Below are 57,671 nucleotides of genomic sequence, written 5' to 3' on the forward strand. Positions count from 1 at the left end.
TGCTGTAATAGCAACTATTCGGTCATCTTCTTTTGCTAATTCTAGTAACTTGTTACCAAATACTTCTGAGAATGAAACCTCACCTGATGGGCCTTCTGACGATAATAAATTACCGTCATCAATACTAAATGGACCGACACCATGGAATTTTCTAGGAAATTTTTCGGACCATGAATAGCCTTTACCTTTTGTCGTAATAACGTGAACGATAGTCGGTCCTTCGACCGCATTTGCTGCATTAAATGCCTCTATGAGCTTAGGAATATCATATCCATCAATTGGACCGATATACTTAATGCCAAGTTCTTCAAAAAGGATTCCCTGTTGATCTAGCACTGAAAGCTTAATTCGTGATTTTGTTCGACTTATTCCATTTGAAATAGACTTCCCTATCAGCGGAACTCTATTCAGTGATGTGCGTACGGATTTTTTTGCATTTATATAATTAGATGAAGTACGAAGACGCTGCAAATGCTTTGACATAGCCCCTACGTTATGAGCGATGGACATGCCATTATCATTCAGTATTATGCGTATCTTTAGCCTATTAGAACCGATGTTATTTAAAGCTTCATAAACCAACCCACCGGTCATGGCACCATCCCCTATTAGCGCAACTACTTCGCTATCTTCTCCTTTTAAATTGCGAGCCACTGCGTAGCCAGCGGCTGCACCAAGTGATGTGCTACTGTGACCAGTATCATATGCGTCATGGACACTTTCATATGCTTTAGGAAAACCGCTTAGCCCCTTAAATTTACGGAGTGTATCGAATTGATCAGCTCTGCCCGTGAGTATCTTATGTACATAAGTCTGATGTCCGACATCATAGATTAACTTGTCAACAGGACTGTTGTAAACCTTATGCATAGCAACAGTTAGCTCAACTACACCGAGATTTGATGCAAGATGACCACCAGTTTTAGAAACTTTCTGAATCAAAAATTCCCTGATGTCACTGCATAGTTCCTCGATTTCATTTTCGTCAGCTGATTTTATAATAGATATCAGATCTTCATGTTCAAGATCATATTTCATTATGCTCTCCTCTGTTCTAGCTTAAGTGCTAGATCTCTAAAGAATTTTTTATCTGATGTTTCAAATTGTTCAATCGATTCAATCGCATTTATTGTAAGGGCGTGTAGCTCTTCTTTTGCTTGTTCTATACCGTTTACTATTGCAAAATTAGCTTTTTCCTGCTGGGAATCTTTGCCAGGTGTCTTGCCGAGTTCTTCTATTGAACCTGTCATATCCAGTATATCGTCGGATATCTGAAATGCTTTTCCAATACATCTAGCGTATACGTTAAATGCATCGATTATAGATTCATCCGCTCCAGCTATACTTAAACCAGCAATAATTGGTGCGCAGATAAGAGCTCCTGTCTTGTTTTCTTCAATAAAATCCACATATTCTTGTAAATTAACTTTTGTGCTATTCTCGACATCTACCACCTGACCGGCTATCATCCCATTAACTCCGGCAGCTTTTGCGATTATAAGACCTGCTCGGCAGTGTCTCCTAAGCTTCTCGAGATTATCAAATTGATATGTAAAATCCCTGAACATCAGTTCCATAGCAGTATTCAGTAGTGCATCTCCTCCGAGGATTGCAATATCTTCTCCAAATACTTTATGGTTAGTTGGATTTCCGCGACGTAAATCATCGTTGTCCATCGCTGGTAAATCGTCATGAATTAGCGAATAAGTATGGATATATTCAATTGCACATGCAAATGGGAGCGCTTCATATATGTTGCCGCCAGCAAAATCACATGCAGCTAATAGTAGTACAGGGCGAAGCCTCTTACCTCCGCTCGTCACGCTGTATTTCATGGATTCAAAGAGCGTTTGCGCTTTAGCATCAATCCTAGGAATGTAATCGAGCAAATGCTCTTCGATAAGAGCTTTATATTCGTTATAATCGTACATATCCGCACCTATTTTTCATCAGAATTGAAAACTTCAATTTTCTGTTCTGCTTCGTCGAGCATTTTATTACAAAGCTCTGCATCCGTCATGCCTTGATCAAATAGTTTCATAGACTCGTCAATTGATGTTGTCTGCTTTGTAATGTTATTTGCGGCATCCACTAGATCCTGATAAGCCTCCATAAATGTTTTATCTATATTCTTTGTCATATCACACCTCTTAATTTTGCGTTTTCGACGTAGTTTTAGCTTCAAATGACCCATCAGCCATAGTTATGGTATAAATCTCGTCTAAAGCGATATTTGACATGCCTGAGACCACTTTGTCATTCTTTGTGACAAGAGCATAACCCTTATTGAGCACATTAGTTGGATTATTCTCCTTAAGTGTTATAACTGCTTTATCTATGTTAAGTTTCATTTCGCGAATCTTGCCACTCATTGCATGGATGAGATGTTCTCTTTGAATTTTAATATTGTTACGCTCCATCTTAATTTTATAAGCGATGGATTTTTTTAACTCTTGTTCATTTCTCGCGATTTGCTCTTTAAGTTCAAATGTATTAATAGCAGCCATATCAGCAGCAGCGGTTGGGGTCTCGGCTCTTGCGTCAGCCACCCAATCCGATATTGATACATCTGATTCGTGACCAACTGCACTGATAGTCGGAATCTCTGATGCAAAGATAGCCCGTGCAACACCTTCATCATTAAAGGCCGCTAAATCTTCAGCTGAACCACCACCACGTCCAATAATAAGAACGTCTATACGTTTGACGGATTTACTATAATTATTAGCAGTTTCAATACTTTTTATGATGCTCGCCGGAGAACCTATGCCTTGTACTAGCGTTGGAAAAATAATTATATCAGCATAATCGTTCTTGCTTGTGATTATCTTCTTAATGTCCTCTATAGCTGCTCCAGTGTCAGAAGTTATGACACCGATTCGCCTAGCAAACTTAGGGATTGGTTTTTTATGTTCTCGAGAAAACAACCCTTCAGACTCGAGGAGCGTCTTTACTCGATTATATTCCTTTGCAAGGTCGCCTTCACCAAAGCTTTCAACCATACGGATGGAAAATGAATAGTTACCACCACGAGCATAAGCGCTTATGTCTCCAAGCACTACTATTTTACTACCATTCTTAATAAGAGATGTGTCGATTCTCGAAATATTACTCCTCCATATGACGGTACGAAGTACACTATTTTCATCTTTTAGGGAGAAATATATATGACCGCCACTCGTAGAAACACCTGATACTTCACCTATTAATGGCAAATTCTTGAGGTTAGGATCACCGTTTAATTTTTTTGAAACGTACTCGTTAAATTGTGTTATTGAAAATGGATTCATTAAATGCGTTTCCTCCAAGAATAGATATGCCTACTGCGTTATCGCCAGATAGATCTGAGCTACCAAAATTTATTTTCAAATAACTACTTTCGCCCATAAGTTCTTTTATCTTTGTTCTAAAATACTTACTAGATGCCACTCCCCCAGCCATATAAATATTAGGTATATCAAACTTATTAGCAAGATATTTTGAAACATCGAAGAGCAATATCGATAGTCTTTCCATAAGCTCCGCGGCAACTTCCGCTCTTGATTCTTCGATTGCATTTAAAACTTGATACTCAATACCTGACAAATTAAACCATCCATCATCAACCTTAATCTTTGTAAGGTTGCTAGATCCGTTATATCCATATTTTAAAGCGAGTTGATCGATATACTTCCCCGCTGGAAAATTGTAACCAAGAGCAACGCCAGCTCTATCTAGTAGCTTTCCAACACTTATATCCTTAGTTCCCCCAATTATATCAAGGTCATAGTGAATATCGTCTCTAGTCGCAAGAAGAGCTTCTGTTGTGCCGCCACTGAGATGAAAAAATATTATTTTATCATCTGACAAGTCCGTATCAAAAGATTTTAAAACTGCAGCTACATGTCCCTCCTGATGAGAAAATGTATATAGCGGTACAGCAAGACTGCTGCTTAGAAGTTTAGCTGCATTAAATCCTGCCATAAAAACGGGCATGTATGAACTTTCAACTCGTCTAGGAGCATCGGAAACAGATATACAACAAATCTTACTTCTATCTACTACAGAAAGAGCCTCATCAATAAATGAAGGCAGAACATTTACGTGCTTAAAGAAAGCGATAGACTGCCTTAGTCCAAGCGCACCGTGTTCAACCTCCAAAAAATCTGACTTTTCAAATATTGTATTGTTATCTTGATCAGTAATTGCAACCGACGTTTTGTAATTAGATGTATCTATGCCAAGACAATATCTATTGCTCATTTAACTCCCTATTTATCTTACCAAGTACCGAGTTTATGAATGCGTAAGACCTTTCATCTCCGTAAATCTTGCCTAGTTCAACGGCTTCATTAATAGAAACATTTGCCGGAATTGAATCAACATATAGAATTTCAGCAAGTGCAGTTCTGAGTATCGCGAGATCAGCCTTAGGGAGTCTGTTTATATCCCAATTATCAATATTCTTAGAAATAAGTTTATCTATTTCACTGATATGATCTCGAATAGCGTTAAGTGTCTCTGTTGCTTGATTTTGTTTTAACGCCTTCTCTGCCTCTTCGACACAGGTGAGTTGCTCATAATCAAAATTATCAGTTACATCCATTTGGTAAACGAACTGCATTATGTTTTCTCTAATTATTCTTCTATCCATTAATCATTCTCCTGGTCGATTCCTTCTACACTTATGTTTACAGCGTCTACTTTCAGTCCAGTAAATTCTTCGATTACATTTTTGATTGTACTCTGAATTTCATAAGATAACTGAGGAATGTTGTAACCATAATACACTATAATATGTAAGTTGATAGATATATTATCGCCGTCTCGATTAATTCGCACGCCATTCATACCGCTATCACGACCAAAAATATTTTTTGAAAAATTATCAGAAATACTTGAAATCATTTTACTTACGCCTTTGATTTTGTGTACTTCCTCAGTAATATATCCAACAATAACCTGATCATCTATCGAGATACAGCCATTACCAGTATTGAAACTACTCATCTAAATTGTCTTCCTTTTCGCTATACTTATCATGATCTTCGATTGTTATACGAACTTTTTCAATACGTCTATCTTTTACCTCTAAGATTTGGAAAGTTATATTACCATATTCGATGGGGTTATAGGTGGAGTTCTCTTTAGGAATTTCACCTATATAATCAATTATAAATCCTCCAACAGTCTCACTATTCTCAGATTCAAGTTCGATACCAGTTTCTCTGTCTAGATCATCAAGATATACATTTCCATCAACAGTGTATTCTGAGTCAGAAATCTTCTCTATGATCCTATCTTCGTCATCAAATTCGTCATCGATATCTCCAACTATTTGTTCGATAATATCCTCAATTGATACTATGCCACTAAACCCGCCGTACTCGTCAATTAATATTGCAATATGTTGTTTTGTCTTTTGCAGTTCTACAAAAAGGGAGTCGATATTCTTGGTTTCAGGTACCAAATAAGGTTCTCGCATTATCTCTTTGATATTTATGTTATCAAAACCAGAAGAAGCACCTTTCAGCAAGTAGTCTTTAACCAGAAGAAGCCCTATAATGTTGTCGGTATCACCATCACATATTGGAATACGTGAGTGACGAAGCTCCATTAACTCTTCGAAATACTCGTCTTTATCATCCTGTAGATCAATCATAAAAACATCAGTTCGTGGTGTCATGATCTCATATGCGAGTAAATCATCAAATTCAAATATGCTGTCGATCATTCGACGCCCTTCTTCTTTGAGATCACCACTTTCCTGACCTTTATCTAGCATTGATCTTACATGATCTTCAGAGAACTGCGTATCATCTACATCAATATCTTTTCTCATCACGAGAAGAAATAAGTTGGCAACGCCTAAACATAGCTTTGTGATAGGAAATAGTGCAACATATACAAACCGCTGCATTTTAATCAATCTGATAGAATATGAATCGGCAGATTGTGCGGCAAGCTTCTTTGGGAAAATATCAGCTATAGCAAAGTAAATAGTAGCAAAAACAATATTCGCTATAATTGGAAGAAATCTGTATGTACTCAGCCTATTGTAAAAACCAAAATTAAAAACAACTATGGCAATTATTGCCATCGAATACATGAAAATCCTATCCGGATACTGGTATTTAGATGGTTTTTTTATGAAATTATGGATGAGCTCCACTCTTTTATTGTTAGGCTCGTCCTCTAAAATTTCGTTAAGCTTGTTTCTATCTACACAATCAAGTGCATTCAGTGACGCAGAAACCAATCCATTGACAATTAGAATTACGAACACTATAAGTACATATATGGTCCAACTCACGGGGTCAGATGACATGATTTTCTCCTTTTAATAATTTATTTAATATAAATATGCGATATTGTTGCTTTTATGATTCCTTTTTCTTCCTGAGTATGAAGTCAGATGGATACGTTTTGCTAAGTTTAACTTTGATTATCTGCTGAGGATGAGGCGCTGATTCTATTGGATTATTATTCTCATCATACATTTCTCTAACTATCTCATCAATATAATCTGTACGAGGTCCAAAAACTTCGATATCCTCGCCAACACAGAATTTGTTACGCTGTTCGACAATGGTTAGACCACTATCAGGTTCATAGCCTCTTACAACACCTATAAACGAATACTCACGAGTGTAATCGCTGCTAGAATAATTCTGCCCATTACTATCGGGCTTAGAATAATAGAAACCGTGATAAAACTCTCTGTGACTGGCTTTGCACAGCTCTTTATACCATTTTTCCTGAAATGTGTAATTATCTGGATCCTCAAGATATGCATCAAGCGCCGCTCTATATGCAGAAACAACAGTCGCTACATAAAATGGGCTCTTCATACGTCCTTCTATTTTCAGAGAGGAGATTCCAGCATCTATTAAATCAGGAAGTTTATCAAGCATGCATAAATCACGGGAATTCATGATATAACTTCCTCGATCATCTTCTTCAACAGGATAATACTCACCTGGTCTTTTTTCTTCAACTAGTGAATATTTCCATCTGCATGGATGTGTACATGAACCTCTGTTTGCATCTCTACCAACCATGAAATTACTAAGTAGACATCTGCCTGAGTAAGACATACACATAGCTCCATGAACGAATGCCTCAATTTCGGTATCAGGCGGAAGAACTTTTTTCATCTCTCTAAGCTCTTCAAGGCTCATCTCTCTGGCTGCAACGATTCTTTTTGCACCCATTTGTTCAACCCAAAATGCAGCAGTCATATAGTTAGTCGTATTCGCCTGTGTGCTAATATGAATTTCAGCATCAGGGATGATGCCTTTTACTATTGTCATTACACCTGGATCTGAAACAAGGAATGCATCAATTGGTATATCCTTTATCTTTTCAAGATATGCCTTAAGCGGTGGAATATCATCGTTATGCGGATATATGTTGATGGTCATGTACCCTTTAGCATCGTGTTCATGGATAAATTCCATCGCTTCTTTGATTTCGTCTATAGATAAATTTCCTGCCCCGGCACGAAGGCTAAACAGTTCACCTCCAAAGTAAACTGCATCAGCCCCATATATAATAGCCGTCTTAAGCTTCTCAATATCTCCAGCTGGAGCAAGTAGTTCGATTTTCTTATTAATCATTTAGTTTAATTACAGCAAGACCATCACCACAGCTTAACAATGAAATGGTCAAATCCTTTCTACCCTTTAAATACTCTAAAAACTCTTTCATCCTCTTGACGCTTGTACGGTGTCTGCGTCCAGGATCAATTGTTGAACCAGTTAAATACCCATGAATTAGCATATTGTCACAGATTATGGTTGCCCCTGGTTTTGATAATTTCTCAGCTCTATCAAAGAACTCACGGTAATGACTCTTTGCGGCATCTATAAAAATAAGATCAAATCGTGCATCTGGTGAATTATCCTTGATTAAAGAATCTAATATGCCATTTGCATCACCAAATTTTAAATTGATTCTGCTTTCTAAACCAAGTGATTTTATGTTAGAAACCGCATAATCGTACATATGAGGGGCTCTCTCAATCGTTGTGATATGAGCCCCCTCGCAAGTAGTAGCAAAATAACATGCTGAATACCCGTAAGCTGTTCCGATCTCAAGTATATTATTTGGTTTCGCAATCTTTAAAAAAGTATTTAAATAGCTCTCGGTTTCACGCAGTATCAACGGTACATTATCATTCTCACAAAAGGATCTAAGTTTTTCTAAATTATCTGATATGGGTGAGTAAAATGAGTCTAAAAGATTAACGATTTTTTCGTCAGTTATACTCATTATTTGTTCTTCTCCGCTAAAGCTTTTGAATAAGCTTCTTTGTCTTTTAGGAATTTATTATAGTCCTTACTAAAGTTGTGTGTACCATCAAGCTTCTCACTTACAACATAATATAAGTAATCGGTGCTCTCAGGATAAAGAGCAGCTTTAATCGACGCCTTTCCAGGTGAACATATAGGTCCTGGTGGTAATCCTTTATTAGTATACGTATTGTATGGTGAATCAATCTTTGTATCAGCAATTGATAGATTCTCTTTAGGTTTTCCTAGTGCATATTGAATGGTTGCGTCAATCTGAAGAGGCATACCAGCTTTGATTCTATTGTATATAACACTTGCAATCTTAGCTCTGTCTCCATCATATTGAGACTCACGTTCTATTAGAGAGGCAATTATTATTATTTCATTTTCACTTAGATTTAGCTCTTTTGCACGCTTCCTATATTTCTTATTAAACACCTTATCATACTGATTGAGCATCGTAGTGATAACCTGGGTTTCATCAGCATCTAAGTCTACCGCATAAGTATCTGGATAGAGATACCCTTCGAGATGATTATCCCCTGACTGAGCACCTTTAAGAAAAGAAAATTTGCTAAAATCTCCGTGCTTAGCAATTTCAAGGAATTTATCTTTGTTAACAATTCCCTCTTTGTCTAATTTAGTAGCAGTCTGCTCAATAGTATATCCCTCAGGAATTGTAAAGGTCTTTGTACTTGAAACTCCCTTAACGATAGTCTGTGCTATATCACTAGATCTCATGCTAGGAGATACTGAAAAGCTACCAGCCTTGTATTTACCATCATATCTCCAAATCTTAGACACGAGCTTATACTTAGATACGCTGCTGATTACACCCTTTTTGTAAAGCTCCTTCGCAATATCATTAGTTGATGAACCTTCTTTTATCTTAACTACTACAAATGTATTATCTGTTCGATCTTTTGGTTTGTTAATTATAAGAAGCGATGCACTTAATGCGATAAGGATGAGCAATAAAGTGATAAGAATGCCTAATGCTTTCTTTACTGACTTCTTCATATTACCTCCAACAACTAGGAATATTGTTAGCCAATATCAAACTAAATTGAAATTAGCTAACAATTTACATTACACAGTATTTAAATTGATAATTTAAATGAACTTTATACTACTTAGATCTTCCTAAGTACTCTCCACCATTTCTAGTGTCTATCTGAATAACCTCTCCCTCCTCGATGAAGATTGGAACCTGAATTACAGCGCCTGTCTCAACTGTAGCAGCTTTAGTAACATTAGTCGCTGTATCTCCCTTAACTCCGGGCTCAGTTTCGATAACCTTGAGGTCAACGAAGTTTGGAGCTTCAACAGCAAAGGCATTTCCCTGATAGAATTTAATAGTAGCGGTATCATTTTCTCTGATGAACTTTACAGCGTCTTCAACGAGATCTGCGCTTAGAGGAACCTGGTCGAAAGTCTCCTGATCCATGAAGTAGTATAGCTCGCCATCGTTATAGAGATACTGCATAGTCTTTGTCTCGATATGAGCCTTTGGGAACTTATCGTTAGGGTTAAATGCCTCTTCTCTGGTAGCACCAGTAAGAATATTTCTGTACTTAGTCCTAACGAAAGCAGCACCCTTTCCAGGCTTTACATGCTGGAAGTCAAGTACTACATGTGGCTCTCCGTTCATCTCGAAAGTTACGCCTTTTCTGAAATCTCCTGCACTAATCATACTTAATCTCTCTTTCTGTGATATTAAAAATTAAAATTATTATCTTTATGCAACGTATATGTATGTATTATATCAAATATTCACGTTAAATATTAATCTTTACAACATCTGATAGGATTTCATACACGTCCTTCATCATTATAGCAAATCTCGCCTCTGCTTGCATGTATTCTGCAGCTTTAGGATTAGATGACATCATAGCATACATTGACTGCATCTGAGCCATTGCCTCTTGTCCAATCTCTTCACCGCTTAATTGCTTAGCTTGAATCTCGATTTGACGCTTTTGTATATCGCTGATCATCTGATTGAGAGTCGGATCCTGCTCTATCTCCTTGCGAAGCTTATCATAGTCCATGAACTCATTACTTGCCTTAATTGCAGATGCAAGTTCATGGGCACTTGAATATACATTCATATTAAACACCTCCTGAAACCAAAGCGTTCATTAAATATCCATTATCACTGGTAAAATTACTGGACTTCTACGTGTTTTCTTGTATATGAAGCCCCTCATATCATCTTTGATAATATTTTTTAAAGCGTTAATATCTTCTGAACCCAGATTATTCCATTTATCGATTGACTCGTATACAACTTCAGTAGCTTCGTTTATAAGAGGCATATTCTCCTTAACATAGATAAAGCCACGTGTTATAAGCTCAGGTCTAGCAGCTAGTAATCCTGAATTACTATCAATCGAAACAGCGATAACAATTAGTCCTGACTCAGAGAGCTGCTTTCTATCACGTAGTACAACGTTTCCAACGTCTCCAACACCATAACCATCTACGAGCACATCTTCTGCAGGTGCTGCAGCTGGTTCAACCTTTGCCTGCTTACCAGTTATACGAAGTGCATCTCCGTTGTTCATAACGAAGATATTACCTCTATCCATCCCCATTGATTCAGCAAGCCGTGCATGTTCTCGTAGATGGCGATATTCGCCATGCGCAGGTATAAAGAATCTTGGTTTTACAAGCGAATGTATCAGCTTTAATTCTTCTTTACATGCATGCCCTGAAACATGTATATCGACAAAATCTGATAAAAATACGTTAACTTTTTTCTCGTAAAGCTTATTAACTATATTAGTTACTGCTTTTGCATTGCCTGGAATTGGCGATGATGAGAAGACGACAGTATCACCAGACTTTAATTTAACGGCTCTATGAGAATCATTTGCCATTCTTGTCAGTGCAGACATAGGTTCGCCCTGACTTCCGGTGGTAATAATGGTGATATTCGCATCTGGAATATTTCCAATTTTTCTTATATCAACAAAAGCGGATTCTGGAAGATTAACATATCCAAGTTCTCTAGCTAGTGTTAGAACATTTTCCATAGAACGACCAGAGATCGCAATCTTTCGTCCGTACTTAATCGAAGCCTCCATGAAGTACTTGATTCTATATATGTTAGATGAGAATGTTGCTATGATTAAACGTTTCTCCGTCTTTGCAAAAATCTCATTCATAGAATCTACAACGACTCTTTCTGATGGAGTATATCCCGGTCTTAGCACATTTGTACTATCACAGAGAAGAACGTCGACACCTTCTTGTCCCAATTGCGCAAATTTAGCAAGATCAATTCTCTTGCCATCTAATGGTGAGTAGTCAATCTTAAAATCACCTGTATGAACGAGATGGCCTCCAGGACACTTTATCGAGTATGCCATTGCATCCGCAATACTATGATTAGTATGAATAGCTTCAACTCTGAAAGCACCAACATTAAAGATGTCACCGGCTTCGATAACATGTTCTTCCATGGCTAAACCATGTTCTTTTAGTTTATTTCGTATGAGACCCATAGCGAGTGGAGGCGCATACACTGGAACGTTTATTTCCTTGAGAAGGAACGGTACCCCACCTATATGATCTTCGTGACCGTGAGTTATGATAAGACCCTTGATTCTTTCCATATTTTCTTTAAGATATGTGAAATCAGGAATCACAACGTCGATTCCAAACATCTCATCTTCAGGAAATGAAAAACCACAGTCAATTATAAGAATATCGTCTCTATATTCAACGAGAGTAATATTTTTTCCAATTTCCTTGAGGCCGCCTAATGGCATAACACGCATAGTTTCGATTGGCGCTTTAGGTCGTTTCCTTTGATTGTTTTTCTGATTATTTACAGAGTGACTGTTACTTGGTGTATTCTTGCTACCATTTCCAAGTTTTTTATTTTGGTTATTGTTTACTCTTTTGCCGTTTTTATTTGTGTTATTGTAGGTAATGTTATCGTTATTAAACCTATTGTTTCTTTTCTGAGTTCCACTTTTAGACTGTTTATTATTTCCTTTATTAGCAGTGACTTTTACCCCTTTGGCTCTGGAACGAGAATTATCACTAACTTTAAAATTGCTATTACGTGGCGATGAGTCACCGCCACGATTATTAGCTATATTTTTTCTTGTTACTGAAGGATTTGAGCTACCTGTATTCTGGAACTTTTTACTATTTCTATTTTCTATTCCCATATTCATACCCGAAGATTACTTAGCCACGAAGTTTACTAGCTTACCTGGAATTACTATAGCTTTTACGATATTTAAATCACAGATAGCCTCCTGAACCTTATCACTATTTCTCGCAGCTTCTTCAAGCATTTCCTTTGATGAATCTTTTGACATTGTGAGCTTGTCCTTCAGCTTTCCATTTACTTGGACAATAATCTCAACCTCATCAAGAACCAATGCTGATTCATCATATTCTGGCCAAAGCACATTATATATGCGTGATTTTTCACCTAAATCAGACCAAAGTTCTTCACATATATGTGGTGTGAATGGGCTTAGAACCAATATTGTGCTCTTAATAGCCTTATCGAGAAGAGGCATATTAACATTTTTAAGCTGCTTATACTTGTATAGCTCATTAACCAGCTCCATTATCGAGCTGATTGCAGTGTTGAAGCTGAATCTACCTCCAACATCATCTGATACTTTCTTAATAGTTTTATTTAATTGATAGTTAAGAGCTTTATCTTCAGGAGTAACTGCAACTACATCACCAGAAACTGCATCAATATCTCTGATATCTGTTACATAATCATATACAAGTCTGTAAACTCTGTTAAGGAATCTATAGCTTCCCTCTACACCAGCGTCTGACCAATCGAGCTCCTTTTCTGGTGGTGCAGCAAATAGTATGAACAATCTAGCAGTATCTGCCCCATATTTCTTCTGAATTTCCTCAGGACTAACAACGTTACCAAGTGATTTGCTCATTTTAGCGCCATCCTTAATAACCATACCTTGTGTGAGAAGATTTTGGAACGGCTCTCTAGCCGAAACAAAGCCAAGATCTGCTAGTACCTTCTGGAAAAATCTTGAGTACAGAAGGTGAAGAATTGCGTGTTCAACACCACCGATATACTGATCCACACTCATCCAGTAATCAACTTTATCTCTATCAAAAGGTTTTTTGTCATTGTGAGGATCACAATATCTTAAAAAATACCATGATGAATCAACAAACGTGTCCATAGTGTCGATTTCTCTTCTAGCTGGTTTTCCGCAGCAAGGGCAAGTTGTATCAATAAAAGTTGAGCTAGTAGCTATTGGTGATTCACCCTTACCTGTAAATTCGATATCGGTAGGAAGCTTTACTGGAAGATTCTCTTCTTTTTCAGGTACCCAGCCGCATTCATCACAATAAACCATCGGTATAGGGCATCCCCAGTACCTCTGCCTTGAAATTAGCCAGTCCCTTAGCTTAAAGTTAATTGACTTCTTTCCGATTCCTTTATCTTCAATATAATCGATAACCTTAGGAATTGATTTAAGATTATCTAGACCATTGAACTCACCTGAATTGATTAATTTACCTTCTGCAGGAGCAGCCTCCTTTAGGTCGTATAAATCAACTTCAGGGTCATTGACGTCTACTACTGGAATAATGTCTAGGCCAAATTTCTTTGCAAACTCAAAGTCCCTCTGATCATGAGCAGGAACAGCCATTACAGCTCCAGTTCCGTAGTCCATAAGAACGTAATCTGAAATGTAAATAGGAATCTTCTTGCCAGTAAACGGATTTATACAGTAACGCCCTATGAATACACCGGTTTTCTCCTTTGTCAGTGAAACTCTCTCAATTTCGCTCTTATGTGCACATTCTGCAATGTATTCATTTGTTGCTTCTTCGTATTCGGTTCCTACAGTTAACTCCTTTACATAAGGATGCTCTGGAGCCATAACCATAAATGTTACTCCGTAAACGGTATCACATCTCGTCGTATATACATTTAGAGCATTATCTGTTCCATCTATCTGAAATCTGATTTCAGCTCCTGTCGATTTACCAATCCAATTCTTCTGCATAAGCTTAACTTTATTTGGCCAACCATCAAGCTTATCAAGATCTTCAAGTAAAGCGTCAGCATAATCAGTAATCTTTAAATACCATTGAGATAGATGCTTTTTTGTTACAGGTGTATGACAACGCTCACAAGCCCCTTCAACTACCTGTTCATTAGCGAGAACTGTCTTGCATGAAGGACACCAATTCACAGGATTCTCTTTCTTATAAGCGAGTCCTTTCTTCTGAAATTGGATAAATAACCACTGCATCCAGCGATAGTAATCTTCCTTGCATGTAGCTATCTCTCTATCCCAGTCATAGCTAAATCCAAGTGCAGATAGCTGCTTACGCATCTCGGCAATGTTGCTATCAGTCCAAATTGCAGGATGAATACCGTTCTTTATAGCTGCATTTTCTGCAGGAAGTCCAAACGAATCCCAGCCCATTGGATGAAGTACATTAAAGCCCTTCATTTTCTTAAATCTTGCAATAGCATCTCCAATAGAATAGTTACGCACATGTCCCATGTGGAGTTTTCCCGATGGATATGGGAACATCTCGAGTGTATAGTATTTTTCTTTTGAGTTATCATCACTCGTTTTAAAGGCCTGTTCATCAGACCAAATTTTTTGCCACTTTGATTCTATCTCGCCGAAATTGTATTTTTCGTTCATAATCGTACCCTTTCTTTTATTCTTCAATGAATACTATTTCGCAATCACTCCAAATCTTATCGAGAGTGTATTTGTCTCTAGTCTCTGCCGTAAATAGATTTATAATTATATCCCCATAGTCTGCGAGAATCCATCCGGAACCTTGAATCCCTTCGACGTTTTTCTGTTCAAGTCCCAGCTCCGCTGCCTTCCCTTCTGCGAAGTCAAGAAGCGCACTAAGCTGTCTGTCAGAACCTGCAGTTGCGTTGATGAAAAAATCTGCAAATGAGGATTTTTCAGCAATGTTAATAACTGTAATATCACGAGCCTTTTTCTCGGATAAAACCTTAGCTATCTCAATTGCGTTATTCTGCATTGTCATAATTAACCCTTCCTTTCGGTAATTTTATCAAGAATGAAACGTTTTGCTTCATATGTGTCATCATCGACTGAAATGCCTCGTCTACCTAATAATTCAATACTGAAATCTATTATCTCAAGACAAGCTGTATCAAGGTCTTTTCTAGCAAGATCTCGAAGTTCTGCTGCTTCGGGATAATTTCTGTTAATTTCGATAGCGTCAGCAACATAGACAATTTCCTCAAGCATACTCATTCCATAGCGACCTGCAGTATGGGATGAAACTGCCATCAAAATCTCTGGATCATCGATACCGAAATCTATTCTAAGCATTGCCGCACCCACTTTAGAATGGGCAAGCTCAGGTCTATTGTAATATTTTAAATCGATACCATATGTCCTTATCAAACGATTCATGGTCTCACAAGAGAAACATTTTGCTATGTCATGGACCAATCCTGCAAATTGAGCTTTTTTAACATCGGCACCATATATCGATGCTAAGTCACCAGCCATCTCTACCACCCCTAACGAGTGAGTATATCTTTGAGGTTTAAGTACATGCTTAAGATAATCGTCAATCTCTCTAGTCATTGTATAATCCATTTTTTATTATATATTCCTCAACATTTGCACTTACTAAACCTGTAATTGATCTCCCATTCCTACATAGTGCACGTATCTGAGATGATGAACAGTCAATCGGAGGCATATGCAAAATATGTATTTCGGCGTTGTATGTCTTACGATATTCGGCTATTTTTTTAGTGCCCGAATAATTATCAACTCCAGGTCTTAAAGCGGTAATAAGAGGAAATTCCTTTAAAATATTCTCTCCTCTATACCATGAGTCTACAGCAACTACGGAATCAAATCCCAATACGAAGTAAAGACGAGCATCATATATAGCTGTAAGTTCATTCAGCGTATCATATGTATATGAAATACCTTTTTTTTCTATCTCATATCTAGTCATCTCTAAACGCTTATCAGATGCTATGGCTAGTTCAATCATGTTGCATCGATGCTCAGCTGAAGTAATATTCGCATCTAGCTTGAATGGTGAGACTGAATTGGGCATGAATACCAATTTATCTAAGCCTAATTCATTTAAAGCTGTCGTTGCCAGTGCAATATGTGCAATATGAATAGGATCGAATGTACCGCCGAATATCGCTATTTTTTTCATCAAGATTATTTCCTATAAACTAAAAGTTATTAGCATATAATTAGTTGTGTTCATGCTTGGCCACAACGGCTAGTCCTAACTCTTCAAGCTGAACAGAATCTGCCTTTCCAGGAGCTTCTGAGACAGGGCATTCAGCATTCGCATTCTTAGGAAATGCAATTACTTCTCTGATGCTACTCTCGCCAAGTAAAAGCATTACCATTCTATCTAGTCCATATGCGAGCCCTGCATGAGGGGGTGCACCATACTTGAACGCCTCGATAAAGAATCCGAACTTCTCCATCCTTTCCTCTTCTCCGAGACCAAGTACCTTAAACATTTTATCTTGAAGTTCTCTATCGTGAATTCTGATTGATCCACCACCTAGTTCAACTCCGTTTAAAACTATGTCATATGCGTCTGCATTTAAAGATAGTATATCTCCATCGAGCTTATCTAATTCATCAAGTTTTGGCTGAGTAAATGGATGATGCATCGCTTTAAGATTGCCCTCATCATCCTTTTCAAACATTGGAAAATCCACTACCCAAAGGAAGTTAAACTTGTTATCGTCAAGAAGACCAAGAATTCCGGCAATTTTCCTTCTAAGCCATCCTAAAGTATCAAACACTACCTTTGGCTGTGCGGATACAATAAATATTATATCACCCGGTTTTGAGCCACAACGTTCAGCTACTTTAGTTAATTCTCCATCATTAAGAAACTTGCTCGCCGAAGAAGAGAACCCATCTTCTTCGACTTTTATCCATAGAAGTCCCTTTGCGCCATAGTGCTTCGCTTCATCTGTAAGCTTGTCAATTTTCTTTCTAGAGAACTCAGCTGCTCCACCAGGAATTGAAATACCTCGTATGTCCCCACCAGTTTCAAGTGCGTCTTTAAACACCATAAAGTCGCTTTCTTTAAATATATCGTTTAATTTATTTAATTCAATATCAAAACGAGTATCAGGCTTATCAGAGCCGTATCTCTCCATAGCTTCTTTATATGTTAATCTTGGGAACGGAGTATCTATGTCGATTCCTTTTAATTCCTTCATTATGCGTTTCAGCAAACCTTCCTGCATACTTATAACATCATCAGAATCTGCAAAAGACATCTCGAGATCTATTTGAGTAAACTCTGGCTGCCTGTCTGCGCGAAGATCTTCATCTCTAAAGCACTTAACAATCTGAAAATACCTATCAGTACCTGCCACCATAAGGAGTTGCTTGAACATCTGTGGTGACTGAGGGAGTGCATAGAAAGACCCGTGATTAACTCTGCTTGGAACAAGATAGTCCCTCGCTCCTTCTGGCGTTGGTTTAATCAGCATCGGGGTTTCAACTTCGGTAAATCCATTTTCGTCGAAATAATCACGTACAAGCTTCGTAAGCCTGTGACGGAATGTAAGGTTTCTTTGCATCTTACTCTTCCTCAGGTCCAGGTAGCGATACTTTAACCTGAGGTTTTCATCTACATTATCGTCATCCTTAATATAAATCGGTGGAGTATCAGCTTCGGAATAAATCACAAGGTCATTTGCAAAAACTTCTATTGCTCCAGTTGGCAAATTATCATTCTTTGAAGATCTTTCCTTTACCGTGCCAGTAACCCCTATAACGTATTCTGATCTGAGGGATTTCGCTTTCTCTAGAAGCTCTTCCGGGATATCCTCGTTAAATGTAATCTGCGTAATTCCGGATTTATCTCTGATGTCGACAAACACAAGACCACCAAGGCTTCTAGCCTTAGCAACCCAACCGTTTAGGACAACTTCTTTACCTGCGTCTTCTAATCTTAACTCACCGCACATATGTGTTCTTTTAAGTAATGTAGACATCTTATTTTTCAATCTCCTTAGTTATATCTATGGCGTTAATTTCTTTTTGCTCACCGCTATGCATATTTTTTAGCGTAACTATACCCTTTTCAATCTCGTTATCACCGATAACAACTGAGTATCGTGCATTTAGCTTATTAGCATACTTCATCTGACCTTTGAGATTTCTGTTTAGAGTATCTATGATTGCCGAAACGCCACCCGCTCTTAATTTGTGAACTAAATCGAGCGCATAGAGTCTAGCTTTATCACCGATAAATGAAACAGATATATCTGGAACATTTGGATCATCTACGATAATATCGTTTTGCTCCATAAGAATAAGCAATCTCTCTTTACCTAACCCGAATCCAACACCAGGAATTGAAGGTCCACCAATTTCTTCTACTAAGTGGTCATATCTACCACCTCCGCAAATTGTTCCTTGTGCACCAATCTTTGTTGTTACAAACTCGAAAGCAGTCTTCGTGTAATAGTCTAGTCCACGTACGATTCTTGGATCGACAACATAAGAAATATCCATTGCGTCAAGATTAGCTTTCAATGCCTCGAAAGCAGCTTTACAATCATCGCAAAGGTAATCGAGCATATATGGTGCATCTTTAGCAATCCTCTGATCAGTAGCGTCTTTGCTATCGATGATACGCATTGGATTTGCCTCAAATCGATCTTTACTAATGTCTGATAGTTCCTCGTAATATGGTCGTAAATAATCTTGAAGAGCCTTTCTATACACCGGTCTGCATTCTCTGCAACCAACGCTGTTGATTCTTAATTCAACATCTTCAATTCCAATTTTTTTAATAAAATCAGATGCAAGTGCTATGACTTCAGCATCAGCCATCATATCTGGAGTACCAAAATTCTCGACACCGAACTGGTGGAACTCACGAAGTCTACCAGCCTGTGGTCTCTCATACCTAAAACAAGGCGTATCATAATAATACTTAGTTGGCTGCATTTCTGCATAGTCATGACTTTCAATAAATGCTCTAACAGCAGGAGAAGTTCCTTCAGGCTTCAAAGTGATGCTGCGATGGCCAAGATCCTCAAATGTGTACATTTCCTTCTGTACTATATCGGTAGTCTCACCAACACCTCTGTTAAAAAGTTCAGTACTTTCAAACATAGGTGTCCTCACTTCTCCAAAACCATAAAGGCGGCAAAGTTCCGAGAATTCCTTTTCTATATATTGCACTTTGTATGAATCCCTTGGCATTGTATCCTTGGTTCCTTTTGGTGCTTTTATTGCCATAATCTCCTCCTAAATAGTACTCTTAATCAAAATATTTATGCTTTCTAGCAATAATGTTATCAATCCGTTCTACGTACATTCTATAGTCGTTTATATTAGGTATGCGTTCTAATCGGTTTTCTGATGGAAAATAACGCTTTCCAATCGCTCCTGCGCCGAGCCCAATAATTGTCTGCATCTCTTCCATGATTCTTATGTTATACAAAGAATGTAGACCCGGGATACACCAACCGGTGTTTTCAAATGATCCCATCTGATGCTTCTGCCTATATACGTAATAAGGTACAAAACCAGCTGCATGAAGTATAGTAGACGCTTTGTCTAACATCGTCTCTACCTCTCTTACCCCTCTCAGATGATAATCGGGATCTTCTTGTTTGAGTTTAGAGCCTCGTTTTACAGATAATGTATGCACGGTAATGTTATTAGCACCTATATCTATTAACTTCTCAATAGTGTTTTCGATATCATCAGCTGTTTCATCTGGAAGACCAGCTATAACATCGGAATTTATAACCTCAAATTCATATTCACGAGCAAGCTTGAATGCATTTCTTATGTCATCACTTGAATGAGATCTTCCGATTTTCTTAAGTGTTTCATCATTCATTGATTGAGGATTTATGCTGATGCGTTTTACGCCAGATTGCTTTATTGCGTTTAATCTATATTTATCTATCGTATCTGGTCTACCAGCTTCAACTGTTGTTTCTATATCTCTCAGTTTAATGTCAAATGAGTGCTCTATCGAATTAAATAAAGAAACAAGTTCGATAGCATTTAGAGAAGTTGGTGTGCCGCCACCAAAATATACACTTTCAATGTTCTTGCCAGATCCTCTAAAGAGCCTGCCGCATTCAGTTATTTCCTTTTTAAGCTCCGGAAGATATCTGAGAATTGACTTATCTCTAGCAAGCTCAGAACCAAATGAACAATATGAGCAGATGCTAGGGCAAAATGGAATGCTAGTGTATATTGACCATTTGTTGCAGTCAGCAACTGGCACATTTTCAATCTGGTATCTTAGAATCTCATCTATAAGTTTTCTTTTGCCATCTGAAACCATATATATATCAGATAAGCCCTTTTCAACTTCGGAAAAATCGTATCCTTCTAGATAGAGATTCATCGCAGGCTTGAGAGGTTTAACACCTGTCAGAGTTCCCCAATCAGGGGATTTGCCAGTAATTTCAGATAGTGTTCTAAATATATCGCGTTTTATACAATCTCTATCTTGTCTCAAATCAGCGTTAAAAATCAGACTGTAATCACCAAGTGCTAAATTGTCTGCATTTTCTATATTAATTGGTATAACCTCATATTCATCGTCAGCAAAAAACTCTCGAGCTAACTCCGAGTAGTGATGTTCGTTATATATTCCATTAACATACAATCTATACAAAAGGATTTTCCCTCATCTCTAATTCAATAGTTGTGGATGGTCCATGACCTGGATATACAATCGTCTTACCATCTAGTTTAAAGAGCTTGTTCTGAATTGATTCCTTGAGATGCCCCCAATTTCCACCATATAAATCTGTTCTTCCAACGCTCTTGAAAAACAAAGTATCACCACTGAACAGATTGCCATCTGCAAGTATGCACATACCCCCTTTAGTATGACCTGGTGTGGTGATAAACTTGAGGGTTGTGTTTCCAAGCATAAGTTCTTCGTTATCAGCAATGTAGATATCAGCTTCTAAGGCGATATCTTCATTCGTGTATTGCTTAGTTCCATTGATTGACGAATCGGTTATCATCTCATGCTCATCAAAATTTACAATCAGCTTTGCATTAGGATAATTGCTCTTATATTCATTAAGGGCAATTATATGATCCCAATGTGCATGAGTCAGAATAATATAACTTAACTTATTCTCTCCTCCGATAAAAAAATCGATAGAGTCATTGTGACAGCCTGGGTCAATTACTGCACAAAGCCCTGTAGCATCATCCTTTACTACATATGTGTTCTCTCCTATTGGAGCACATTCAATTCGTTTAACATTTATACTCATTATGATCTAGCCCTATATACCTCTGAAATACCTGGAACATTACGAAGCGCTATTAAAAGTCGTTGCATCTGATGTGTATCTGATATTGATACCGTTAGTGTACATGTAATATTGTTGTCTTCGGCTGGTCTCATATTAACTCCAGAAAGCTTTATATCTAAATCTTCGCAAACCTTTGATATATCACTAAACAGCCCTTTTCTATCCTGCCCAGAAACAAGGACATCCGCATAGTATGTCTGACCGAGTTTAGGAGTTTCCCATTCTACCTGAATAAGTCTTCCCTTCTCATCATTCGGTAAGCTAAGTATATTAGTGCAGTCTTTTCTGTGAACAGTAATTCCCCTACCTTTTGTGATAAAGCCGATGATGTCATCACCAGGTACAGGATTACAGCACCGAGCAACTTTAATAAGAAGATTATCAGACCCTTTAACAGTAATTCCAGGTGTCCCAGAATTAGATTCATGCTTTATTGGTTTCTTTTTTATTATTTCTTCAGCTTTTTTTTCTTCTTTATGTGTATCTTCGATATAGTAATCGATAAGCCTTTGACCAAGTCTTACCTGAGCTGCTCCTCCTCCAGAAATAGAGGAGTATAACTCATTTATGTTACTCATACCTAAATCTTTAACAGCCTTAAGTAGGTAAGAATTTTTTGCAACAAGTGCAGGATCATACCCTTTTTTTCTAATATAGTTAGTGATATTATTCTTACCTTTTTCAACTATATTAGTCTTATCAGCTTTGCGTAACCAATTTCTAATCTTATTTTTTGCCTGAGAGCTCTTTGCGATATTAAGCCAATCCATGCTAGGGCCAGCAGAGTTCGCTGAAGTGATAATTTCTACGATATCACCAGTGTTAAGCTTATGGTCAATAGTGACCATCTTTCCGTTAACTTTAGCACCAACGCACCTTACGCCTACATCTGTATGGATTTTAAATGCAAAATCGATAGGCGTAGACTCCGCAGGAAGTTCAACAACATCACCATGCGGTGTAAAAACAAATACCTGATGATCAAATAAGTCAACTTTTAAAGTCTCAAGAAATTCTAGCGAGTCATCAGTTTCCTTTTGCCATTCGAGAGCCTGCCTTAGCCACGCTAATTTCTTTTCATCTTCATCTTCGGTACCGACAGCCTTTCCTTCTTTGTATTTCCAGTGAGCAGCGATACCGTATTCTGCAATGCGATGCATCTCCTTAGTCCTAATCTGAATTTCGAATGGATTCCCATTATCATCTAGGACGGTTGTGTGTATCGATTGATACATATTTGGTTTTGGCATTGCAATGTAATCTTTAAACCTACCAGGAATAGGAGTCCATTTAGTATGGACAAGCCCCAGAGCAGCATAACAATCTTTAACATTATCGACGATGATTCTGATAGCAGTTAAATCAAAAATTTCATCTAACTGCTTCTTCTGTATTACCATTTTCTTATAAATGCTATATAGGTGCTTAGAGCGCCCCATTACTTCGCATTCAATATGTGCATTATCCAGTCCTTCTTTAATTTCGGATATTAATCGCTGAACAACGCTTTCCCTGCGCTCTCGTCTCTGACTTACTTTGCTAGATAGCTCCTTATATTCGTTTGGATGAAGATACATTAGAGCTAAGTCTTCTAACTCAAATTTAATACTGTATATACCGAGTCTTCCGGCAAGTGGAGCATAGATCTCAAGTGTTTCTAGAGCCTTCTCCTCACGCTTTTTTGTCGGCATATATTCTAAAGTTCTCATATTATGAAGTCTATCGGCAAGCTTAATGATTAGCACTCTAATGTCTTTCGACATAGCAAGGAACATCTTTCGAAAATTCTCAGCTTGAAGCTCTTCTTTTGAATCGTATTTGATATTGCCAAGTTTGGTAACACCATCGACTAGAAGTGCAATTTCTTCACCAAAATCTTCGACTAATTGTTCGCGAGTATATGGAGTGTCTTCGACGACATCATGCATCAGTCCAGCAACGATTGTTTCTGTATCCATGCCAAAATTAGCCAATATAAAGCTGACAGCAATAGGATGAATTATGTACGGTTCCCCGCTTTTCCTAAGCTGACCTTTATGCAGATTATTAGCTATTTCAAATGCCTTAACCACAAGCGGTGAATTATACTTGTGGTTAAGACTTTCAAGCTTAGCTATAAATTCTTCAGTTGTCATAACTACAGCTTCTGACTGCAAATTGATGCCTCCATTAGGTTTAATATATATATTTTTATTTAATTATACCGTCATTCTCTCGTTTAGCGCGCTCGATCCTCCTGCGCTGCTTTTCGTTTTGCTCTATGCGTTTTGCGTACTTTGACATATTCTGCTTACGCATCGACTCATAAAGGAGTGGGCTGCATAAGAATATTGATGAATATGTTCCTACCGATACACCAATAATTAATGGTATCAAGAACTGTCTAATTTCTGATGAAACCAGGAAGAACAGAGGAATCATAACAACGATAGTTGTAAGCGATGTCATGATCGATCTCGATAGGGTCTGATTGATACTATCATTTATGAGTTCCACAACCTCTTTACGCTTGTAGAACTTTGTATTCTCACGTATTCTATCAAACACTACGATAGTGTCATTGATGGAATATCCTACAACGGTCAATATACCAGCGATAAACGGATTGTTAATCGTAAATCCAAATATTGCGTAAATAGATAGTGTAACTAATACGTCATGACCCAGTCCGCTAACAGCAGCAAGTCCATAGTTCCAGTTTTTAAATCTGAATCTTATATATATAAGCATGCAGAAGGTTGCTATGAGTACGGACTTAACAGCATTATGTCTCAGCTCTTTTCCTACCGTTGGTCCAAACTCTTCAGATGAAAGAACTGCGCCTTTCTTCAAGCTGTACTTTGAATCAATTGTATTGATTACTTCCTGTCGCTGATCCGCTTTCAGCGCTTTTATTGTTCTAATTACAATTTGATCATTCTTATCGCCAGCATATACAATCTGAGGGTCTAGTTTGTGCTTGGCAATCGTTTTCTTAACTTCCTCGATATTAACTTTCTTACCCATATCAAGCTGAATAGTCGTTCCACCTGTAAAGTCAATTCCGTAGTTGAAACCCTTAAACCCGGCACAAGCGATTCCGATGATAATTACGCTAAGTGAAAGAGCATAGAATTTCTTGCGATTTCCGATGAAGTCAAACTGACGCTTTAGTTTAAATCTAGGAGTACCATCCTCATTTACACCAAAATATTTGTTCTTTCCAAATGTTTTGCTATCAGCAAGCAGTGTAACGTATAACTGAGTAATAATTACAGCCGTGAAAATACTACAAATCGTACCGAGCATCAGAGTAAGAGCGAAGCCCTTAACCGCTGTAGTACCAATTAGATATAAAACAATTGAAGCAATCAGTGTCGTGGTTTGAGAATCAACAACCGTTGATAGAGCAGATTTAAATCCTGTATCAACTGCCGCCCTGATAGATTTACCCTTTGATATTTCCTCTCTGATTCTAGTAAATATAATAACGTTTGAGTCAACGGCCATACCTATTGAGAGAATTATACCAGCGATACCAGGAAGGGTTAGAACTGCCCCTAGTGCAGCCATAGCTGCCAATACAACGAGAACATACAGCGATAGTGCAAGGTCAGCAATGAGTCCTAGTAATCCATATGCTACAAGCATAATTAGGAAAACAATAGCGAGACCGATTATACCGGCCTTAACAGATTTAACTAGAGCGTTTGCTCCAATAGTCGCAGTTTCAACAGAAGAATTGACTTCGGTTAGAGATGCAGGGAGTGCACCTCCTCTAATAAGAGATGATGTCTGCGAAGCTTCTTCTTTCGAAAAACCGCCCTGTCTAGTAATCTCACAACTTCTGCTGTTTATAACGCTTTTCGCTGTAGGTGCAGAAATAACTTTGTTATCAAGCATAATGATGATTGACTGTGCATCAAACGCACTACCATCAGAATTCTTTAGAGTTGAAGTTACAGCGCCTTGAGAAGTCTTTTCAGTCGCCTTTGCAAATTTCTGTGAACCTGCAGAAGTGAAGTCCATAGTAATCTTATATCCACCATTATTTGAATCTGTACTAAATGATGCATCCTTGATATCATTACCATTCATAATCTGAGTGCCATCAGCGAGTAAAAATCTAAGCTGTGCAGTCTTACCGATCTGCTTGATGGCAGTATCAGCATCATCAACTCCTGGCATCTCGACACGAACTTTATTATTACCTTCTACAGAAACTGTTGCCTCTGAAATACCCATTGCGTTAACGCGGTTTTCGAGTACTGATTTAGTCTGATCCATAAGTTTACTGAGATCAGATCCAGTTGCTTTCGTATCTGCCTGAAGTAATACATACACCCCACCGTTAATATCAAGACCGTATTTGAGCTGTTTGTTAATGCTCTTAATGGGACCAGCTCCATTAATAGCAATAGCCCATCCAATAATGATAATAGCTGTCACTAATACTGCTAAAAACTTTTTTGTTCCAGTTTTCATAATTATGAATTGCCCTTCCTCTGTCATGTAATGAGGACATAAGTCCCCAATTATTAATTAATACTTCAAGATATTTTACATTATATAGGTGTTTTCTTCAAGTGATAAATCCGTTGATAAATAGCTATTTTGAGCATAATTCAAAATAAGGTTATTTACGACCTTATTTGTCGTTAATTTAGATAGTATTTTAGTAAAAAAACAAATAAAAAAGGTGTGCAACATGCACACCTTAAACTGTAATTATTCTGCATCCTTTTCAGTGTCTTCCTTGCTATCAGCTTTTTTAGCTCCAAGCTTCTTTGGAGTAACCTTCTTGGATCTGTTAACATGTGACTCTTCTGCAGGTTCAGCTTTTTCTTCGGGCTGTTTATCTTCCTTTTTGTCAGATTCCTGTTTGCCAACAACGCTACCTACAGCAGATTTAACAATTTCCATTTTAGTCTTGCCTGAACCAGTTTCGATAAGAATTCTATCATCCTTAATTCTTACAATTTTTCCGACAATACCACCAATTGTGACTATATTATCACCAGGCTTAAGAGCAGCTCTCATGCTAGTAACTTCTTTGTCACGCTTTCTCTGTGGTCTAATAAGCATAAAGTAGATAAGCGGTATAAATACCAGTATTAAGACGATATTGTATAAACCTGTCTTCATCTCTGAACCTCCATATTTTCGTTATGGTAATAAATTAAAATTAAACTGGTGCCGGCGATGGGGGTCGAACCCATACGGTATTACTACCACGGGATTTTGAATCCCGCGCGTCTGCCAATTCCACCACGCCGGCAAAATTCTTATTTTTTTGTAAAAAAAATGGTGTGGCTGACTGGACTCGAACCAGCACGGTCTCCCACATGCCCCTCAAGCATGCGCGTCTGCCATTCCGCCACAGCCACACGACTATTTAAATATACAAAATAATCGCTTTAATTGCAAGTAAAATATAAAAAAACTTTTAAATTAATCAATGATAACAATCAAATGAACAAGAGAAATTTAATTAGACTATGTACCTGTCCAAATTAAGTTTTAATATACTAGTAATAAAAACCTGTCTTATCATCTGTGTACTGCTTAAGCCTAATCTCGTAAGCAGCTTTAGCTGTATCGTAAAATGCAGGCTTAAATTCAGACATGCCAATTTCATTAGCAAAATCAATTGTAAAATCGGGATTGAGAATCAGTAAGGGACCAAGTAAATACGTGCCCATAAAATTTTTATAATGAATACCCTCACGTGTTTCTTTACTGTTAAACCCAGGGCCTCTAATGGTATCAAAAAGTGGTTCAATTTCATCATCATAGAAACTATGACCAAATTGGCTTTTAAATCCAACTATCTTAATATCATTATACATGCCGACATAGAGTGAATTAAAACGTTTGGCTAGAATATCTCTCTCAGTGTGATAATTGAAAATTTTAAGACAGTCAATCTTTTCCCCTGTCTTATCGATTATATATTTACCAAAAACCTCAACAGCATTGCCAGTAACTAAAAAACGCTGCCCTTGCTCTATAGCATCTTTCATTTCGTCGACATACATTGATGCATTATCTATAAAAAGCTGCTGACCGCGTTCAGTCATAGTTCCTCTGTATACAAGATCGACTTTACCCTTGTTTAAAAAAGTGGGACGCTCACCAATATTTGTTTCTATTATTTCAATCTCTGGAAAAGAATCCTTAAGATACTTAATATTGGCTGAGTCTCCATATAAATTACTGAGCTCTGGATAAAGCATTTCGATAATCATTTACTACACCTTCTCGTTTTTATCAATCCTATTTAGATGTTCTTCTAGAATTTTTCTGACTTTTCGTGCTGGTGAAAGCGGATCAGTTCCATAAAGCAAGAATATGGTTTCCCCTTCTTTAAACTTTAACTCTTTTACGCAGTCAAGAGGATCTATTACATATTTAATTTTTTCTTCTTTAACTCCAGCTGAAAGCAGTCTTAATTTAAAATCTAATCCTCTAGACCCTGTAGTAACTACAGTTTTAATTCTGTCATCTGCGAGTAGCTCAAAATCCGCATCATAAAGCCAGCACATATTTTCTGACCATGTGGCATCGTCTTGGAAGTTATTGTTGAATAAAAGAAGTTCCTTATCTCCAGGCTGTGCTTCGATGTATTCAAACACTCTTGAGCTCGCATATGCATTTCTATCCTTACAAAGAACAGAACTTAATTTAATTCCACCAGCTTCAAATTCATTCAGTCTTTCTTTTGTTATATGAACGCTTCCTACAGCTTCTTTAATTTCATCCACTTTATAGTTTAATTCACTCAGAGTCGCTATAAGCGTTAACTCATTATAAATATTGAAAATTCCATTATTAAACAGGTGAAATCTGCAGTTCTCACCTTCTAGGAACACGTTCATCGTCATGGAATCGATATTTACATCTGTTGCTAAATAATCAGCAGTAAATGATTTGAAATTACAATTTGGACAATATGCCCTACCTATATTGCTGTATCTGTTCTTTGTATACTTCAATTTCGAATTGCATACTGGACAAATCGGGCAGTCGTCAATAAGATTCGTACAGCAATTTTTGTCGCTATCAAGTGATTCAATGCCAAAATAGACCTTGCTATTGTCAGGACACATCAGTGAAGATATAAGATCATCTGCATTTAAAATGAGTCTTGTAGATTTGTCAATGTTAGCTTCAAGAATTGACCTCATGTATTCTGGATGTCCATTTCTCATTATAGAATCACGCGACAAATTAGTAACCACGAGATAATCTATATGTATAAATGGGAATATTCTTCTAGAAGATAGCTCGTCTATTTCAAAGACTGCTATGTCATAGCTCTGTTTTCCAGCCAAACTTACACTATTTATGAGTGACGTTGTAATACCAGTGATTGTATTAGAACCAGCGGAATTATTAAGTACCTTCTCTCCTAAAAAAGTAAGGGCGTCATTAAGTAGATTAGAACATGTAGTTTTGCCATTAGTTCCAGTAATTCCGATTATCTTATCAGGTAGCTCAATATACTCAAGAAAATTAGGACATATTCTAATAGCTACTATACCGGGAAAGTTAGTGCCATTATGCCCAGTAATCTTAAGCGCAATAATAGATAGCTTTGCAATTAAGAGAGCGCAGAAAAAGCGCAATTTACCCATTTATTCGTGCCAACCTTTCTCCATTAGCATACAAGCTTAAGTGCGAATTATTTGTATAGTTCATCCTTGAAGCTAGGGACAAGCTTTAAAATATCAGGAATAACACCGATTCTACTAGGATTCTGATATGGAAGCTGCATGTAGTCATATGCAGTGTAATCATTTCCTTCAACAATTTTAGGTCCTTTATTGGTAACAGCAACATCCCATCCTACATATCTCATCTCGGGAACCTTCATTGCTGCTCGCAGAATCATTTCTTTAGCTTCCTTGAACATAGGTACCTCATAATTTGTTAAATCATAGCCAGTATCAGGGTGTTTTGTATATATCAAATCAGTATCGGTATTTCCGCTGTGAAAAGGGAAATGAACAATCCCTGTTTCCAAATCTATTGGAGCGTGAATACCGTGAACATCGATAAAACGACCATTTACGCCAAATTTCTGAGCGGCAAAAAATAAATGTGGTTCGTTGTCATCGCCTATAATTGTAATCATACGCATTGTATTAAGTGCAGGTTCATATACTTCGCGAATCTTATCGTGATTTATTAGATACTCCTCAACAACTCCGAATCCCTTTTCTTTTATATAGTCATAGAATGCCTCAGCATTTTCGAAGTCTGACATTCTGATAATCTCGGCGCCCTTTCCGCATGAGAGATCAAGCATTTTACCAAACCCAACTTCGTTTTCATTGTAAAAGCGTGTTGCCTCATCAAGATCACAGTTAAGTGCATCAAGAAAATCTCTATCGATAAATTCTTCAAATACTTCATCGAACTTGTTTTTATTATCAAAAATCTTTGCTTTTTCAGGATTGTTTAGAAAAGTGATTAATTTTTTGCTACGCATACGCGTCATGTACGTATCACGCATTTTATCATCTAATTCATAAAAATGATAAGTTATGTAATCGTAATATCCACTACCGAATCGTCTGTAGCAGTGATATATATCTCTTATAATACTAGATTTACTTTTTCCACATCTTCTATTAATTTCAGTAGTTACATCATTTAATTTTGAGAATCTCGCTCCCGAAAGTACCCTAAGTTTATAAAGAAAATTTGCACTCATAACTCTACCTCACATAATTTAAGACATATAATTTTATCACAAATATTACTATCCCTCAATTATGTCCCTAGTTTATATTTATCTAAAAGCACATTAACAGCATCTTTCAAATGATCTACCGTCGAATTATTCTCTATGATATCAGATGCAAGTAGAGATTTTTCTTCATCACTTAACTGCGAATCAATTATTTTGGTAATCATTTCTGCATCAAGCCCATCTCGTTCAGCCACCCTTGCTATTCTTTTAGTTTCATCTGCTACGACTAACCAAACTGCATCAAAATCATCTTGCATATCATATTCAAATAGAAGTGGTGCCGCAACGAAAACAGCGCTCTTTCCTGATAGTTCATAGCCTTTTAAAATGCGATTAATAGTCTTGATAACAGATTTAGTAACTATGTCCTCAAATTTTTGTTTCATTTCATTGTTACTAAATATAAGAGTGCGAATATATTCACGTGATAGCCCATTTTCAATTGAAGCAATATCGGGTCCAAACACCTCGGCAATGCGTTCAATCGCACATCCTCCTGGACCTGTCATCTCACGCGATATCACATCGGCATCTACGACAGTAAACCCTAGATATTCCAGGTAATTAGTAACGGCGGTTTTTCCCGAACCAATTCCCCCTGTAATGGCAATCCTTAACATATGATGAAGCCCCTATTTTAAATCATACCAAGTGCTACCAGTATGCATATCACACACCAGCTTAACCTTAAGTTCAAAGGCATTTTCCATATTACGTCTTAACAATTCTTTGACTATTTCGAGCTCGTCATTAACCGCTTCAATAATTAATTCATCGTGAATTTGAAGAACCAGTTTTGATTTTAAGTTTCTATCCTTAAGCTCGAGATATACACTGTTCATTGCCAATTTGATTATGTCAGCCGCACTTCCTTGAATAGGTGTATTCATTGCCAATCTATTTGCGAACTGACGATCCATATATTTACGTGAAGCAAATTCAGGAATCTGCCTAATGCGACCCATTATTGTCTTTACAGCGTAGTCACGCTCACCTATTTTAATCTGTTCATCAAGATAAGCTTTGACAGACTTATGCTTTAAAAAGTAATCATCAATATAACGCTGAGCTTCAGCTCTAGAAATCATGAGCTCTTCACTTAACCCGAATCCGCTCATTCCATAAATAACACCGAAATTTACCGCCTTTGCTCTAGATCTGTCAAGCGGTGTAACTTGATCTAGTGGTACATTAAATACCCTTGAAGCAGTTATGCGGTGAATATCTTCGTTGTTGTTAAAAGCATTTATCAGAGATTCATCGCCACTCAGCGCCGCTAATATTCTCAGTTCAATCTGTGAATAATCAGCACCTATGAATGTGTGATTTTCGTCACTGGTCACGAAAGCTTTTCTAATATAACGACCATATTCATCACGGATTGGAATATTTTGTAGATTAGGTTCAGTGCAGCTGATACGACCTGTAGCTGCAACAGTTTGGTTAAAATGCGGATGAATTCTGCCATCGTCAGCTATAAGAGCAATAAGGCCTTCTATGTATGTGCTTTTTAGCTTAGTGGCCTTTCTATACTCCAGAATATCATTAACGATAGGCTGATCGTCTCTCAGCTTCTCTAAAACATCTACCGATGTAGAGTATCCAGTCTTCTTTTTACTACGACCAGGATAAGGAATTCCCATATCTTCAAATAATACCATACCCAGTTGTTTAGGCGATTTAATATTGAATGACTGTCCTGCTTTTTCATAAATTGAATTTTCCAAATCAGTTATTTTTGCATCGAGCTCTATTCCAACAGATTCTAGCACAGACCTATTTACCTTCATGCCAATAGATTCCATAGCTGCCATAGTTTCAATAAGTGGAAGTTCACATTCTTCATATACCGTGGTGAGCCCATTCTCATCTATTCCTTTTTTCTGACCTTCATATACTTTTAATATATATAACAAATGAACGGAGTCATCAGTTGATTCATCAAAGGTAAAATCAGTATACTTAACGAGCATTTTATCTAAGGAATATCTGCTTCTATTCGGATCTAAAAGATATTCTGCGACAAATGTATCATGTTTTATTCGTAAACCATTTATATTATATTTAAGCAACGTATATATAAATGGTTTGATGTCATAGCAGATATACTCATATCCTCTACTTATAAGCGTTTCAATAGCCGAAGAAACGTTAAGCGGTGATAGTTCAATTTTAGTAATAATCTTCTCTTCAGCCGACAAGAGCGAAACACTATCAAGCATAGGCATGCTCGAGTGGTTATTATCTCCTTTAAACGTTATAACGACATCACTTCCTGAACTTACTCTATTATAGAATTTTGAAGGATCTACAGGCTTATATTCAGAATATTCATCATATATATTAGCACCTGATTTCTTAAATTCTGTTACTGCTTCATGTTCAGATGAATCTAATTTTTTTATCAGACTATTAAATTCAAGACTTCTATATATGCTCAGGAGTTCATCATAGTTAGGCTTAACAAATTTTAAATCATCAAATTCGTAATCAAGTGGCACATCGCGTCTAATGGTAGCAAGCGACTTTGAAAGCGTTGCCATTTCTTTATTAGCCCTAACATTTTCACCAAGCTTACCTTTAATCTTATCAGCGTTCTCTAGAACACCTTCAACTGAACCGTATTCCTTAAGAAGAGCGATTCCTTTCTTTTCACCAATTCCAGGAACACCAGGAATATTATCGGATTTGTCTCCCATTAGACCTTTTAGATCAATAAACTGCTTTGGAGTCAACGAATATCGATCTATCATCGCAGCTTCATCATATATATCAAATTCGGTCATACCCTTCCTGTTGATTACGACCTTAGTATTCTTATCAATTAGCTGAAGTTCATCTTTGTCACCCGTAATTATGATGGACTCTATACCTCTTCTCGAAGCTTCAGTTGTAATCGTACCTATCAAGTCATCTGCTTCGTATGTTTCCTTTTCAAATACAGAAATATTCATAGCATCTAGTACATCATGCATGAGAGGAATCTGTGACAGAAGTTCAATCGGTGTCTGCTGTCTCCCTGCTTTATATTCCTCATATTGTTTATGTCTAAACGTCTTAGCCTTCATGTCAAAACAAACAGCAATGTAGTCAGGCGTATAATCACCTAAGATTTTATTAAGCATATTGATAAAGGCGTACACACCATGTGTGTACACCCCTTCTTTTGTCATCATTGGTCTCATAGCAAAGTAAGCCCTAAAAAGCAAACTATTGCCGTCGATAATTACAAGTCTCACGAACGATTACCTCTCATTATTTAATCAAGTTTATTTGCCGATGATTGAACGCGATGCCTTAAGTCCATAAGCATCAGTTGCCGCAAGCGCACCATCAATTACACTATACTGAAGAATATCTGTTGCAAGTGCTGCAAAAGCATCGAAATTAACTTCTACTTGATTTGTTGTCATTACAAATATTGCATCACCGTCAAGAGTCCCGTGAACTGGTTTTATAGCCCGCGCAAAACCATCGTGCAAAATTGAAGCTAGCTTATTAGCTTGAGTTTTAGTTAGTTTGGCATTAGTGATTAAGCACGATAACGTCGTGTTAAAAGGAACATCGTATCCCATCTCTTCAACGGGGATTGGTTCATGATCAGGTTCACCCTGTACACTGTCTTCTTTGAACAACGTGTCATGGTGTTCAGCATTACTCTCAAGCTCTGCACGAAGTTCTTCGATTTTAGACTCGATTTCATCAATCTCTGACCTACTGTCTTCTTTATTAGCTTCAATTTCTTCGCTAACAGCTTCATAATCTGAAGTTTTGGCAGTTTGTATATCTGCTGAATATTGTTGATCAGTTATATCATGTTTAATAGATAATTCGTCAATTTCTGTGTTAACGTCTCCATCATCATCTACTTCGTTTGTAACAACTATTTCATCATTTTTAAATGGGTCACGAATGTCTGGTGCTTCCGGTCCGCCTTCTCCATGCACATGATTCTTCATCACTGAAATAGAGCCTTTAATGTATTCCTTATCTTTACTTAAAAGTCCTGCAATTATATTATTATTGCCGTTATAAACATCTCCAAAGGCATTGACAGCAGTTATTGCACCGACTTCAAGAACATCATCAGAGCAAGCAAAAGTTCCAAGTGCGGATTTCATCGCTCTATCCATACCATAGAATTTGCCTACAGATGCACCTGTTCCAGCGCCATGATTTCCGTGATCAAAAATTCCTTCATATGCATTTATGCACGCCTGTGCCCCCATATTTAAATCAGGCCTGACATCGCCCGAGCCAACATCTAAGTCATAAAGAGAAGCTTGAGTAACTATAGGAACATTGCGTTCCCCTACCTTGAAGCCAATCCCTTTTTCTTCGAGGTATTTCATTACTCCCGACCCTGCCTCAAGACCAAAAGCGCTTCCACCGCTCAAAACCACTGCGTTAACAGCCTGAACAGTATTTTCTGATTTTAGAAGGTCCGTCTCGCGAGTGGCAGGACCACCGCCCCTTACATCAACTCCAGCTACAGCACCATTCTCAGATATAATGACGGTACAACCAGTGCCTGCACTTTGATTTTCAGCATTGCCTAGTTTAAAGCCATTAATATCCCTTACGTCAATTCTCTTAAAGCCCATTCTCTGATACCTTTCGCTTATATTCTTACCTTCATACACGACAAAACAACATGAACGATTTAATTTATATCAATTCAATATATTATAGCATGTAACGGGCTTTAATTAAACAAAATTAAAGCCTCATCATACGATGAGGCTCGTCTTTTTTAGAAAAGATCCGAAATACCGTCATGCTCTTAATTGACGCCCTATCGATTGATAAGGTGGGTACTTCCTGTCGCTATTCAGTAATTTCTAAGTCTCTGGTATACCAGCTTAGCATATCGCCTATAAGCGAACTCGGAATCCCGTGCAAGAAGTGTAGGTTCAATTAATGACACACAACGCATATCCCAGAACTTATAATTTGATTATATTATCATAAAATTTAAATTCAATACTTGAAATAAAAAACGAATAGTGATTTAACCACTATCCGTTTAAGATTTTATTCCATATCAGGCAGGTCACAGTTATAAGAAACTCTCTGCACATCATCATTATCATCAAGTGTATCGATTAGCTTATGAAGAGCCTTTATCGCAGACTCATCATCAACCTTTGATTCCATTGATGGTATAAACTCTACTTCGGATTCAGCAATTTCATATCCTGCTGCCTTGAGTGCCTCAAGGACTGAATGATAATCAGTAGCTTCTGTTCTTACTTCGAAGTTATCCTGATTAACAATCATATCCTCAGCTCCTGCTTCAAGTGCTTCCATCATAACTGTATCCTCGTCAAGACTGTCAGTCTTCTCGATGAATATAACACCTTTTCTAGAAAACATATAAGATACGCATCCTGGAGTGCCGAGATTTCCACCATTTTTATCAAATGTCGATCTTACAAATGCAGCTGTTCTATTTTTATTATCAGTTAGAGCTTCAACAATCACAGCGACACCAGATGGACCGTAACCTTCAAATAACAGTTCCTCATACGATTCGCCTGCTAACTCACCAGTACCTTTCTTGATAGCTCTATTAATATTATCATTAGGCATGCCTATAGCTTTTGCCTTATCTATTGCAACTCTAAGTGATGAGTTAAACTCAGGGTCGCCACCATCCTTTGCTGCGACAATAATCTGTCTTGTATACTTCGTGAACATCGCTGCTCTTCTTGCATCCTGTGCAGATTTTCTACCTGCAATCGTACCATGTCTACCCACAGGTGGACCTCCTTCTATTCATTTTACTATTAAATTTGCCGTAATATGATAGCATATCAAACTACTTCTTTTCAAGATTTTTGAAAGCCGTAGACATCATCATCTTGATTCTATTTAACTGATTTACATGGCTTGCACCAGGGTCATAGTCTATAGCTACGATATTTGCATCCTCATCGTAGCTTCGAAGAACTTTAATCATGCCCTTACCTGTGACATGATTAGGTAGACACGCAAACGGCTGTAGGCAAAGAATATTTTTTACCCCAGAATTTATTAAATCTACCATCTCTCCCGTTAGGAGCCAGCCTTCTCCACACTGATTACCAACAGAAAGAATGTTTTCAGCATTAAGTGCAGTCTCTTCTATATAGTGATCCGGTTCAAACCTTTCACTAGCTCTACAAGTTTTTCTTACATACTCTCTATAGTGCTCAATAGCCTTTAAAGCTGCACTATTAAAAATCATCTCTTTACGAGAACCAGAAAGGTTCTTGAAGTTAAACTGCTTATTGAGCATGCCATATTCAAAGAAATCAATAAAGCTAGGTACCACTGCTTCTCCGCCCTCTTCTTCGATAATCTCAACGAGGTTATTATTAGCATTTGGATGATACTTAACTAGTATCTCTCCTACGACACCAACTCTTGGTTTTTTAACATCTTCATAAATTGGCAGAGTGTCATACTCCTTAACAATCATTTTTATGTTCTTCTTAAAGGTACTTGCCTTACAGTTTAAAACATTCTCAACTATTCTATCATGCCAATTGTGCATAATTTTCTCTGCACTGCCTTTAACCTTTTCATATGGTCTTGTACGATATAAGCATTTCATTATTAAATCGCCATAGTTAACGGCAAACACAAGGCTTAAACCCATTTTAGGAGTTATTTTAAAGCCTGGATTTTTTTCAAGCCCTGCTGTATTAAAGGAAATTACAGGAACCTGCTCCATTCCAAGATCCTTGAGAGCCTTACGTAGAAGTGCAACATAGTTACTAGCTCTGCAACCACCACCAGTCTGTGACATGAACACACCAACTTTATTTAGATCATATTTTCCAGATTTTAAAGCAGAAATAATCTGTCCTAATGTGACTATAGTTGGGTAGCAAGCATCATTGTTGATATACCTTAAACCTTCTTCTTCTGAGTTTTTAGTTGCTTCAGGTAGCAGTTCTGCCTTGTATCCGGCTGCTCGTAAAATTGGTGTGAAATACTGGAAATGAAGCGGAGACATCTGAGGGACGAGAAGCGTATATTCTTCTCTCATCTCCGGCGTAAATATTACCCTCTTATATGGTTCATTTATACCCTCTGAATGGGTTCCAGCCTTATCTCTTTCATCAAGTGCAGCCTTTAATGATCTGATTCTAATCTTGGCCGCACCTAAATTTGACCCTTCATCGATCTTAAGCACGGTATGAAGTTTGTTGTTCTGACCTAGTAGCTCATCAACTTCATCTGTAGTAACGGCATCTAGTCCACAGCCAAACGAGTTGAGCTGAACAAGTTCAATATCATCTCTCTTTCCTGCAAAAACAGCTGCTTTATAGAGCCTAGAATGGTATGTCCACTGATCAAGCACTCTGACATTACGAGCAATATCAATCTTATTCGAAACGGAATCTTCTGTGAGGACAACCATATCCTGCTGATTGATCACGTTGTTAATTCCGTGATTAATTTCAGGATCCAGGTGATAAGGTCTGCCTGAAAGAATAATACCCTTCTTATTATTCTCCTCCATAAACTTAAGAGCATCATCGCCGAGTTTATTCATATCAGCCTTAAATTCTTGGTAAGCTTTTCTACCAGCTCTGATAGCCTCTCTAAGTTCGGAGCGAGACAGATTTAATCCGAACAAGCTATATATTCTCGTATCATTTTCAAAACGATTTATCGAATCAGTGCGATTTGCTCTATCGACGTCAATCTTTCTCTTTCCAGAGAAGAATTTATAGAGCTCTTCAACCATTCTATCGTCGTTATCATATGGCAGGAATGGGTGATAAAACTCCACATTATTTTCATAGAATAAGTCTGCCATATTCTTATCTATAACCTCGGGATATGTGGCTACTATTGGGCAATTATAATGGTTTGCAGCAGTCTTATCCTCAATAACCTCAAAGTTAACACATGGATAAAAAATCCTCTTTACACCTTTATTAACTAGCCATTTGATGTGACCGTGTGTGATTTTTGCAGGGTAACACGCAGTATCTGACGAGATACTATCCATACCAGATTCATACAGTTTTTTAGAGCTCTGAGGGCTTAATACGATACTAAATCCTAATGTTGTAAAGAAACTATGCCAGAATGGGTAATCTTCGTACATATTAAGTACACGAGGAATACCTATTATTCCGCGCTTTGCTTCTTCTTGTTTTAAATTTCTTCTACCGAATAAAAGCTTTAGTTTCTCTTTGTATAAATCAGGATTGTTATGCGGCTCAACTGTCTCGCCAGCCCCCTTTTCACATCTATTTCCTGATACATACTTATTGCCGTCAGAGAATGTTGAAATCGTCAGAAGACAGTGGTTACCACATTTCTGACATCTATCATTACTAGTTTCAACTGAAAATCCGTCTAGTTCATTCCTAGTTAGGACGCTCGACTTTTCACCATCCGCATATTCATTTGATCCTATAATAGCTGCACCATAGGCACCCATGAGTCCCGAAGCATCTGGTCTTACTACATCCTTGCCTAACACAAGCTCAATGCTTCTTAAAACTGCCTCATTTAAGAACGTGCCACCCTGCACTACAACCTTGTCACCTGTCTCACTAGGATTTCTGAGCTTCATAACTTTGTATAGTGCATTTTTAATAACTGAATAAGACAGTCCAGCTGAAATATCTGCAACTGTAGCCCCTTCTTTCTGTGCCTGCTTAACTTTTGAATTCATGAATACAGTGCATCTAGTACCGAGGTCTACTGGCATCTTTGATTCAAGTGCATCCTCAGCAAACTCCTCAACACTTGTGTTTACAGATTTAGCAAAGGTCTCGATAAATGATCCGCATCCAGCTGAGCAAGCCTCATTAAGCATAATGTTATTGATGGCGCCGTCTTTAATCTTCATGCATTTCATATCCTGTCCACCGATATCGAGGATAAATGTAACGCCTGGAAGAAATTCTTCAGCTGCTTTATAGTGAGCCATAGTCTCAATCTCACCACCATCAAGCCTATAGGCCGCTTTTATCAAACCTTCTCCGTAGCCAGTAACAACAGATCTCCCGATAAAAGCACTTTCGGGCATCTTATCGTAAATCTCTCTCATGATGTTACGAACAACGTTAAGCGGATCACCTTCATTGCTTTGATAGTACTCGAAAACGAGCTCCTTATCCTTATTGATAAGCGCCGCTTTAGTTGTTGTTGATCCAGCATCGATTCCAAGGAACAAAGGACCAGATTGTTCTGATATATCAGCTCTTCTTACTTTAGCTTTGGCATGTCGAGCTCTAAAATCTGCAAGTTCTTCTTTATTTCTAAATAATGGATCGAGATAAACCGTTCCACCAGCGGAAGCGGGATCTGCTTTTTTCACTAAGTCAATTAACTTACTGAGTTCTACCTGCTTGGTTTCTTTTTCAGCAAGAATGGCTGCTCCAATGGCAACGAAGTATTTTGCATTTTCAGGAAAAATAACCTCATCCTCGCTAAGTCCAAGAGTCTCAACAAATCTTTTTCTAAGTTCAGATAAATACTGAAGAGGACCGCCAAGAAATGCAACATGTCCTCTAATCGGATGACCACATGCTAGTCCGCTGATCATCTGGTTTACAACTGCCTGAAAAATTGAGGCTGCGATATCCGAGGTTTTTGCACCATCATTTATAAGCGGCTGAATATCAGTTTTTGCAAATACTCCGCACCTTGATGCAATCGGATAAATCATCGTATGCTCTTTCGCAGCTTCATTGAGGCCCTGTGCGTCAGTATGAAGAAGAACGGCCATCTGGTCAATAAATGCACCGGTTCCACCTGCACATGCACCATTCATTCTCTGCTCAATAGTTGACTCGAAGAAAGTAATCTTAGCATCTTCTCCACCAAGCTCAATAGCTACGTCTGTCTTAGGAATTATTGTTTCGATGGCTTTGCTACATGCAATTACTTCCTGTTCAAATTTTATTCCCAAAATCTGTGCTAATGCCATACCACCTGAACCGGTGATAACTGCATTAACTTCAATATCGCAAAGCTCCTTCGTCATATCAGTAATAAGCTCAGCAACTTTGTCGAAAACATTCGACATATGACGTTCATATCTAGAATACACAATACTATTTGAATCATCTAAAACGATAAGTTTTACCGTCGTAGATCCAACATCAATACCTAATCTCATATGGTCACCTAAACCTCGATAGAGATATCGAGGTCCTTTCACTCATATCCCTAAATTAAAATGGGCAAACTATAAGCCGGGTTCTGTATACGATGATCATCCATCTAGAACAGCTATCGCTAGCTGCTTCAAGCGACTTACCTACCGGCTGCGACGGGCCGCCGCATTTTATGCCTATCTTAGTCTTGCTCCGGATGGGGTTTACACGGCCACCATGTCTCCATGATACCGGTGAGCTCTTACCTCACCATTTCAACCTTACCACGGCATTATCCGTTTCGGCGGAATGTTTCTGTTGCACTTTCCCTATAGTTACCTACGCCAGACGTTATCTGGCATCCTCGCCCTATGGAGCCCGGACTTTCCTCGTGATTGTTACATCACGCGATCATCCAGTTTACCCATTTCAGGATATAATGATACCACAAATACATTGTGCAAAATATATATTGGATACATTTTTATCCACAATTAAATTTTTTTAATTTATTAATAATTATTTTAATAAAGTTTAATGCCACTAAAATTAAAATGATACACCCAATATATCCTTGTGTTGGATACAATATCGCTACTATTTTTTTAAAATCCGTTAATCCAGCAATAAAAGCAATTATCGCTCCAATTGAAAGGATTGTTTTCTTCATAGGTGTATTATTTATTGTGATACTGAAGCCATAATAAGTACTAGTTGCAGTCTGATATATAGCACCCATTAAAACAAACGCATAAAGAAGTCCGAACTTTGTGTTAATAGCTTCTGACCATCCAACCATTGGAAGGCTTAAATTACTTGAAAATCCAGGATTTATAAGCAGAACAGTTAGAAGCATCAATGTAATAACAGTTAATAGAATTACTCCCAATATTGCTCCACTAATCGCATGCTTGGTACTCCTAGCAGAAACTGCACATGATCCAGCGACAGTCATCATACCCATACAGTTATATGAGAGAAAAAGCATCGATGATCTTTGCCATGAAATACATGAGCTATGACTTATCAATAAATTACTTTCACTCACTCTGTTCTGTGTAAGCAGTACTATTATTATTGCTAAAATACAAATGCTAAATAAAACTGGTACAAACTTTTTGAAAATGCTCGACATACGAGAGAAGCTTCCCAAAACGGTGTGTAGTGTTAGAGCAGTGATAATAGCACCTCCGACCCATTGGGGTAATCCCAAAATCTGATTTAAAAGCGAGCCACCTGCTGAAGCCATAGCGATTAACATTGAATAATATATAATTGCAAGGATATTCTCAATGAGTTTATAAATTAATTTTGACTCAACAGGTGATATAAGCGCACCTAATTGAATTGTATGTGTGGAAATAGCTATGTAGCTTATCATCACAGATACAACTAGGAAACCTATACCTGTTATCAGAATCCCCTTGTATCCGTTATAGCCAAATATACCAAAGAACTGCCAGCATTCTCTTCCTGAAGCGAAACCAGCACCCATTATTACGCCTATGTACATCGTCGCTACAGTAAAGAAATTTAATTTTTTATCCATTTATTCTCTTATTCTCCTAATAATGTGTACAGATAATTAAGCTCCTTTTTAAGCATAGCTATTCTATCACTTTGGTCGTGTTTAGCGCGTCTAAGGTTTTCAATTTCCCTTTTGTGATTCTCTATAGCATGACCAAGTCTTTTACTAACCACTGATGCATCATTGTTTATAATGCCTTCTGGATATCGCCATCTTATATCAGTATCTTTATAAGGCAGCTCCCTTTCGGAGCTTGAACCATTTTCTCTGTTAATATTTGATGTTCTAACAGCTACAATAACTTCACATGAAAATTTACCCTCTTTTACGAGCTTGTTATCGGTGATATCGAACCCATATCTATATAAGAAACTTCTTAATGGACCACTATTGTTTCGAGGCTGTAAAATTAGTTTTTTAAAGCTCTGCAATTTATCGATATCATTCGAAAGAATATCTACAATAGTTACTCCGCCAAGTCCAGCAATGATAAGGGCATCGACTTCCCCTTTTTCGATTACATCAATCCCATCACCCACTCTAAATGATGATTCAGGCATATCAATTTCGGCATCGGTAAAATTTTTTTTGGCTTTTGATAGAGAGTCAGCACTAATATCGCACATAATCACATGTGGAGAAACATTATTTTTATATAGAATTAATGGGACATAGGCATGATCTGTGCCTATGTCCGCAATTGTCTCTCCAGATGTGACAGCAGCGCATATTGCTTTTATTCTGTCACTAATCTTCATATTTACTCCAGATAATCTCTCAGCTTCTTACTTCTACTAGGATGACGAAGCTTTCTAAGCGCTTTAGCCTCAATCTGTCTAATTCGTTCTCTCGTAACGTTAAACTCTTTACCAACTTCTTCTAGGGTGCGTGGTCTTCCATCTTCAAGACCAAATCTTAACATTAAAACTTTCTTTTCTCTATCTGATAGCGTGTCAAGAACTTCCATCAGCTGTTCCTTAAGCATTGAATATGCAGCTGCTTCTACTGGTGCTGGTACATCATCGTCGGGAATAAAATCGCCAAGGTGGCTATCTTCTTCTTCACCAATCGGTGTCTCAAGAGAAACTGGATCCTGAGAAATTTTCTTTATTTCCCTAACCTTTTCTACCGTTATACCCATCTCTTTAGCGATTTCTTCAGAAGTAGGTTCACGCCCAAGCTCTTGAAGTAACTGTCTAGATATTCTGATTAACTTATTGATGGTTTCAACCATATGAACAGGAATTCTAATCGTCCTAGCCTGATCGGCAATCGACCGAGTAATTGCTTGTCTTATCCACCAAGTAGCATAGGTCGAGAATTTATATCCTTTCGTATAGTCAAATTTATCAACAGCTTTAATCAAACCGAGATTACCTTCTTGAATAAGATCGAGAAAGCTGAGTCCTCTGTTTAGATATCTTTTAGCAATACTTACGACAAGTCTTAGGTTTGATTCACACAGCTTCTTCTTAGCTTCCTCGTCGCCTTGTTCCATGCGGATTGCAAGTTCGCGCTCTTCTGCTCCTGTAAGAAGAGGCACTTTACCAATCTCCTTGAGATACATTCTGACTGCATCATCAGTAGGTAGCGATTTAGGAACAGTTGCATCTACATCAATTTCACCATTTGTCTTAAGAACTAGTCCATCATCAACATCTACGTCATCTTCCTCAACATCTTCAAGTTCGTTGCCGTTAGGTTCCCTTGTATCAACTATACTAATCCCATTTTTTTCCACCAAGTCGTAGACTTCATCTATCTGATCTTTATTTAGTTTTATTCTCGATAGATGTTCTCCAATCTCAGCTAGAGTTATTTCATTGCCGATGTTTTCAGAGAGTCTCATAATCTCTTCCACAGCCTGTTCAACGCGCTCATTAGCTGGTGCTTCGGTTGCTTCTTTCTTTGGCATATTTTACCTAACCTTTCTCCTCTTCTCTTCAATATCTTGTAACTGCATAGCAAGACGCGAGATTTCTTCTTCATTACCCAGCTTCTCAGCGACAGCAATCGCATTTTGTAGCTCTATTATTTTTTCTCCGTAATGCATCTGCGCATATTTAACATAACATTCTCTGTAGTACGAACTTTCATCCGCACCAATTCTTATCGATGATAATATCTTTTTAAGAGCCTTTTCGTCCTCAGGATCTAGCTCTTTATATATGTCGTCAATATTAATTTCAGACACTCTGTTCTGCAAAATTAGTTTATTTGCAACATCATAAAACTCTCTGCCAAGAGCAGTTCTGAACTCTATATCATCTTCTCTAAAAGTATCGATATATCGCACATCCCTCGTTAAAATATAGAGAATGGAAACTTCAAGCCTTTCATCATTTCCAAAGCTATCAGTCTTGAATTCTTTCCTTTCACGCAAATTCTTTTGGTAAGAAGTACTTTGTCTGCTTTCATCTGAAGCTATCTCTGTTAGTATAGCATGCTCAGATATATCAAATTCTGAGGCAAGCTTCTTAACATATAAATCCTGTTCAACAGCACCTAGCTTTTTTAATACTGGAACACAGCTCCTTATATACTCTATAATCTCAAGGTTGTCGCTAAGATTGAAATTTTTCTTCAACATCTCTAGCACGAACTCTGTAGATGGAGCGGCACTGTTAACGAGCTTCAAAAAATCCTCTTTTCCATATTTCTTTACAAATTCATCAGGATCTTTTCCATCAGTTACGTGTAAAATCCTTACGTTTGCATTTGAACTTCGCATTACATCGATTCCTCGAAGAGCTGCTTTTATACCAGCCGAATCAGAATCATATGATAACACAACATTCTTAGTATACCTAGTAATAAGCTGACATTGGTTCTCTGTCAGAGCTGTGCCGAGCGAAGCAGCAACATTTCGAATTCCAGCTTGATATAAGGATATTGCATCCATATATCCTTCAACGATAAGAACTTGATCTGTATCATTTATACTTTTCTTAGTAAAGTTTAAAGCATAAAGATTATTTTTTTTAAGAAAAATTTCACTCTCAGAGGAGTTTAGATACTTAGGCATCTCATCGCCGATAGCTCTACCTCCAAAACCTATTACTTTTCCTTGGGTGTTAAAAATTGGGAACATAAGTCTTCCTCGGAATTTATCATAAATACCTTTTTTCCCTTGTGTTACCAATCCTAACTTAAGCATATCTTCATCTGATACGCCCTTATCTTGTAGAAATTTATGCAGGCTGTTCCAAGAATTTTGGGAATATCCGAGTCCAAAACGTTTAATTGTCTCATCGCTAATGCCTCTTTTGCGAATATATGTATATCCGGGATTAGCATGTTTCGTGAGGTTATCAAAGAAAAATCTTGCAGCTATAGAGTTAATCTCATAATATCGAGATAAATCTTCTTTCCTTCGTGTTCCGTGCTTTGGGATCTCAATATTATATTCTTCAGCTAGCTTTTCACACGCCTCCATGAACTCCATATTATTAAACCGCTGCACAAAATGGATTACATCACCTTTTTCACCGCACCCAAAACAATTAAAAATCTGCTTTTGCTCATTTACCATAAATGATGGTGTCTTTTCATTGTGAAATGGACAAAGCCCTTTAAAATTGCTACCACTTTGTTTTAGAGGAACTTCACGACCAATGACATCCACAATATTAACTTTTGACTTTATCTCATCGATAAAGCTACTGCCAATCGCCATGTTTTCTCCTTTTAAGCAAATTGCTTACTTAAATTCCGTCCATCCACGAGGAACAAACAAATCGGAATAGAGTGATATCGCATATCTATCTGTCATTCCTGAGACATAATCTTTTACTGCTGTAGCATTTCCATCCTCTAAGGCTACCTCCCTGTATAGTTCAGGTAGCTTCTCTGGATGTTTAATGAAATAGTTGTAAAGTGCAGTAATAACCACTTCAACTTTATTCATATCTTCTTCACGTTTAACGAGCTCACTACAATATACGTGTTCAAACATATACTTTCGTAAATGGAGAAGAGCTCTATTAAAATCAGGACTTAAGCTGATTTTGTCTTTTCCGTCACTAAATGTCACAAGATCAGCGATTAGGTTGTTTATCCTTTCGCTATGAGAATGCCCAAGTACATCGAGATCTTCAGTAGGAAGTGCGTCGATTGTTATTACATTGCTTCTTATTGCATCATCTATATCATGATTAATGTAAGCGATACGATCGCTTATCTTTACTATCTGACCCTCAAGTGTTATAGGAATACCTTCCCCCCTATGATTGAGAATTCCGTCTCTTACTTCCTTTGTAAGGTTAAGCCCCACTCTTTTTGATGTGCATTCAATACGCTCTACTATTCTCAGGCTCTGTTCATTATGTCTGAATCCACCGATATGAATCCTGTTTAGAACATCTTCTCCATTATGTCCAAATGGTGTATGTCCAAGATCATGCCCTAGAGCAATTGCTTCCGTTAAATCTTCGTTATAATTGAGAGTTTTTGCAATTGTACGAGCAACTTGAGCAACTTCGAGGGTGTGTGTAAGCCTGGTTCTATAATGGTCACCTTCTGGTGCAAGAAATACCTGTGTTTTATGCATTAGCCTACGAAATGCTTTTGAATGGATAATTCTATCTCTGTCACGCTGATAGTCGGTTCGAAAAGAACACTTATCTTCGTTTACATCGCGACCCAAAGAGTCCTTTGACTTTGAAGCTCGCTCATCAAGGAAATTAAACTCTCTCATTTCAAGGTCATCACGTAAAATCATCTATCCTTTCACCCCTGTATGTCCAAAACCGCCTTCTCCGCGATCAGTCTCATCTAAATCGGATACCATTATCGGCGCTACTCTCTCATAAGAAGCAATTACGAGCTGCGCAATGCGATCACCATTATTTATCGTAAAGGATTCATTTCCAAAATTAATCACAGGGATCTTAAGTTCTCCTCGGTAATCGGAATCAATAGTGCCAATACTATTAACTAGACCTATTCCGTGTTTAATAGCTAGTCCCGACCTTGCTCTAACTTGTCCTTCATAACCTTCTGGAATTTGAACAAATAATCCTGTCGGAATAAGTCTCCTCTCCATAGGTTTTAAAATTACAGGCTCATCTATAAAAGCTCGCAGATCCATGCCTGATGCTCCGTCCGTTGCATAAGTAGGAAGTGAACCACTGAGTGATTTGAATTTTAATTCCATTTATAATGTATCCTTTCTAAAAAATGATAATAAACTACGACATTTAAGCTTTCAAAGCTACGTTACTTAATAACAAAACACATTACAATTTACATTTAATTTTTACCAGTAACATTAATAATGGTGTGCCTACTATAATCACAAATTTCTTTTTTTACATTGTTTATGTCTTCCAATGTGATGTCGTCTAACATCTGCAGAACCTCAGAAGGAGTTATGGACCTTCCGTAAGTAAGGAGATTTCTCCCATTGTATATCATAAGATTCTGCACACTCTCCTGTCCGAATATAAAGCTGGATTTAAGCTGCTCCCTTGAGCTCTGGAATTCTTCAACGCTAATATCATCATCCTTAAGTCTATCTAGCTCTTCTTTGATTGCCTCTAAAGCTTCATCAACCTTATCTTTAGCAACACCAGCACATATAACAAAGAGTCCCGTATGACTGTAAAATCCGGTCATAGAGTATACTGAATAAGCAAGTCCCTTCTTAACACGAACATTCTGCATCAATCGCGATGACATTCCGCCTCCAAGAATGTTACATAGCAACATCATAGGGTATCTTCTTGGGTCTTTAGCAGGAAAAAGTCTTATTCCCATCGCAATATGCGCTTGTTCGATAACCTTCGTTACTTCGATATATCCGCCATCACAAGATGCGGAGATATTTTTGTCAGTAATAAATTCTCTACGTTCTTTTAGATTATAAAACTCGTCTTCAAAGTACTCGATTACATCTTTTCTATCAAATGAACCAGCAATCGACACTATAATTTCATCTCTTGTATAGTGGTCAAAGTAATATTTATCAAGTTTGTCATGTGTAAACGATGAAACTGTATATTTTGTTCCAAGTACAGGATGTGACATCCCCATACCTTTGTATACATTGTCTTCAAGAATATCAAAGGCTACTTCATCAGGATCATCTGCATTCATATTAATTTCTTCAATTACTACGCCCTTCTCCTTCTCAAGTTCATCCTCTGGAAAAGTGGGATTACAGATCATATCCGTCAACACTTCAGCGCTTGCACGAAAATGCTCATCAAGACACTTCACGTAGAAGCAAGTGCACTCTTTGCTGGTAAATGCATTCATCTGTCCGCCAAGTCGATCTATCTCATTAACTATTTGAAAGTGATTCCTATTCTTGGTTCCTTTAAAGAGCATGTGTTCGATAAAATGCGAAATCCCCTGTTCATCATTATTTTCATTTACTGAACCGTTATTACACCATATACCTATGGATACGGATCTCACTGAATCCATAGAATTAAGAATTAGTCTTACGCCTGAATCCAGCGTTATAACCTCTAGCATATATCCCCCTTCAGTTATATTCTGCCTCTATAATATCTGACAGTTTCATTGAGTATGAGTCCCCTTCGTACTCATAAGCGCCATTAAAATTATAATTACAGGTTTCTCCAGTATATCTAGATGCACTGATATTATACCTGGCATCTCTTACGTTTATTTCTTCCCCAGTATCATTATCGATTACATGCGGTATAATAACGTACCAACGCCTAAAATCATATATAGCACTGGCAAGAGATGAATAGTCATCGTCAGTCATATCATCATTAAAATTACCCATAATGCTGCGCTTTGCTGTATCGACAGTCACATAGAATTCCGCAAGTTCATCGGGGATTGATTTGTTCCACTCTTCAAAATATGAATCAAACATATCTGCTAAAGATCCCATATCTAATTCTTTTATCAGTTCTAGGATTAGCTGGACATCTATTAACTCATCGGCTTCTAGAAGTGCAGCTAGATTTTCATAATACTCAAACTCCTCTGGTGCAACAATATCAAGGATTTGATAGAGTTCATCTCTGTTCATTAATTCACCTTTAAATCAATTTATGCTATAATAATACATCATCAATTATAGCATAAGGAGCTAGTTAAATGAAGAAATACAATTTAAAAAACCGCTCTGAGATAGCGGATAGAGATAAATGGAATCTAGAAGCGATGTATCCAGATGAAACCAAGTGGGAAGAAGATCTATCCACTGCTCTTAAGGCGAGTGACGAGTTTATTTTACTTAAAGGTAGTTTAACAGAATCGGCAGAAAACCTTCTAAAAGCACTGTGCTTATACTCTGATATGATGCGTAAAGCCGAGAATGCTTTTGTGTATTCGAGAATGCGTCATGATGAAGATAATGCTAATACGAAATCCACAGAGATGAACAACAAGTCTCTCTCTACACTCGCTCAAATTTCAGCTAACGTATCATTCTTTACCCCCGAGCTTCTGGAGGCTGATGAAGCTTTAATAAAGGGATATATAGAGGAATTACCTGCTTTAAAGGAATTTTCCTTCATGCTCGATTCAATAATGCTTAGCAAGCCTCACGTTCTGTCTTCCGATGAAGAGCGTGTCATCGCTCAGCTTAATGAGTCTGCCAGTGCTCCAGATGAAATTTTCACTATGTTTAATGATGCGGATCTTTCTTTTGGCAAAGTCACTAATGAAGACGCGATAGATGTGGAACTCACTCACGGAAATTATATCCAGTTTATGGAGTCGGAAAACCGCGAGGTTAGAAAGAATGCTTTTGAGGCAATGTACCGAAGATACAAGGAGTTTAATAACTCAATTTCTGTGATGTACAACTACAGTGTAAAGCATGACTCTATCATGTCCAAGCTACGTAAATATAAATCTACACTCGATAGTGAGCTATCTGGCGAACGCATTCCACTCTCAGTGTATGATAATCTTATAGATGCTGTGCATAAGAACCTACCTTCTATGCATAAATATATGGAAATTAGAAAACGAGCTTTAGGTCTTAACGAACTAAGAATGTATGATATTTATCGCCCTATTGTTAAGCCAGAAGGATTAGAATGCAGCTATGAAGATGCTGTAGATATCGCCTGCAAAGCCTTGGCACCTCTAGGCGAAGACTATGTTAGGACGTTACGAAAAGGATTAACCGAAGATAGATGGGTTGATATATATGAGAATGCAGGCAAAACATCTGGCGCATATAGCTTTGGTTCTTACGATAGTAATCCATATATTTTGATGAACTTCAGCGGAGAACTACGTGACGTATTTACACTCATTCATGAATCTGGTCATTCAATGCATTCATACTATACTAGACGCACACAGCCATTTGTGTATGGAGGACACTCTATATTTACAGCAGAGGTTGCTAGTACTGTTAATGAAACGCTATTGATTCATTACCTTCTACGTAATGCTGAATCAATAGATATGAAGAAGTATCTAATCAACTTCTATATCGACGAGTTTAAATCTACACTGTTCAGACAGACAATGTTTGCTGAATTTGAAAAAATTGCACATGAAACTGTCGAAAATGGTGGATCACTTACAGCACAATATCTAAACGAGGAGTACGATAAGCTAAACACTATTTATTATGGTCCGTCAATTGAACATGACGAGTATATTCAGTATGAATGGTCAAGAATTCCTCATTTCTACCGTGCTTACTACGTATATCAGTATGCTACGGGATACTCCGCTGCAAATGCTATCGCTAACAGGATATTAACCGGCGGAGAAGCTGAACGAAATGATTATTTAAAATTCCTAGCTACCGGAGAATCTGACTATCCAATAGAATTACTTAAAATCGCTGGAGTAGATATGAGTACTGAGGAGCCTGTTCTATCCGCCCTATCTACTTTTGCAAACCTAGTTAATGAACTAGACGAGATGATATAGCGCATTTTATATGAGGAAATACTATGAAACCAACTAAAGTATTTATCTATAGCAATGATACAGGTTTATCAAAGGCCACTGCCAATGAACTTGTCAACGTTCTAAGCATAAGAGAATTTGAGATTGCGAGCAAATATGATGAAACCGTTGATTTGATTGCTTGCATCGGTGGTGATGGAACCTTTCTGAACTGTGTACATGAATGCAGACTTCCAAGGATGCCTATTATCGGAATAAATACCGGTCATCTAGGTTTTTTTCAGGAACTAGTTCCTTCTGAACTTGAGATGTTTGTCAATCACTATAATGATGGCAATTACACAGTTGAAAAGATACATCCAATACGCGCCCTAATCACAGACAGAGACGGCATTCACGAGATAACGGGAATAAACGAAATACTTGTAATGGGTATGTATACAAAACTTGCCCATCTTTCGATAATCATGGACGATACTCCAATTCAGGAGTTTATCGGCGATGGAATCCTCGTATCAACTCCTGTTGGATCAACCGCTTATAACTATTCACTTGGTGGCTCACTGGTAGCTCCAGAGCTAGATGCCTTACAGTTAACACCGATGGCTCCGATGAATACTAGTGCTTATAGATGCTTTAGGTCGAGTATTCTCTACCCTGCGTCAAAAAAAGTTAGACTGGTAACGCGCAAGAGTACCGTCGGAGACAAACTTTTATTAGCATATGATGGACTTACAAGAGAATTTAGCAATGTATCTAAAATTGATGTAATGCAGGCAGATGACGAGATTCATCTTCTAAGACTGCCTGGTTACGATTACTGGAAGAAGCTTACTAACAAGCTTTTATAGACTTAATTTGAGGAAATAATGGGAAAATACAATCACAAGGTAACTGAATCTGATATAGGTTTGAGCATAAATCAGATCATAAAAGCAAATTTCAAATTCTCATCACGGTTCAAAACTAAGATGAAATTCCAGAAACTTGTTGATCTCAACGGTATACCTACTCCTGGATTTATCAAACCAGATGTGGGTGATGTAATATCGATAAGACTTCCAGAAGAAAGTAGCGATTTTCCAGCTGAAGATATTCCTATAGATGTAATTTATGAAGATGATGATCTGATGTTTATAAATAAGCAACCTGGAGTTATAGTTCATCCAACTAAGGGACACCCACTTCACACTATCGCAAATGGCCTAATGAAATATATGAAGGATAACGAACAAAGCTACAAGGTCCGTTTCGCTAATAGAATCGACATGGATACATCCGGAATCGTAATCGTTGCAAAAAATGCGAACACACAAAACGACATATCCCACCAGATGCGTACAAATTCAGTGCATAAGCAGTACATAGCAATCGTTAACGGTGTGATTGAAGATGATGAATTTACTATAGACGAGCCTATCGGGAGACCTAGCGAGGAATCGATTCAGAGAACTGTACTTTCCGAAGGTGGCAAAGATGCAATTACGGATGTTAAAGTTCTCGAGAGATTTAAAAGAAATACGCTCGTTGAAGTTACATTACATACTGGAAGAACACATCAGATAAGAGTTCATCTCACTCATATAGGTCATCCAATCACGGGCGATCACTTATACGGTGGTGATGCACCAGAGCTTATGGAAAGACAGGCATTACATGCCGCAAAAATGAGTTTAAAGCACCCAATGACAGAAAAAACACTTAATATTGAGGCACCTTTGCCAGATGATATGAAAAAATGCCTAGCTATTCTACGTAGGTAGAAAGCTAGGCATTAGCTTATTTTACTTTTTTGTCAAAGCAGTTCTAATGAGTTTTATGCATCAACCTTTTTAATTCTCATTATGGCTTCTGCTCTATCTTCATGCTTGAAAACTGCAGAACCAGCAACAAGAATATCTGCTCCACTTGAAATTAAAAGCCCTGAGTTCTTATCGGATACACCACCATCAACTTCGATTTCGAAATTGTATCCATTGTCTTTTCTTAACTTATTAAGCTGAGATACTTTTTTCGCAGTTTCAGGAATAAATTTCTGTCCACCAAATCCTGGATTCACAGACATAACTAGTACCATATCAACAAAAGGAAGTACAGCTTCAAGGCAAGATACAGGAGTACCCGGATTTATAGACACACCTGCTTTTACCCCATGCTCTTTAATATGTGATAGAGTCCGGCAAATGTGAGGACATGCTTCGTAGTGAACCGTAATATAAGCAGTATTATCCGTCACAAACTCCTCCAAGTACTGATCTGGATTTTCAATCATCAAATGAACATCGTAAGGGACAGTTGCATAGCCGTTAAGACTCTTCATAACGGCACTTCCAAAACTGATATTAGGAACAAACGCGCCATCCATAACATCTACATGAATAAAATCACATCCGCCCTTGCAGATATCAGCGACTTCAGAACCAAGTTTAGCAAAATCGGCTGCTAAAATCGAAGGTGCTATTTTTGCCATTTCTTTACCTCTTCCAAAATTGATAAATATGATTCATATCTAGTTTTGCTAATTTCTCCTTTTTCGAGTGCTCCTTTTACCGCACATTCAGGTTCATCAACATGAATACAATCTAGATATTTGCAACAGCCCTTAAATGCATTAATCTCAGGGAAATAATCTCTAACATGATACCTATCAAGTCTAGGCATGTCTAGAGATGTAAAACCTGGTGTATCATAAAAATGAGTATCGTTATCAATACTAAAAATCTCGACATGCCGTGTCGTGTGTCTGCCCCTGGCAGTTTTATCGCTAATATCTCCTGTTTCTATATCATTTCTACCGGTTATATGGTTCATGATTGTTGACTTTCCAACACCTGACGGACCGGCTAGCGCAACATTAGATCCCTTCATCAAATCATATAACCTATCTATGCCATCACCGTTCTTGCCATTAACAACAACAACTGGAAAAGCTTTATCGTAAGTTGAAACAAGCTCTTTTAGGTCATTTTCCGATACAAGATCAGGTTTTGTAATACAGATAATAACTTCGATGTTGTTATATAGTATTGCAGTGGTAAACTTATCAATAATAAGATTGTTCGGATTAGGAAAAGCTGCTGCAAATACAACAACAAGCTTATCTAGATTAGAAACAGGTGGGCGCGAAAGAAAGTTTTTTCTTTCGCGCACCTTTGTTATTATACAGTCGCCGTCTTCTTGCCTTAAATCAAATTCTACAATATCCCCAACATAGATGATTGATTTACCTCGCTTAAGATTTTTGCGAGCATTTCCCATGTGAACTCGTTTTCCATCATCAACATAGTAGAAACCGCCAATTCCCTTAACGACTCTTCCCAGCATATTATAACCTTGTTCCACTGTTATTTGAGTTGTCGGAAGAGCTTCCTGAAGAAGGTTTACCCTTACTTACCTCAATATCAATTGTTTCACCTTTTTCAAGTGATGTATTAGCAGCATACTGTTGCCACATTACATAACCATTACCATAAACATTGCTTTCATCGTAAGAAATATTTCCGACTTTAAATCCAGCATTTGTAATAGCCGATTTTGCTTCCTCAAGCGACTTTCCGGTTAAAGAAGGTACCGTTCCCTTCTCCTTCCCTTTTCCATCACTAATTGTAATGTTAATTTTTGTTCCTTTGTCAGCATTTGTTCCAGCTGCAGGATCTTGGGTTAGTATCGTTCCCTCAGGCTTATTTGAAGTCTCAGACTTAACTATTCCAAGCTTGTAGCCTGCCTTTTTGAGTTTCTTTTCAACTTTCTTATAGTCTTGACCAACTATATTAGGTACGGTTCCTTCCTTCGAACCTTTGCTGAGATGAAGTGTTATCGTTGAACCTTTTTTGGCTTCTTCTCCACCAGAAGGATCCTGTTCGACTACATGTCCCTCAGAAATTTCCGATGAATATACACTTTTACCCTTTTCAACTTTAAATCCGCTCTTTTCAGCCGTTTTTTTCGCTTCCTTATAAGTCATATCAGACATATCAGGTACCTTAGCTTTACTTGAGAAGACACCTGTTGCAAAAGCAACGCCCAGAACAAGAACGAGTAGAACCGCTCCGGCAATACCAAGTTTAATAAGCTTTTTCTTGCGACTAGAAGAATTAGATTTTTTCTTCTTTTTCTTCCTGTCTTTTGAATTTTCTGAAACTATATCGTCATTATCATCTTCTTCACTATCAGATCGCTTACGTGCAACCTCATTAGATGCCTCTGCAAAAATTGAATTTCCAACAACTTTGGTCACAAATTCGATGTTATCAAGTTCTTCAATGAGTTCATCTGCACTGTTGAATCTATTAGTTTGAAACTTATTTGTAGCCTTGAGAACAGCTCTTTCAAGTGCAGGTGGAATTCCATCCACATATTCATGTGGTGGCACAATTTCTTCGTTTATATGCTTGAGGGCTATGGATACAGGATTGTCTCCATCGAATGGAACTCGCCCTGTGAGCATCTCATACATTACAATACCGAGTGAGTATATATCGGATCTTTCATCAACGTAATTTCCTCTAGCCTGCTCCGGCGAAAAATAGTGTACTGATCCGATGACCTTGCTGTTTGTCGAAAGTGTTGCGTCATTAACAGCCTTAGCAATACCAAAATCGGCAAGCTTTGCAACACCATCAGATGTAACCATGATGTTATGAGGCTTGACGTCTCTATGAATTATCTTATTTTTATGCGCAATTCTAAGTGCAGATGCAACCTGCTTAGTAAGGTCGATTACCGTACGGTAGTCTAGAGGTGCATCTTCTGCAATTATATTGCTTAAGTTACGGCCTTCAACAAGCTCCATTACTATGTAGTTAATATTTCCTTCCTTACCTACATCGTAAACACTTACGATATTAGGGTGAGAAAGTCCAGCAGCTGCCTGCGACTCTCTTTTGAAATTTTCAACAAACGAAGCATCCTTTGTGAACTCCGGTCTAAGTATCTTGATAGCGATGAATCTGTTTAACAGTCTGTCCTTACCCTTGTAAACGACTGCCATACCGCCATCACCGATTTTCTCAAGGAGTTCGTAACGGCCAGATAGAAGTCTACTGCTCATTTGATTCCTCCAACATGTCAATACAGATTACTGAAATATTATCATTTCCACCGTTTAAGTTTGCTCTTTCAACCATACGTTCAGCACAATCCTGCATATCAGAGCTTTCATTGAATATATCAAGAATTTCGCTATCTGACACTTCCTCATAGAGTCCGTCACTACAGATTAATACTCTATCACTTGGCTCCATATATATATTGAAGCAGTCTGGATTGTTGTATGCATTTCCACCAATAGCTCTAGTGATTACATTTTTTTTATAATGATGATCGGCCTCGCTACGTGTAATAGCACCCATCTTAACTAAATCATTTACATAGGTGTGGTCATCAGTAATCTGATGCACTTCATCCTTATGAATGAAATACACTCTGCTATCTCCCACATTGCCTACGTAAAGAATTTTGTGGTCAACATATGCAAAAACGAGTGTTGTCGCCATTCCTACATACTCTGGCTTTGTGTTGGAAAGCTGTAAAATACTTTCATTTACAAAGTTAACAGCATTTTCAAAATATGTGAAAATCGCTTCACTTCCCTCTACAAGTTCTATTGGGTTGTTGTACACGTAATCTGCAAGAAAATCTACTGCTGCAGTGCTTGCAATTTCCCCGGACTTATTTCCGCCAACGCCATCTGCCAGCATGAAAAATCTGCTATCCTTTAATACTTTTACAGCATCTTCGTTCTTAGGGCGTTTCATGCCCTTATCTGTTAAATATCCTACTCTCATTAAAGTCTTACCACCTGAGTAAATTAAAATTATAAATTGTTACACTTACTGATTTTACAATAGTAAAATCCTACTTGTTTATTATACGGTAAAATTGAATTGTATTCAACAATACTTGAATTTTCAAAGGAGTTACAGAGCCTGGAAACTATCTGTTCATTTTCCCGCTTATTGATAGTACAAGTGGAATACACTAGCTCTCCTCCAGGTTTTAAATACATAAAGGCATTTTTTAAAATGCTGTACTGAATTTCATATAAATCTGGAAGCTCATTAAGATTAACATGTAACTTTAATTCAGGTTTTCCAGCGATAACTCCAAGTCCAGAGCAAGGAACATCTGCGAGTACTTTATCAAAACGTTCACTTAAACTCTTATCGTATAGAGTGGCATCCATCACTTTTGTATTAATGCAAGAAATTCCGAGGCGTTTTAAAAGCTCGTTTATGAGCTTCACACGATGTTCATGAATATCACAGGCAAAGATTTCACCTGTATTATTCATAAGTTCCGCTATCGCGGTAGTTTTACCCCCAGGAGCAGCACATATATCGAGTACTTTATCACCAGATTTTGGACTTAGCATTTCCACACTTCTTAGCGAAGAAGTGCTTTGAACTGTAAACATCCCACTTCTGAACTCCGGGATATTAATTATTGAACCATTTTCTATTATTATCCCGTTTCGAGAAAATGGATTATCTCTAACTTTTATATCTCTAGTTGATAGGCATTTTTTTAAGTCTTCCCGATTACAAATTAATGAATTCACTCTTATATTAAGCTCTGGTATTTCGTAAAGACCCTTTAAAATCTCCTCTATCGTCTCTTCACCATATTGCTTAGAGATAAACCTGACGAGATGATATGGAAAGGAATATTTATATGATAATGACTCTAGGATATCTTCGGAATCAGGAACTAATAATATTGCACCTTCACGTTCAAAAGTTCTAAGCATACCATTGATAAAACCTTTTACTGAGGTTGAAATATTTTCAGCAAGAGTAACAGCTTCATTGACAGCTGC

At 37.7% G+C, this 57,671-nt stretch carries 49 protein-coding genes, 2 tRNA genes and 2 other RNA genes (2 of these 53 running past the window's edge); 3 read left to right on the plus strand and 50 right to left on the minus strand.

The features are described from left to right. The 45 genes from dxs to Q7O90_RS01525 form a co-directional block, all read right to left on the minus strand. On the minus strand, positions 1-1,038 hold the 5' portion of the coding sequence (dxs, locus tag Q7O90_RS01305) for a 1-deoxy-D-xylulose-5-phosphate synthase (protein ID WP_304126498.1). It extends 840 nt beyond the left edge of the window; only the first 1,038 of its 1,878 coding nucleotides appear in the window; the start codon lies at positions 1,036-1,038; its stop codon lies off the left edge, out of view. Next, a complete protein-coding gene (locus Q7O90_RS01310; protein ID WP_304126500.1) occupies positions 1,038-1,931 on the minus strand; it encodes a polyprenyl synthetase family protein in 894 nt (297 codons plus the stop codon). Before Q7O90_RS01310 ends, dxs begins: the two co-directional genes overlap by 1 nt. Positions 1,932-1,939: 8 nt before the next feature. Next, positions 1,940-2,140: an exodeoxyribonuclease VII small subunit gene (xseB, locus tag Q7O90_RS01315; protein WP_304126502.1), complete on the minus strand. Its 201-nt coding sequence runs from the start codon at positions 2,138-2,140 to the stop codon at positions 1,940-1,942. A gap of 10 nt (positions 2,141-2,150) precedes the next feature. Then, positions 2,151-3,290, minus strand: coding sequence for an exodeoxyribonuclease VII large subunit (gene xseA, locus Q7O90_RS01320; RefSeq protein WP_304126503.1), 1,140 nt, complete (start codon positions 3,288-3,290; stop codon positions 2,151-2,153). Then, positions 3,262-4,242 carry a peptidase M22 gene (locus Q7O90_RS01325; protein ID WP_304126504.1) on the minus strand — a complete coding sequence of 327 codons (981 nt, stop codon included), beginning with the start codon at positions 4,240-4,242 and terminating at the stop codon, positions 3,262-3,264. Before Q7O90_RS01325 ends, xseA begins: the two co-directional genes overlap by 29 nt. After that, positions 4,232-4,633 carry a transcription antitermination factor NusB gene (gene nusB, locus Q7O90_RS01330; RefSeq protein ID WP_304126510.1) on the minus strand — a complete coding sequence of 134 codons (402 nt, stop codon included), beginning with the start codon at positions 4,631-4,633 and terminating at the stop codon, positions 4,232-4,234. Before nusB ends, Q7O90_RS01325 begins: the two co-directional genes overlap by 11 nt. After that, complete coding sequence (locus Q7O90_RS01335) at positions 4,633-4,989, minus strand: Asp23/Gls24 family envelope stress response protein (protein WP_304126512.1); 357 nt, start codon at positions 4,987-4,989, stop codon at positions 4,633-4,635. The genes nusB and Q7O90_RS01335 overlap by 1 nt, the downstream gene beginning before the upstream one ends. Next, positions 4,982-6,307 carry a hemolysin family protein gene (locus Q7O90_RS01340; protein ID WP_304126514.1) on the minus strand — a complete coding sequence of 442 codons (1,326 nt, stop codon included), beginning with the start codon at positions 6,305-6,307 and terminating at the stop codon, positions 4,982-4,984. The genes Q7O90_RS01335 and Q7O90_RS01340 overlap by 8 nt, the downstream gene beginning before the upstream one ends. A 52-nt stretch (positions 6,308-6,359) precedes the next feature. Further along, positions 6,360-7,598, minus strand: coding sequence for a peptidase U32 family protein (locus Q7O90_RS01345; protein WP_304126516.1), 1,239 nt, complete (start codon positions 7,596-7,598; stop codon positions 6,360-6,362). Continuing rightward, positions 7,591-8,253 (minus strand): O-methyltransferase, encoded by a 663-nt coding sequence (locus Q7O90_RS01350; RefSeq protein WP_304126518.1) that lies wholly within the window; start codon positions 8,251-8,253, stop codon positions 7,591-7,593. The genes Q7O90_RS01345 and Q7O90_RS01350 overlap by 8 nt, the downstream gene beginning before the upstream one ends. Beyond that, positions 8,253-9,293: an endolytic transglycosylase MltG gene (mltG, locus tag Q7O90_RS01355; RefSeq protein WP_304126520.1), complete on the minus strand. Its 1,041-nt coding sequence runs from the start codon at positions 9,291-9,293 to the stop codon at positions 8,253-8,255. Before mltG ends, Q7O90_RS01350 begins: the two co-directional genes overlap by 1 nt. Before the next feature lie 109 nt (positions 9,294-9,402). Beyond that, complete coding sequence (gene efp / locus Q7O90_RS01360) at positions 9,403-9,966, minus strand: elongation factor P (RefSeq protein WP_106056900.1); 564 nt, start codon at positions 9,964-9,966, stop codon at positions 9,403-9,405. 85 nt (positions 9,967-10,051) lie between these two features. Then, entirely contained in the window at positions 10,052-10,384 is a 333-nt protein-coding gene (locus Q7O90_RS01365) for a YlbF family regulator (RefSeq protein ID WP_106056901.1), read from the minus strand. A 30-nt stretch (positions 10,385-10,414) separates the two neighbouring features. Next, positions 10,415-12,457, minus strand: a complete 2,043-nt coding sequence (locus tag Q7O90_RS01370; RefSeq protein WP_304126525.1) for a ribonuclease J — start codon at positions 12,455-12,457, stop codon at positions 10,415-10,417. A gap of 15 nt (positions 12,458-12,472) precedes the next feature. Next, complete coding sequence (gene leuS, locus Q7O90_RS01375; protein WP_304126530.1) at positions 12,473-14,953, minus strand: leucine--tRNA ligase; 2,481 nt, start codon at positions 14,951-14,953, stop codon at positions 12,473-12,475. Positions 14,954-14,969: 16 nt separating this feature from the next. Next, positions 14,970-15,314 carry a ribosome silencing factor gene (gene rsfS, locus Q7O90_RS01380; RefSeq protein ID WP_106056902.1) on the minus strand — a complete coding sequence of 115 codons (345 nt, stop codon included), beginning with the start codon at positions 15,312-15,314 and terminating at the stop codon, positions 14,970-14,972. 2 nt (positions 15,315-15,316) lie between these two features. Continuing rightward, entirely contained in the window at positions 15,317-15,886 is a 570-nt protein-coding gene (yqeK, locus tag Q7O90_RS01385) for a bis(5'-nucleosyl)-tetraphosphatase (symmetrical) YqeK (RefSeq protein ID WP_304126535.1), read from the minus strand. Next, positions 15,879-16,481: a nicotinate-nucleotide adenylyltransferase gene (gene nadD, locus Q7O90_RS01390; protein WP_304126539.1), complete on the minus strand. Its 603-nt coding sequence runs from the start codon at positions 16,479-16,481 to the stop codon at positions 15,879-15,881. Before nadD ends, yqeK begins: the two co-directional genes overlap by 8 nt. A 40-nt stretch (positions 16,482-16,521) precedes the next feature. Then, a complete protein-coding gene (gene aspS, locus Q7O90_RS01395) occupies positions 16,522-18,300 on the minus strand; it encodes an aspartate--tRNA ligase (protein WP_304126543.1) in 1,779 nt (592 codons plus the stop codon). Position 18,301: 1 nt separating this feature from the next. After that, the gene (hisS, locus tag Q7O90_RS01400) at positions 18,302-19,555 is read right to left on the minus strand and encodes a histidine--tRNA ligase (RefSeq protein ID WP_304126546.1); all 1,254 of its coding nucleotides are present in this window, start codon (positions 19,553-19,555) and stop codon (positions 18,302-18,304) included. A 22-nt stretch (positions 19,556-19,577) separates the two neighbouring features. Next, on the minus strand, positions 19,578-20,957 hold the full coding sequence (hemZ, locus tag Q7O90_RS01405; RefSeq protein ID WP_304126549.1) for a coproporphyrinogen dehydrogenase HemZ: 1,380 nt from the start codon (positions 20,955-20,957) through the stop codon (positions 19,578-19,580). Further along, complete coding sequence (locus tag Q7O90_RS01410; RefSeq protein WP_304126552.1) at positions 20,950-21,573, minus strand: MBL fold metallo-hydrolase; 624 nt, start codon at positions 21,571-21,573, stop codon at positions 20,950-20,952. Before Q7O90_RS01410 ends, hemZ begins: the two co-directional genes overlap by 8 nt. Further along, positions 21,573-23,750 (minus strand): RelA/SpoT family protein, encoded by a 2,178-nt coding sequence (locus Q7O90_RS01415; RefSeq protein ID WP_304126650.1) that lies wholly within the window; start codon positions 23,748-23,750, stop codon positions 21,573-21,575. The genes Q7O90_RS01410 and Q7O90_RS01415 overlap by 1 nt, the downstream gene beginning before the upstream one ends. A 55-nt stretch (positions 23,751-23,805) precedes the next feature. Continuing rightward, entirely contained in the window at positions 23,806-26,079 is a 2,274-nt protein-coding gene (secD, locus tag Q7O90_RS01420; protein WP_304126555.1) for a protein translocase subunit SecD, read from the minus strand. Between the two features lie 243 nt (positions 26,080-26,322). Beyond that, positions 26,323-26,739 (minus strand): preprotein translocase subunit YajC, encoded by a 417-nt coding sequence (gene yajC / locus Q7O90_RS01425; RefSeq protein WP_304126558.1) that lies wholly within the window; start codon positions 26,737-26,739, stop codon positions 26,323-26,325. Positions 26,740-26,785: 46 nt separating this feature from the next. Then, positions 26,786-26,872, minus strand: a tRNA-Leu gene (locus Q7O90_RS01430). Positions 26,873-26,899: 27 nt separating this feature from the next. Further along, positions 26,900-26,981 (minus strand) — tRNA-Leu (locus tag Q7O90_RS01435). A 141-nt stretch (positions 26,982-27,122) separates the two neighbouring features. Beyond that, positions 27,123-27,842 (minus strand): hypothetical protein, encoded by a 720-nt coding sequence (locus tag Q7O90_RS01440; RefSeq protein ID WP_304126561.1) that lies wholly within the window; start codon positions 27,840-27,842, stop codon positions 27,123-27,125. 3 nt (positions 27,843-27,845) lie between these two features. Continuing rightward, complete coding sequence (locus Q7O90_RS01445) at positions 27,846-29,231, minus strand: Mur ligase family protein (RefSeq protein WP_304126565.1); 1,386 nt, start codon at positions 29,229-29,231, stop codon at positions 27,846-27,848. A gap of 47 nt (positions 29,232-29,278) precedes the next feature. Beyond that, the gene (locus Q7O90_RS01450; RefSeq protein WP_304126569.1) at positions 29,279-30,313 is read right to left on the minus strand and encodes a sugar-transfer associated ATP-grasp domain-containing protein; all 1,035 of its coding nucleotides are present in this window, start codon (positions 30,311-30,313) and stop codon (positions 29,279-29,281) included. A gap of 59 nt (positions 30,314-30,372) precedes the next feature. Next, the gene (coaE, locus tag Q7O90_RS01455) at positions 30,373-30,972 is read right to left on the minus strand and encodes a dephospho-CoA kinase (RefSeq protein WP_304126572.1); all 600 of its coding nucleotides are present in this window, start codon (positions 30,970-30,972) and stop codon (positions 30,373-30,375) included. Positions 30,973-30,984: 12 nt separating this feature from the next. Then, entirely contained in the window at positions 30,985-33,591 is a 2,607-nt protein-coding gene (gene polA / locus Q7O90_RS01460) for a DNA polymerase I (protein WP_304126575.1), read from the minus strand. A 30-nt stretch (positions 33,592-33,621) separates the two neighbouring features. Next, a complete protein-coding gene (locus tag Q7O90_RS01465; protein ID WP_304126578.1) occupies positions 33,622-34,956 on the minus strand; it encodes a P1 family peptidase in 1,335 nt (444 codons plus the stop codon). A 153-nt stretch (positions 34,957-35,109) separates the two neighbouring features. Continuing rightward, positions 35,110-35,301: non-coding RNA, 6S RNA (gene ssrS / locus Q7O90_RS01470), on the minus strand. A gap of 85 nt (positions 35,302-35,386) precedes the next feature. After that, positions 35,387-36,112 (minus strand): YebC/PmpR family DNA-binding transcriptional regulator, encoded by a 726-nt coding sequence (locus Q7O90_RS01475; RefSeq protein WP_304126581.1) that lies wholly within the window; start codon positions 36,110-36,112, stop codon positions 35,387-35,389. A 61-nt stretch (positions 36,113-36,173) separates the two neighbouring features. After that, positions 36,174-40,487 (minus strand): 2-hydroxyacyl-CoA dehydratase, encoded by a 4,314-nt coding sequence (locus Q7O90_RS01480; RefSeq protein WP_304126584.1) that lies wholly within the window; start codon positions 40,485-40,487, stop codon positions 36,174-36,176. Positions 40,488-40,544: 57 nt separating this feature from the next. Continuing rightward, positions 40,545-40,891, minus strand: an RNA gene (gene rnpB / locus Q7O90_RS01485) — RNase P RNA component class A. Positions 40,892-40,948: 57 nt separating this feature from the next. Continuing rightward, entirely contained in the window at positions 40,949-42,013 is a 1,065-nt protein-coding gene (locus Q7O90_RS01490; RefSeq protein ID WP_304126587.1) for a YkvI family membrane protein, read from the minus strand. An 8-nt stretch (positions 42,014-42,021) separates the two neighbouring features. Then, on the minus strand, positions 42,022-42,750 hold the full coding sequence (locus Q7O90_RS01495; RefSeq protein ID WP_304126589.1) for a tRNA (adenine(22)-N(1))-methyltransferase: 729 nt from the start codon (positions 42,748-42,750) through the stop codon (positions 42,022-42,024). A 2-nt stretch (positions 42,751-42,752) separates the two neighbouring features. Next, positions 42,753-43,907, minus strand: coding sequence for an RNA polymerase sigma factor RpoD (rpoD, locus tag Q7O90_RS01500; protein ID WP_304126591.1), 1,155 nt, complete (start codon positions 43,905-43,907; stop codon positions 42,753-42,755). Between the two features lie 3 nt (positions 43,908-43,910). Beyond that, positions 43,911-45,668: a DNA primase gene (gene dnaG / locus Q7O90_RS01505; RefSeq protein WP_304126593.1), complete on the minus strand. Its 1,758-nt coding sequence runs from the start codon at positions 45,666-45,668 to the stop codon at positions 43,911-43,913. 24 nt (positions 45,669-45,692) lie between these two features. Further along, on the minus strand, positions 45,693-46,712 hold the full coding sequence (locus tag Q7O90_RS01510; RefSeq protein WP_304126596.1) for a deoxyguanosinetriphosphate triphosphohydrolase: 1,020 nt from the start codon (positions 46,710-46,712) through the stop codon (positions 45,693-45,695). Continuing rightward, a complete protein-coding gene (gene dut / locus Q7O90_RS01515) occupies positions 46,713-47,147 on the minus strand; it encodes a dUTP diphosphatase (RefSeq protein ID WP_304126599.1) in 435 nt (144 codons plus the stop codon). It lies immediately after the preceding gene. Between the two features lie 95 nt (positions 47,148-47,242). Further along, positions 47,243-48,472, minus strand: a complete 1,230-nt coding sequence (locus tag Q7O90_RS01520) for a M16 family metallopeptidase (RefSeq protein WP_304126600.1) — start codon at positions 48,470-48,472, stop codon at positions 47,243-47,245. Positions 48,473-48,482: 10 nt separating this feature from the next. Continuing rightward, positions 48,483-49,004 carry a hypothetical protein gene (locus Q7O90_RS01525; protein WP_304126602.1) on the minus strand — a complete coding sequence of 174 codons (522 nt, stop codon included), beginning with the start codon at positions 49,002-49,004 and terminating at the stop codon, positions 48,483-48,485. Between the two features lie 68 nt (positions 49,005-49,072). On the opposite strand from Q7O90_RS01525, the gene pepF reads away from it, so the two are divergent. Genes pepF through Q7O90_RS01540 form a run of 3 tightly spaced genes read left to right on the plus strand, consistent with a single transcriptional unit; the run spans position 49,073 to position 52,617 of the window. Then, positions 49,073-50,875, plus strand: coding sequence for an oligoendopeptidase F (gene pepF, locus Q7O90_RS01530; protein WP_304126604.1), 1,803 nt, complete (start codon positions 49,073-49,075; stop codon positions 50,873-50,875). Between the two features lie 23 nt (positions 50,876-50,898). Next, complete coding sequence (locus Q7O90_RS01535) at positions 50,899-51,705, plus strand: NAD(+)/NADH kinase (RefSeq protein WP_304126606.1); 807 nt, start codon at positions 50,899-50,901, stop codon at positions 51,703-51,705. A gap of 18 nt (positions 51,706-51,723) precedes the next feature. After that, positions 51,724-52,617 carry an RluA family pseudouridine synthase gene (locus Q7O90_RS01540; RefSeq protein WP_304126608.1) on the plus strand — a complete coding sequence of 298 codons (894 nt, stop codon included), beginning with the start codon at positions 51,724-51,726 and terminating at the stop codon, positions 52,615-52,617. A 53-nt stretch (positions 52,618-52,670) separates the two neighbouring features. Here Q7O90_RS01540 and rpe read toward each other — a convergent pair whose 3' ends face one another. The 5 genes in view from rpe to rsmB are tightly spaced (at most 29 nt apart) and all read right to left on the minus strand, a layout consistent with a single transcriptional unit that may run on beyond the window. Beyond that, positions 52,671-53,324: a ribulose-phosphate 3-epimerase gene (rpe, locus tag Q7O90_RS01545; RefSeq protein ID WP_304126611.1), complete on the minus strand. Its 654-nt coding sequence runs from the start codon at positions 53,322-53,324 to the stop codon at positions 52,671-52,673. Further along, entirely contained in the window at positions 53,312-54,178 is an 867-nt protein-coding gene (gene rsgA, locus Q7O90_RS01550) for a ribosome small subunit-dependent GTPase A (RefSeq protein WP_106056931.1), read from the minus strand. The genes rpe and rsgA overlap by 13 nt, the downstream gene beginning before the upstream one ends. A gap of 1 nt (position 54,179) precedes the next feature. Further along, positions 54,180-55,904 carry a Stk1 family PASTA domain-containing Ser/Thr kinase gene (gene pknB / locus Q7O90_RS01555; RefSeq protein ID WP_304126615.1) on the minus strand — a complete coding sequence of 575 codons (1,725 nt, stop codon included), beginning with the start codon at positions 55,902-55,904 and terminating at the stop codon, positions 54,180-54,182. After that, the gene (locus Q7O90_RS01560) at positions 55,894-56,640 is read right to left on the minus strand and encodes a Stp1/IreP family PP2C-type Ser/Thr phosphatase (RefSeq protein ID WP_287299778.1); all 747 of its coding nucleotides are present in this window, start codon (positions 56,638-56,640) and stop codon (positions 55,894-55,896) included. Before Q7O90_RS01560 ends, pknB begins: the two co-directional genes overlap by 11 nt. 29 nt (positions 56,641-56,669) lie before the next feature. Next, positions 56,670-57,671, minus strand: partial view of a 16S rRNA (cytosine(967)-C(5))-methyltransferase RsmB gene (rsmB, locus tag Q7O90_RS01565; protein ID WP_304126621.1) — the 3' portion only. 282 nt of this gene lie beyond the right edge of the window; only the last 1,002 of its 1,284 coding nucleotides appear in the window; the start codon falls outside the window, past its right edge; its stop codon occupies positions 56,670-56,672.

The organism is Mogibacterium diversum (assembly GCF_938028775.1).
Lineage (GTDB): Bacteria > Bacillota > Clostridia > Peptostreptococcales > Anaerovoracaceae > Mogibacterium > Mogibacterium diversum_A.

What these genes read in the sequence shown, in the direction of transcription:
- Q7O90_RS01370 (WP_304126525.1), bottom strand. Translation starts at nt 12,457, where the DNA reads ATGGGAATAGAAAATAGAAATAGTAAAAAGTTCCAGAATACAGGTAGC.
- Q7O90_RS01445 (WP_304126565.1), bottom strand. Translation starts at nt 29,231, where the DNA reads ATGGGTAAATTGCGCTTTTTCTGCGCTCTCTTAATTGCAAAGCTATCT.
- pknB (WP_304126615.1), bottom strand. Translation starts at nt 55,904, where the DNA reads ATGAGCAGTAGACTTCTATCTGGCCGTTACGAACTCCTTGAGAAAATC.
- Q7O90_RS01535 (WP_304126606.1), top strand. Translation starts at nt 50,899, where the DNA reads ATGAAACCAACTAAAGTATTTATCTATAGCAATGATACAGGTTTATCA.
- Q7O90_RS01310 (WP_304126500.1), bottom strand. Translation starts at nt 1,931, where the DNA reads ATGTACGATTATAACGAATATAAAGCTCTTATCGAAGAGCATTTGCTC.
- Q7O90_RS01495 (WP_304126589.1), bottom strand. Translation starts at nt 42,750, where the DNA reads ATGAAGATTAGTGACAGAATAAAAGCAATATGCGCTGCTGTCACATCT.
- Q7O90_RS01510 (WP_304126596.1), bottom strand. Translation starts at nt 46,712, where the DNA reads ATGATTTTACGTGATGACCTTGAAATGAGAGAGTTTAATTTCCTTGAT.
- yajC (WP_304126558.1), bottom strand. Translation starts at nt 26,739, where the DNA reads ATGAAGACAGGTTTATACAATATCGTCTTAATACTGGTATTTATACCG.
- secD (WP_304126555.1), bottom strand. Translation starts at nt 26,079, where the DNA reads ATGAAAACTGGAACAAAAAAGTTTTTAGCAGTATTAGTGACAGCTATT.
- Q7O90_RS01520 (WP_304126600.1), bottom strand. Translation starts at nt 48,472, where the DNA reads ATGCTAGAGGTTATAACGCTGGATTCAGGCGTAAGACTAATTCTTAAT.
- Q7O90_RS01325 (WP_304126504.1), bottom strand. Translation starts at nt 4,242, where the DNA reads ATGAGCAATAGATATTGTCTTGGCATAGATACATCTAATTACAAAACG.
- hisS (WP_304126546.1), bottom strand. Translation starts at nt 19,555, where the DNA reads ATGGCAATAAAAGCACCAAAAGGAACCAAGGATACAATGCCAAGGGAT.
- Q7O90_RS01525 (WP_304126602.1), bottom strand. Translation starts at nt 49,004, where the DNA reads ATGAACAGAGATGAACTCTATCAAATCCTTGATATTGTTGCACCAGAG.
- Q7O90_RS01410 (WP_304126552.1), bottom strand. Translation starts at nt 21,573, where the DNA reads ATGAGTATAAATGTTAAACGAATTGAATGTGCTCCAATAGGAGAGAAC.
- dut (WP_304126599.1), bottom strand. Translation starts at nt 47,147, where the DNA reads ATGGAATTAAAATTCAAATCACTCAGTGGTTCACTTCCTACTTATGCA.
- rpoD (WP_304126591.1), bottom strand. Translation starts at nt 43,907, where the DNA reads ATGCCAAAGAAAGAAGCAACCGAAGCACCAGCTAATGAGCGCGTTGAA.
- Q7O90_RS01540 (WP_304126608.1), top strand. Translation starts at nt 51,724, where the DNA reads ATGGGAAAATACAATCACAAGGTAACTGAATCTGATATAGGTTTGAGC.
- Q7O90_RS01480 (WP_304126584.1), bottom strand. Translation starts at nt 40,487, where the DNA reads ATGAGATTAGGTATTGATGTTGGATCTACGACGGTAAAACTTATCGTT.
- Q7O90_RS01560 (WP_287299778.1), bottom strand. Translation starts at nt 56,640, where the DNA reads ATGAGAGTAGGATATTTAACAGATAAGGGCATGAAACGCCCTAAGAAC.
- aspS (WP_304126543.1), bottom strand. Translation starts at nt 18,300, where the DNA reads ATGTCTACATTACTTAAAAGAACACATATGTGCGGTGAGTTAAGATTA.
- Q7O90_RS01345 (WP_304126516.1), bottom strand. Translation starts at nt 7,598, where the DNA reads ATGATTAATAAGAAAATCGAACTACTTGCTCCAGCTGGAGATATTGAG.
- Q7O90_RS01335 (WP_304126512.1), bottom strand. Translation starts at nt 4,989, where the DNA reads ATGAGTAGTTTCAATACTGGTAATGGCTGTATCTCGATAGATGATCAG.
- Q7O90_RS01440 (WP_304126561.1), bottom strand. Translation starts at nt 27,842, where the DNA reads ATGATTATCGAAATGCTTTATCCAGAGCTCAGTAATTTATATGGAGAC.
- Q7O90_RS01465 (WP_304126578.1), bottom strand. Translation starts at nt 34,956, where the DNA reads ATGGGCTTTAAGAGAATTGACGTAAGGGATATTAATGGCTTTAAACTA.
- leuS (WP_304126530.1), bottom strand. Translation starts at nt 14,953, where the DNA reads ATGAACGAAAAATACAATTTCGGCGAGATAGAATCAAAGTGGCAAAAA.
- Q7O90_RS01490 (WP_304126587.1), bottom strand. Translation starts at nt 42,013, where the DNA reads ATGGATAAAAAATTAAATTTCTTTACTGTAGCGACGATGTACATAGGC.
- yqeK (WP_304126535.1), bottom strand. Translation starts at nt 15,886, where the DNA reads ATGACTAGAGAGATTGACGATTATCTTAAGCATGTACTTAAACCTCAA.
- Q7O90_RS01350 (WP_304126518.1), bottom strand. Translation starts at nt 8,253, where the DNA reads ATGAGTATAACTGACGAAAAAATCGTTAATCTTTTAGACTCATTTTAC.
- coaE (WP_304126572.1), bottom strand. Translation starts at nt 30,972, where the DNA reads ATGTTAAGGATTGCCATTACAGGGGGAATTGGTTCGGGAAAAACCGCC.
- Q7O90_RS01415 (WP_304126650.1), bottom strand. Translation starts at nt 23,750, where the DNA reads ATGACAACTGAAGAATTTATAGCTAAGCTTGAAAGTCTTAACCACAAG.
- rsfS (WP_106056902.1), bottom strand. Translation starts at nt 15,314, where the DNA reads ATGACAATGCAGAATAACGCAATTGAGATAGCTAAGGTTTTATCCGAG.
- nadD (WP_304126539.1), bottom strand. Translation starts at nt 16,481, where the DNA reads ATGAAAAAAATAGCGATATTCGGCGGTACATTCGATCCTATTCATATT.
- Q7O90_RS01365 (WP_106056901.1), bottom strand. Translation starts at nt 10,384, where the DNA reads ATGAATGTATATTCAAGTGCCCATGAACTTGCATCTGCAATTAAGGCA.
- Q7O90_RS01450 (WP_304126569.1), bottom strand. Translation starts at nt 30,313, where the DNA reads ATGAGTGCAAATTTTCTTTATAAACTTAGGGTACTTTCGGGAGCGAGA.
- efp (WP_106056900.1), bottom strand. Translation starts at nt 9,966, where the DNA reads ATGATTAGTGCAGGAGATTTCAGAAAAGGCGTAACTTTCGAGATGAAC.
- Q7O90_RS01340 (WP_304126514.1), bottom strand. Translation starts at nt 6,307, where the DNA reads ATGTCATCTGACCCCGTGAGTTGGACCATATATGTACTTATAGTGTTC.
- xseA (WP_304126503.1), bottom strand. Translation starts at nt 3,290, where the DNA reads ATGAATCCATTTTCAATAACACAATTTAACGAGTACGTTTCAAAAAAA.
- rsgA (WP_106056931.1), bottom strand. Translation starts at nt 54,178, where the DNA reads ATGCTGGGAAGAGTCGTTAAGGGAATTGGCGGTTTCTACTATGTTGAT.
- rpe (WP_304126611.1), bottom strand. Translation starts at nt 53,324, where the DNA reads ATGGCAAAAATAGCACCTTCGATTTTAGCAGCCGATTTTGCTAAACTT.
- pepF (WP_304126604.1), top strand. Translation starts at nt 49,073, where the DNA reads ATGAAGAAATACAATTTAAAAAACCGCTCTGAGATAGCGGATAGAGAT.
- xseB (WP_304126502.1), bottom strand. Translation starts at nt 2,140, where the DNA reads ATGACAAAGAATATAGATAAAACATTTATGGAGGCTTATCAGGATCTA.
- nusB (WP_304126510.1), bottom strand. Translation starts at nt 4,633, where the DNA reads ATGGATAGAAGAATAATTAGAGAAAACATAATGCAGTTCGTTTACCAA.
- mltG (WP_304126520.1), bottom strand. Translation starts at nt 9,293, where the DNA reads ATGAAGAAGTCAGTAAAGAAAGCATTAGGCATTCTTATCACTTTATTG.
- dnaG (WP_304126593.1), bottom strand. Translation starts at nt 45,668, where the DNA reads ATGGCGATTGGCAGTAGCTTTATCGATGAGATAAAGTCAAAAGTTAAT.